Here is a 46,343-nt window from a genome sequence, read left to right as displayed (position 1 = left end):
CAAATGGAGCGGACAACGGGGCTCGAACCCGCGACCCCAACCTTGGCAAGGTTGTGCTCTACCAACTGAGCCATGTCCGCCTGCGAGGATTTAATATACGGGATGATCGCCCCGAATGCAAGAACTATTTTCGAATAATTTGAAAATAGTTCGAGCCTCTGGAACGGATTGACCAATCAGGCGAAAAGAACTGATGGCACACTCCCCCGGCCACAACAGCGAGCGGGCTCCGGGTGCCCCAGGTTGCCGCGAAAGAGGAGGGAAGCGTACTTTATGTACGCGACCGACGATTGAGGGGCAAGATGGGGCACCCGGAGCCCGCGCAGCGTCAACAAAAAACGCGGTTTGTTAGAACCGCGTAAGATAGTTGGAGCGGACAACGGGGCGTCCGCGTATCCGCTTCGCGGATCCGCACCGACTTCGGCCGCCTGCCGGCGACCTCGCCAGCTCGCTACAAACGCTCCGCGTTTGCTTAACGCTCGCTCCCTCTCGGTTTCGAGCCCATGCGATGGTTACGAAAAAGCCCGGCTACCGTGGTAGTCGGGCTGCTGCGTTTGGAGCGGACAACGGGGCTCGAACCCGCGACCCCAACCTTGGCAAGGTTGTGCTCTACCAACTGAGCCATGTCCGCATATGTAAAACAAAACGGGCGCCGGAGCGCCCGGATGTTGTCTGGAGGCGAAGCCCGGATTCGAACCGGGGGTAAAGGCTTTGCAGGCCTCTGCCTTACCACTTGGCCACTTCGCCGAAAAAGGACCGTTAAGAACGGTCCGGAAATGCAATGGAGCGGACAACGGGGCTCGAACCCGCGACCCCAACCTTGGCAAGGTTGTGCTCTACCAACTGAGCCATGTCCGCTTGCGGGTTATTAATTTACGCGAGTTATCCAAAAGACGCAAGTACTTTTTTCAAAAAAGTTGCTCAAAGCAAGTTCACGCAGGGAAATCATGTCAACCCAAGGCGCTAAGCGCACGATTCCAATGCCGAGCTAAACAGCTTCACCATCCGAACGCGTGTGCCGGCACCATCCGTGCGACGGGTAACCTCCACATTATCGACGAGCATGCGCATAAGCTTGATACCACGTCCGCGTTCCTCGGATGCCACCGGCTCGCTCGCCCCATCGATAGAATAGCCAGCGCCCCGATCAAGCACCTCGAGCACAACACGGTCCCCGTAGGCCTGAACCGTCAGGATACTGCCAACACCGCCCGCATGGTCATACGCGTTACCCAATGCCTCCCCCAGCGCCAATGCGACGTCATAACGTTCATCACGCCTCAGGGGAAGTGATTCGAGAAGCTCGGCCACACGGTGCCGATAATACGGGAGATTCTCGATACCTCGCTGCACTTCGATGCTCTTGCTCCATCGTGGCAACTCTCCCACCGGAATGGCGGGAATCGACTCACGCGCCGGACCCGCAACATGAAGGATGTCAACAAGTCGGGCAATCTCCAAAAAGCGAACGACCTCATCGGAGGCGTTAACGAGCGAAAGCAGGCCCTCTCGCCTCATGAGCTCTCTGGCACGTGTAAGCAAAAACGCCAAACCCGTCGAGTCGATAAAGCCCACAGCCTGGCAATTGATGACAACGCGACGCACGCCCCGGTCGATCAAATTATCCAACCGTCGGCGCAGCACGGACACCGAGGCGATGTCGACATCACCCGGTGGCGTCAGAACCGCTATGTCATTCCACTCATTCATACGACCATGGTTCCCCAAAAGAGCTCGCTCGATGCATACGTATCTGCAACCGCGCAGATTTTGCCCGTCAAGTATCGCGGTCTACGATCGACCCCGTAAAAACTCAAGGGAAACCAGCGCGATGTCATCGTCCAGCGCAGACTCGGTAAAGCGGTCAAGCTCGCCCAAGACCTTACCGCAGATTCCCGATACGCCCTCACCCGAGACAGAGAGCAAAAGGTCACGAAGGCGCTGCTCGCCAAAGAAAGCACCCGAGCGATCACGTGCTTCGATTGTTCCGTCGGTATACATAAATAGCATGTCACCAGGAGCGAACGTAAAAACGCCTGTCTCGTACACCATGCTCTCAAAGGCGCCGATCACGCCCGATTGGCACCCAAGGAGCTCCACTTCTCCCCCTCGGATTTCTCCACAGCCAAGCGGCGTCGACGAGGGCCTAATGACCATAGTGGGAGGATGCCCCGCAGAGCAATAGGTAGCGCGACCCGCTTTAAGATCAATCTTGGCGATAAACGCCGTCACAAACGTCTCGACCCTCGAAAAGCCCATGAGCATGCTATTGAGCGAGCGGGCCATACGGGCGGGCCCAGCACCCTCCCAGGCATAGGCCGTCAGCGCCGTCTTGACGAGCGCTGACATCGACGCCGCCTCGATTCCTTTGCCGGATACATCGCCCAAAATCATAACGGCGCAATCGTCGGGAAGACGGACGAGCGTATAAAAGTCGCCACCGACCAACGCCGAATTCGTTGCCGAAAGGTATACCGAATCGGTCGCGATACCCGGAACGTCACCAAGCGAATTTCTCATGCCAATCTGGAGGGTCTGAGCGATATGGCGCTCCTCGCGCTTTTGAGATTCGCCCTCGTAGATCAGTTCAAAGTCATGCGCCAAGTGCACCAAGTAGTCATATTCAAGGTCATCAATCGGCTCTTGACTACCGTCACGAAGCAGCAGCGCGCGCGTCGTCGGGCCTTTCGCAACAGAAGCAGGAACGATCGCGTCGTTGCTGTGCTTGCCATCACCCTCAGAGCGCGGGCGCCCCGCCTCGATGCCGGTGTCGACGTAGAGACCCTGGCAAGGCAGACCATGCGCCCTAAGCCAGCCTCCCATAGGCATCGATTCGTCAACGCGAGTTATACGGACGTGTTTAAGATCCTCGGCACTCGTGCCGCCCAAAACAGACGCCTCAAAGCCATCAGAGCCAACCCCCAAACGTGCCGCTGGCGCCGTCGTGGAAAAGAAAAGCTTCTCGGGATCGTCCGGCAAAGCAACGCGACTGCCGCCTTCAAAATCTATGACATAGGAGCCCAGACTGGCGTCATACTCAACAGGGCAAAAATGACAGTTGAGCATATTGCAAATCTCGGACGATACCGCCTGAGTAGCCGCGGCGGAATCGTCTAGAAAGGTAAACAACTCATCACGTAAGACATTGAGCGAGCGGCCAAGCTCGGCCGTGCGACGAGAGCGAAGGCTCGATGCCATGCCGACCAGCTGGATAGACAGGTAATCGCAAATGACCTCGAGTACATTAACGTCATAGGCGAGGGGTGCCTGAGGGCGCTTCCAACCAACTTCCAGCACGCCAAGGATCTGCGTACCGTAAAAAACGGGAAGGCAGATCTCGCTGCGGTACGGAGGCATATCCTGCACGCGCAACAGGTGCTTAGAACGATTGTCCAGGTCCATGAACATACCGGAGGCAGCCCTATCACCCTCAAGGTCCTGTTGAATCGACAAACGACAGGCACGCGACTCGCGAAGCACATACGTCGGAATGCCAGCGCCATACGGCAAAAACTCGGGCAGGTAGCTGTCGTGCAGCTCCTTGGAAACACCGCGAAGCTTAAAACCGCCGCTCTCAGAAAAATAAATAGCGGCACCCGAAGCATCGAGCGTTCCTACAAGCTGGTTCAAAACGGTATCTAACAAACTAGGCAGCTCATCGGAGCCCACCGTGCTCATAATGACCGACAAAGTGCCCGAAAGGCGCTTATTCGCCACTCTAAGCTCCGAAAGCGCACGCTTGAGCTGGCGGTCGTGCGAGTACTGCTCTTCGATGCTATGAAGCGCCACCAGAACACGCGGCGCGCGGCGCCCAAAAATACGAGGCGGTGTAACCGAGCCGGCACAAACCAAGACGGGAATAAAGGAGCCGTCACTCAGCTTGAGCATCAACTCGCTCTCGGTTCCATTGGTCTCAAAAGGAAGACGATGCTCTGACGCGCGTTCAAATGCTGATGAGTACAAGAGGTCTTTAACGTCCCCGTTGATCACATCGGAACGCTCCTCGCACATCAAGTCGAGCAAGCGGTTATTCACATGCAGAATGGTTCCGTCGAGCTCACAAATGATGACAGCATCGCTCGTGATCTCGACCAGTTGGGCAACGTCCGCCCACTCGTTGCGCTCAAGCGTTTCCATCGTGAACCTCACCGTCTATCGGTAACAAAAAAGCCTCCGAAGAGGCTTCTCAAATGCGATGGTGTCGGAGGCGGGACTTGAACCCGCATGACCAAAAAGCGGTCACTAGCACCTCAAGCTAGCGCGTCTGCCAATTCCGCCACTCCGACATGCTATGTTGTTGATTCGCGGTTCGTTTTGTTGGACCCGCGCGTTCAACGAGGAAAATAATAACCTATGTTTCGAGAACTGCGCAAGCACTTTTTTCAAAAAAGTTTACGAATTTGTAAATGCGCTGGTAGACGGACCTGTTCGGGCCGGAATGAGGTTGCTTTCCAACGCGTCCTCGGGCATGCGGCATTATTTTGATTCGCGCTTCGCGCTACAAAATAATGCCGCCCCCTGCGGAATGCGTTGGAAAGCAACCTCATTCCGGCCCTAGGAGTATGTACTCCGGGCACAGTTCTCAAATATGTTCTGGGGCTGATATAAATTTAGTGGCTCGGCTTTGCCGAGCCCTTATATAAGGAGGCCGGAGCTTTTGCTCCGGCCTCACTAACTATCCCATTAGATTAAGTGAGCGATCAAGGAATCGCCCCCCCCCCTGCAGCGGTAACACAGGGCCCGTGCTGGACTTAGTTTTCAGAACATTCCGCAGACCAGGAAACCCCCTTATCCGCAGCTCCGAAGGAGCAGGATAAGGGGGTTTCCATGGTCGAGGACGTTCTGAAAACTAAGTCCAGCACGGGCCCGGACGAAAACAACCGGCTACAGGTCGATGTGCGATTCCTTGATCGGGAACGGCTCCGCGAAGTGGCACGCGCAGCAGTGGCCCGGGGCGACTTCCTTAAACTCAGGCAGCTTCTCGGAGCAGATACCCTGCGCAATCGGGCAGCGAGTGTGGAAACGGCAACCGGTCGGCGGATCCAGCGGTGACGGCGGGTCGCCGGCAAGGATGATGCGCTTACGAGTCTTCTGGATATCCGGATCGGGCACCGGCACAGCAGACAGCAGCGACTGCGTGTACGGGTGGTGCGGCTCACTGTAGAGCGTCTTCCAGTCCGAAACCTCAACCATCTTGCCCAGGTACATAACGGCAACACGGTCGGAAATATGCTGTACGACAGAGAGGTCATGAGCAATGAAGAGATAAGCCGTACCGAACTTGTCCTGGAGCTCCTTCAGCAGGTTCAGAACCTGGGCCTGAATGGACACATCCAAAGCGGATACCGGCTCGTCACAGATAATCAGCTTGGGCTTCAGCGCAAAAGCGCGGGCAATACCGACACGCTGACGCTGGCCGCCCGAGAACTCATGCGGATAGCGGTTGATATGCTCGGGGTTCAGTCCAACGACGTCGAGAAGCTCACGGACGCGCTCAATGCGCTCCTCCTTGGTACCCACACCATGAATGGTCATGGGCTCGGAGACAATCTCGCCGATGGTCATACGAGGGTTGAGCGAAGCATAAGGATCCTGGAAGATAAACTGCATCTCGCGACGCATGTCCTTGATCTCATGCTTGCTCATCTCGGCAACATCTTTGCCCTGGAAAAATACCTTACCGGCAGTCGGCTTGGTCAGACGCATGATAGTGCGGCCCGTGGTGGACTTACCGCAACCAGACTCGCCAACCAGACCAAAGGTCTCGCCAGGATAAATCTCAAAAGAGATGTCGTTTACAGCAGAGACGACGCGCTTGGAAAAACGCTTGGCGAACATGCCGGACTCTGCGGGGAACTCCTTGGAGAGGTGCTCGACCTTCAACAGCGGAGTGCGCTCGTTATTGTCTGCCATTTACGCCTCGCCTCCCTTCTTGGAATCCTTGCGCGTACGAGACGTCTCGGGAGCGTTCTTGAGGAACTCGGGGTCACTGGAATAATGGCACGCAGAATAGTGGCCGGACTCGGTAACAACACGCTCGGGGCGCTGTTTGCGGCACTTATCGGTTGCATAGGGGCAACGAGGCGAGAACACGCAGCCCTCGGGCAGGTTCATGAGCGAAGGAGGGTTACCGTGAATCGGCGTAAGCGGCTTCTTCTCATCGATGGCCTGCTCCGGGATGGAGCGGATAAGGCCCCAGGTATAGGGGTGGCGGCTCTCGTAGAAGATCTCTTCAGCAGTACCGAACTCGACGGGACGGCCGGCGTACATAACCATGATCTTATCGGCCATATCGGCGACAACACCCAGGTCATGGGTAATCATGATGATGGCGTTGCCGTTCTTCTCCTGCATTTCCTGCATAAGCTCAATAATCTGAGCCTGAATGGTAACGTCCAGGGCAGTCGTGGGCTCATCGGCAATCAGAATATCGGGATCGCAGGCAAGGGCCATGGCAATCATGACGCGCTGACGCATACCGCCAGAGAACTGGTGCGGATACTCATTGACGCGCTTCTCGGGCTCGGGAATACCAACGAGGTCCAAAAGCTCGGTAGCGCGCTTGAGCGCCTCCTGCTTGGAGTAGCCACGGTGCAGACGAAGTCCCTCGCCCACCTGCTTGCCGATCTTATAGACCGGGTTCAGGGAGGTCATAGGATCCTGGAAGATCATCGCGATATCGTTGCCGCGAATATGCTGCATTTCTTCCTCGGTCATCTCGAGGATCGAACGACCGCGGTAGCGAACGTCGCCGCCCTCAATCTTTCCCGGAGGCATCGAGATGAGGCCCATGATGGTCATGGCGGTCACGGACTTACCAGAGCCGGACTCACCGACGACACCCAGGGTCTCACCGCGATCGAGCGTGTAGGACACGCCATCGACAGCGCGAACGACGCCATCCTCGGTGTGGAAATACATCTTAAGGTCATCGACCTCGAGCAGATGCTGGCCCTCGGGAACCGGCTGGTCCTTCAGGTCCACATAGTTCTTGTTCTTCTTCATCCTTATGCGTCCTTCATCTTGACGTCGAGGGCGTCGCGCAGACCGTCACCCAGCAGGGTGAAGGCGAGCACCGTCGAAAGAATTGCCAAACCGGGCATGATCATCATCCAGGGAGCAGTCAGAAGATACTGCTGACCGTCCTGAATCATGGAGCCCCACGAAGGCGTAGGCGGAATAACGCCCATGCCGAGGAAGGACAGAGCGGACTCGGTCAGAATGGCACCACCGATGTTCATGGTCGCGTAGACTACGATGGAAGCAACGGAGTTCGGGAAGATGTGACGCACGACGATACGAGCATCGGATGCACCCATCGCGCGCGCAGCGTCAACATAGTCGTTTTCCTTGACTGTCAGGATCGCGGATCGGAAGACACGGGCAATCGAGGGCCAGCCGAGAATACCGATGGCGATGAAAACATTCTGAAGACCACGGCCGATAACGGCGATCATGGCGACAACGAACAGCACGTACGGGAACGCCAGGAAGATATCCGCGAAGCGCATGATGATCGTATCCCAGATGCCGCCATAGAAACCGGCCAGGGCGCCCATGATCAGACCGATCACCGTGGAGATGGCGGTGGCCATAATACCGACGGAAAGCGAAACGCGCGCGCCGTAGATAACTCGGACGAGAATGTCGCGGCCAAGGGCGTCGGTACCAAACGGGTGCTCGGCACACGGAGCCAGCAGCGAAGTCTCGGCCATGGTCGTCGAGTCAGAAGCCGTCGGCGACCCGAGCCAGGGCTTAGCCCACAGGTCTGCGGTCAAGGCAACCAAAACGACGATGATAATCCAGCAGATACCGATAACGGCGAGCTTATTCTTGCGAAGACGCTTAAAAGCGTCGCCCCACAGCGTGCGGGACTTGGCGGGAGCAGATGCGGCCTTGGTGGCGGTAGCCTGCTCCTGAGACTGAGAATCAGTTTCCTGCATGAGACGTACCTCCCTTAGGCCTTATCCGACGGACCGCCGAGGCGGATACGCGGGTCGAGGAATGCATAGCTAATGTCGACGAGCAGGTTGATCACCATAACGACGACAACGATGAGCGTAACGCCGCCCATAACGATGGGCCAGTCGCGCATGCTAATGGCGCGGTAGACCTCAGAGCCGATACCGGGCCAGTTAAAGACCGTCTCGGTCAGGATGGCGCCCGAAAGCATGCCGCCGAAGTCGACACCAATATAGGTAACAACGGGGATGAGTGCATTCTTAAGCGCATGCTTGACGATGATCGCGCGATTGGAGAGACCCTTGGCCTTTGCCGTGCGGATATAATCCTGATTCATGACGTCGAGCAGCTGCGAGCGCATGATGCGGGCAGCATAGGCGGTCGAAACCGAAGCCAGCGTGATGGTCGGAAGCACATAGTGCATCCAATCCTGATACTGAGAGCTGGAGCCGCCGGCACCCGAGATCGGCATGGAGAATGCGCCGCCGGTGGCATCCTTAAGGATGACGCCAAAGAACAGCTGCAGCAGCATACCGAGCCAGAATGCAGGAACGGCAACGAGGATCGACGTGGTCAGCGTTACCAAAATATCCCAGAAGGAATAGCGCTTTACCGCCGAAATGATACCCGCACCGATACCCATGATTGCCTCGAGCACGATGGCGCACGCGGCGAGTTTAACCGTATACGGATACTTCTGGGCAAAGATTTCCGCAACCGGCAGCTTGCGCTGATACGAATTGCCCAGATCGCCATGAAGCAGACCATTCATGTAATTCAAGTATTGGTCCACAAGCGACGTTGGAACGGGATCGCCGTTCTCGTCAAGGATCGCGTTGCCGTCCTCGTCCGCCTGGACCAGGTGATAGCGCACGCGAAGTTGAAGCTCTACCTCGGGGGACAGAGCCTTGTCTCCACCGATCAGCTTGATCGGGTCTCCCGGCACAATATTCTGGAGGGCGAACAGAATCAACGTAACGCCCAAAAATACCGGGATGAACTGAAGCACACGTTTAACGATGTACTTACCCATACCACTCCCCTATCTAGGGATTAACCTAAATGGGATGCCGATCGCCAGACCGGCATCCCAAAATTACCATCAGCCAGTTTACCCCAGGTTAGGGAGAACTGTATGTTTCCCATGAGGTCTACGTAAATACTTGACCCTCATGGAAGCTGCAAAACTCTTAGGCGAGCTCAGCGGTACCCAGATCGGCGTGCTTCTGCGGATCGACATAGAGGTACTTGACGCGATCGGAGCCGACGATGGTGTGCGTGTAGAACATCACCGGGATAACCGGGCAGTCAGCGGCGACCATAGCGTCAGCCTCCTGCATCTTGGCGATGCGCTCGTCGTCGTCAACCGTGGCACGGGCCTCATCGACCTTGGCATCGAACTCGGGGTTGTTGTAACCAGAGCGGTTGTCGCCACCGAGGGAGTCGGAGTGGAACAGCGGGTACAGGAAGTTGTCCATGATCGGGTAATCGGCGATCCAGCCCAGACGGCCGAACTGATAGTTGAAGTTCTGATACTGCTCGAGCAGGGCAGACCACTCGGGAGTATCGGAGACGGCGGTGACGCCCACCTTGGCGAGGTCGCCGATGATGGACTCCATGATCTCCTTGTGGCCACCGTCCTGGTTGTAGGACAGGGTCACATTAATGCCACGATCGCCGTTAGCGCCAGCGGGAGCGACCTTGTCGAGGTACTCGTTAGCCTTGTCGACGTCATAGGCGCAGAACTCCCATGCGCCCTCCTTGTAGCCGGCGATTCCCGGAGGAACGATGCCGTCAGCGGGGGTACGGGTGCCCTTGAAGATGGTCTTGCAGATGGCCTCACGGTTGATAGCCAGGGAGATGCCCCTGCGCAGGTCAGCGTTGTTGAACGGCTCGGCCGTGGTGTTGCACGTCAGATAGTACGTGGAAGGCTCGGAGCCGAGCAGCATGCGCTCGCCATCACCCATGGTGTAGCCATCCTTGGACTCGCCGCGATCCTTCTTGGCGGCGTCGATCTGAGCAACGGGAACGTCGCAGACATCGAGGTTGCCGGCCTGGAACTCCTTGTAAGCGGTCTCCACGTCCTTGATGACCTGGAAGTGGATGGCGTCGATCTTGGCCTTGTCGCCATAGTAATCGTCAAACTTCTTGAGGTTGATCTCCTGACCATCCTCCCACTTGCCGTCCATCATGAACGGGCCGTTACCGACCGGGGCAAGGTAGAAGCTCTTGACATCGGACTCGGCGCACTCGGGAACCGGGGACAGAGCCGGGTGAGAGGCGACGAAGGGGAAGTCGGCGTAGGCGGAAGTCAGCTTGACGACGAGGGTCTCGTCATCCGGGCAGGTAACGCCGGACAGCTCGGTAGCATTACCGGCAAGCAGATCGTCATAGCCCTCGACCATGGAAAGGTGGTAGGAGACCTCGGAAGGACCATACTCGGTAGCGATGGCCGACTTAGTGTTGACCAGGCGCTCCCAGCCGAGCTTGAAGGACTTGGAGGTAACGTCGTCACCGTTGTGGAACTTGGCCTTCTTGATCTTGAAGGTGAACTCGGTGGCGTCGTCGTTAGCCTCGAAGGACTCGCAAGCCAGCGGAACGATCTCGCCCTTCTCGTTATCGTACTCCGTCAGAGCGTCGAAGAGCTGGTACTCGACCTGAGTGCCCTGATCCTCCTGGACGTTGTAGGGGTCGATGCAGACCGGGTTGTTGATGTAGAAGTTCAGCGTCGAACCGGACTCAGAACCGGAAGCGTCGCCGCCCTTCTTGCCGCATGCGGCAAGAAAAGCCATGGAGCTCGCAGCGAGGGTGCCGCCAACAAAGGCGCGACGACCCATAACGGGCTGGTGGAACATAGAATCAGCCATGCCATCCTCCTTATGAGATAGGACAAAGTGAATTCGGCCGGGCAACGTCAAGACAGCCCGATCGAACCATTCAAACGCGGTCCGCCGTTATGGCTGGTTATGCAGTGCGGACCAACGTTTCGCAATACAGTAGCGCATTTTATGCACAATATGGCGCTAATTCCGGTTAACGGTCGAGAATTTCTTTAGTTAGGCGAAGTATGTGGGGATATTTTGACTCTATTACAAGTCTGTAAACAAAAAGGGCCCCGCACATGCGGGACCCTTTACAAACGTATATACGCCGATGCTTAGTAGCCGACGATACCCTGCGGGAAGAAGAACATGCACAGAACGACACACACAGCAAAAACGACGGCCATAATTACCGTCAGGCGATCGAGGTTCTGCTCCATAACGCCCGTGGCAGAGCTGGAGTTATACAGCGAGCTGGCAATCATATCCGAAACGCCGGTACCCTTACCGGAGTGCATCAGGACGAGAATCGTCAGCGCCACGGCAGAGATAGCCCAAACGACAAACAGAAGAATCTGGAACGGACCCATAGATAAGCTCCTTAATAGAACAATTCAAACTCCAGTACTGTACCACAACCCCCAACACTCCCCCACCTGCCATTTAGGGACGGGTTAGAAATGGCAGAAATACCAAAAAGGGGGTCGTCCGGTTGTGGACAACCCCCTTACTAGAAAACGATAGTTGTTTTCTATTAGGCCTCGGTGGCGAGCACGCGACCCGTCATCTCGGCGGAAGGCTCAATACCAGCCATGGTGAGCATGGTCGGAGCGATATCGGAAAGACGGCCGTCCTCGATACCGGTGAGCTGCGCCTTCTCATCAACGATGATGAACGGCACACGGTTGGTGGTGTGAGCCGTGAACGGATGCTTGGAACCGTCGGAAGCAACGTCAAACATGTGATCGGCGTTGCCGTGGTCGGCGGTAATCAGCGCAAAGCCACCCTTGGCGAGAATCGCCGGGACAACCTTGGACAGGGCATCGTCAACAGCCTCGACGGCCTTAACGGCGGCGTCGAAGACACCGGTGTGACCAACCATGTCGCAGTTCGCGAAGTTCACGATGTAGAAATCAGCGCGATCCTCGTTGATGGCGGCGACGAGCTTCTCGGTAACCTCGGGAGCGCTCATCTCAGGCTGCAGATCGTAGGTAGCAACCTTGGGGGAAGCGACGAGCACGCGCTCCTCGCCCTCCTTGGGCTCCTCGATGCCGCCGTTGAGGAAGAACGTCACGTGGGCATACTTCTCGGTCTCGGCGGTGTGCAGCTGCTTCAGGCCATTGGCGGCGATAACGTCGGCCAGGACGTTCTCGGGGAACGTCTTGGGGAAGGCGACCTCGACGTCAAACGTCGGATCGTACTCGGTCATCGTCACAAAGTGCGAGAGCTTAATCTGCTCGCGCTCAAAGCCATCGAACTCCTTGTCCGTGAACACGCGGGTCATCTGACGAGCGCGGTCGGGACGGAAGTTGAAGAAGATGGCCGCGTCGCCCTCGTGGATGCCCTCGTTGTGGGCCGCGAAAGGCTCGACGAACTCGTCGCCGCGCGGATCCTTCTCGTAGTAGGCCTTGATACCGGCAACGGGGTCGGTATCGGCATCGGACGCGTTGACCATGACGTCGTAGGCGCGCTGGATGCGCTCCCAACGGTTGTCGCGGTCCATGGCCCAATAGCGGCCCGAAACGGTGGCAACGCGAGCGTCGCAACCGGTCTCCTCGGAGATCTTAGCCAGGAAAGCGCAGAACTCGCTCATGTAGCCGGCACCGGACTGCGGGTCGACGTCGCGGCCATCCATGAAGGCGTGGACGCGAACGGTCTTGACGCCATGCTCGGCAGCCATCTTGACCAGAGCCTCGACGTGGTTCATGTGAGAATGAACACCGCCAGGGCTCATAAGGCCCATGAGATGCAGGGTCTTGCCTTCGGCCTTGACGTCGTCCATAGCCTTGACGAAGACCTCGTTCTTGGCGATGGAGCCGTCCTTGATGGCGTTGTTGATGCGCGAAAGCTCCTGGAACACGATGCGGCCGGCACCGATGTTGAGGTGGCCTACCTCGGAGTTGCCCATCTGACCGTCGGGAAGGCCCACGTCCTCGCCCGAAGCACCGAGCGTGGTGTGGGGATACTGAGCGTACAGGCTATCAAGGAAGGGCGTCTTGGCAGCGGCGACGGCGTTCTCGCCATCGGCCGGAGCAAGGCCGCAGCCATCCATGATGATCAGGAGTGCAGGAAGATGACGCTGTGCCATATGTCCTACTCGCCTGCCTTGACGACCATAGAGGCGAAGTCGGCAGCCTTGAGCGAAGCGCCGCCCACGAGGGCGCCGTCAACGTCAGGCTTGGCGACGAGCTCGGCGATGTTGCCGGGCTTGGCAGAGCCACCATAGAGAACGCGGATGCCGTTAGCGAGCTCCTCGCCAAACATCTCCTTGAGGGTCTCACGGATAGCGCCGCAGACCTCCTGGGCGTCCTCAGCGGTAGCGGTCTTGCCGGTGCCGATGGCCCAGATGGGCTCGTAGGCGACGACGACCTGCTTGGGGCAGGTGATCTCAAGACCGGCAAGGCCAGCCTTGACCTGGTTCACGACGTGCTCGACATAGGTGCCAGCCTCGCGGACCTCGAGGGACTCGCCGCAGCAGAAGACGGGAACAAGACCGGCGGCAACGAGGGCCTTGGCCTTCTTGTTCTGATCCTCGTCGGTCTCGTGGAAGTAGTCGCGACGCTCGGAGTGACCGATGATGCAGTAGGTGCAGCCAGCGGACTTGAGCATGTCGCAAGAGGACTCACCGGTGAAGGCACCCTTGGCCTCCCAGTACACGTTCTGTGCACCGAGGGCGATGGGGGCAGCCTGAATGCGGTCATGAACCGTGGTGATGTCAATGGTCGGAGGGCAGACGAGCACCTCGACGCCAGCCGGAACCTCGGGCAGAGCCTGAGCCAGCTCGTCGGCGAGCTTAGCGGCCTCGGCGACGTCGTTGTTCATCTTCCAGTTACCAGCGATAAGAAGGGTGCGATTAGGCATCGAGAAGCGCCTCCACTCCGGGCAGGGCCTTACCCTCGACGAGCTCCATGGAAGCGCCACCACCGGTGGAGATCCAGCTCATCTTGTCGGCCAGGTTGAACTTGTTGACAGCCGCGACAGAGTCACCACCGCCGATGATCGAGGTGCAGTCGGCCTCGGCGACGGCCTCGGCGATAGCCTGGGTGCCGTGAGCGAAGTTGTCGAACTCGAAGACGCCCATGGGGCCGTTCCAGAACACGGTCTTGGCGCCCTTGACGGCCTCGGCGTAGAGCTCCTCGGTCTTGGGGCCGATGTCCATGCCCTCACGATCGTCGGGGATAGCGTCGGAAGCGACAACCTCGGGGACAGCGTCCTCGCCAAAGTGATCGGCAACGCGGTTGTCGATGGGGAGCAGGATCTTGACGCCCTTCTCCTCGGCCTTCTTGAGCATCTCGCCGGCGCGCTCGACCCAGTCCTCTTCCTTGAGGGACTGACCGACGGTCAGGCCCTGAGCCAGGAAGAAGGTGTAGGCCATGCCGCCACCGATGATCAGGGTGTCAGCGGAGTCGATGAGGTGATCGAGAACGCCGATCTTGGAGGAAACCTTGGAACCGCCGACGATGGCGACGAAGGGGCGCTCGGGCTCGGCGAAGATGCCGGTCAGCGTGTCGACCTCCTTCTCGAGCAGGAAGCCGGCGACGGCAGGCAGGTAAGCGGCGGGGCCCACGACGGAACCCTGGGCGCGGTGAGCGGTGCCGAAGGCATCGAGGACGAAGACGTCACCATAGGAAGCGAGCTTCTTGGCGATCTCGGGATCGTTCTTCTTCTCACGCTTGTCAAAACGGACGTTCTCGAGAACGAGGACCTTGCCCGGCTCGACGGCGGCGACAGCCTCAGCAGCCTTCTCGCCGTAGGTGTCGGCGACAAAGGCAACGTCGAGACCAGAGAGCTCAGCGAGCTTCTTGGCGACGGGCTCGAGGGACAGCTCGGGCTGGAAGCCGGTGCCCTCGGGACGGCCGAGGTGGCTCATGAGGATGACGCGAGCGTTGTGCTCAACGAGGTAGTTGATGGTGGGCAGGGCAGCCTTGATACGGGTGGTGTCGCCAACGACGCCATCCTTGATAGGCACGTTGAAGTCAACGCGGACGAGAACGCGCTTGCCGTCGACATCGATGTCGCGGACGGTCTTCTTGGTAAAGGCCATGTTTGCTTCTACCTTTCGTACGTGTCTGCCTCCCATTACGGCAGACGATTTCCTATAAAAAGGGCGCGACCCTAGGGTGTAAGCCCTATAAGGCCGCGCCCTTCTTTAGACGCTCAACGAGCTATTCGCTAAAAGCTAAATTAAGCAACGAACTTCTCGAAGTACTTGATGGTGCGGACCATCTGAGAGGTGTAGGAGTTCTCGTTGTCGTACCAAGAGGTGACCTGAACGAGGGTCTGGCCGTTGCCGAGGTCAGAGCACATGGTCTGAGTGGCGTCGAAGATGGAGCCGTGGGTCTCGCCGATGATGTCGGTGGAGACGATGTCGTCCTCGTTGTAACCGAAGGTCTCGGAGATGGTGGCAGCGTAGGCCTTCATAGCAGCGTTGACCTCGTCGACGGTGACCTTCTTGTCAACGACAGCGTAGAGGTTGGTGATGGAGCCGGTCGGCGTCGGGACGCGCTGGGCGGCACCGATGAGCTTGCCGTTGAGCTCGGGGAGAACCAGGCCGATAGCCTTGGCAGCACCGGTGGTGTTGGGGACAATGTTAACGGCGCAGGCGCGGCTACGACGCTTGTTGCCCTTGCGCTGCGGGCCGTCGAGCGGCATCTGGTCGCCAGTCCAGGCGTGAATGGTGGTCATGATGCCGGACACGATGGGAGCGAAGTCGTTCAGACCCTTCGCCATCGGGGCGAGGCAGTTGGTGGTGCAGGAAGCAGCGGAGATGATGTTGTCCTCAGCGGTCAGCGTCTCATGGTTGACGTTGTACACGATGGTGGGCAGATCGCTGCCGGCCGGAGCGGAGATGACGACCTTCTTGGCGCCAGCGTTGATGTGGGCCTGAGCCTTAGCCTTGCTGGTGTAAAAGCCGGTGCACTCGAGAACGACGTCGACGTCGAGGTCGCCCCAAGGCAGGTTGTTGGCGTCGGCCTCCTTGTAGATCTTGATCTCCTTGCCGTCAACGGTGATGGAATCCTCGCCAGCAACGACCTCGTGATCGCGAGCGTAGTTGCCCTGCGTGGAGTCGTACTTCAGCAGGTAAGCGAGCATATCGGGAGAGGTGAGGTCGTTGATAGCGACGATCTCGGAGCCCTCATGACCGAACATCTGACGGAAGGCCAGACGACCGATGCGACCGAAGCCGTTAATAGCAACCTTTACTGCCATTGTGTCTCCTTTCGTAAGGCCCCCGCAAGCTACAGCGCCTGCCGTTGAGGCCCACAAACTAACCACTCGCCTAATATACCTTTTTTTGGACTTGAATTTCACGAGAATGGTCGAAATTGAAAATCAAATTTACGTTAAAACGTTTTAAAGAATAAAATAGCAGTTAAATCCGTATATAAGTCGATACTTTAAACTACCTGTTTGCTTCAATGAGCTTTTCAAGCCTCAAAACTCGATGGTAGAGGGCCGACTTCGACAAGGGAGGGTCAGCCATCTCTCCCAGATCGCGCAGTGACAGATCGGGATAGCGCTCGCGCAGGTCGCAAAAGACCGCCAAGGCATCCGGAAGCGCATCGCGAAGGCCACGCTGCTCGAGCTCATCGATAAGCGCAAGCTGATGCTGGGCGGCACCCGCACTTCTGGTCTGGTTGGCGAGCTCGGCATTCACGCGACGGTTCACATCGTTCTTAACCAACTTGACCGCGCGCGCCTCCTCAATCTCGGCAACGCTGCGCTTGGCACCAATCAGCTTTAAAAGATGTTCGATCTCCTCGGCGCTCTTAATGTAGACAGCAAAGGACCCGCGCCGCGCGTTAACGCGCGCATGGACCCCAATCTGCTCCAATAGATCGCAAAGTCCCCGGGCATACTGCTCGCCCTGCACCGCGATCTCCAAATGAAAGTCGCCGCGGGGATCGGCCACGAAACCGCCCGCAATGAGCGCGCCGCGGATGTAGGCAAGCCTGCAGCAGGGACGAGCAACGATGTGCCGGGGAACACCGGCGACGAGCCCTCCCCTGCGGTCGAGAATGCCCAGCAGCACCAGAGCCTTGTCCAGGTCGGGTTGATCGGGCAGGGTAATGAGATAGTTACGGACCTTATGCAAGACCGATTTACGAACGGTGAATTCCGTTTTGAGCTTAAGGATGCGATGCGTCAGCGTGATCATCGTGCGCGCGACGGCGCCCGTCTCGGTCGCGACCGTCAAACGATACCGCCCGGAGCCGGCCAGCGAAAGTGTACCGCTCACACGCGTCAGGGCGGCAAGCGTCGACAAATCGCAGTATTCACATTCGGGTTCGCAGCGCGCGAGCTCGTCACGCACCTCGGCGGTAAACGACATGCAGGCCTATGCTTTCGTGTTCGCGCGCGACAAGTCGCGATGGGAAATGCTCACGTGATACTGGGCGCCTTCCAAATAACGCGCCGTGGCCTCGGCGATGGCAACGCTGCGGTGTTGACCGCCCGTGCAACCGATGGCGATAGAAAGCTGCGGCTTGCCCTCCGCGATATAGCCGGGCATGACCGTATCGAGCAGCTGCGTCCAGGCCTTCCAGAACTCCTGGGTCTTGGGATGGTCCAGAACAAAGTCGGAGACTTTCTTATCGAGACCGGTCATGGTGCGCATCTCGGGATCGTAGAACGGATTGGGCAGGAAGCGAACGTCGATCATAATGTCCGCCTCGACGGGCATACCGTGCTTAAAGCCAAACGAGAACACGTGAACGTCCATGAGCTGCTGGTCGGACAACTCGGAGAACGCCATGCGCAATTTGTTGCGCAGGGCAGAGGTGCGCAGGCGGCTCGTGTCGATAATCATATCGGCTCGATCGCGCACGCCCTGCAGCTGAAGGCGCTCGCGCTGAATGGCATCGGCCGTAGTCTCCCCCGGCTTGGCAATGGGATGACGGCGGCGATTTTCGCTGTAGCGACGAATCAGCACCTCGTCAGAAGCCTCCAGGAACACGATGTCGCAGCTCATCTCGCGCTCTTCGAGCGCGGCGACCGCATCGAGCAACTCGTCAAACAGTCCCTGGCTACGCAAATCGCAGGTGACGGCGAGATGCCTGCCCACGCCCGTATTGATGCCGACGAGCTCGGCAAGCTGGGCGATGAGACGCGGAGGTAGGTTATCAATGCAAAAATAGCCCATGTCCTCGAACACGTGCATGGCCTGTGTGCGGCCCGATCCGGACATTCCGGTGATGATGACGATATCGGGGATGCGCTCCGAGCGCTCCGCCGCATCCATGGCATCTCCCTTTTGCATGTGCTGCCTCCCAAAAACAAGCGCGGGACCCAGCAACCCGGATCCCGCGCGGTCAATTGCCTATATTGAGTATACCGCCCCGAGCGGATACGAGGCCTGTCTTACGCCTCAAGCGCAGCCTTGAACCAACTCGTAATACTCGTGGGGTGCGTGATGGCGGTGCCGACGACAACGGCCCAGGCGCCAGCATCGATCGCAGCGCGAGCCTCCTCGGGCGTGTGCACGCGGCCCTCGCAGATGATGGGAAGACCGGGGAATTCCTCGGTCGCCTGACGCAGGAGTGGCAGGTCGGGGCCATCGGCCATGGTGCAGTCGATGGCGGCGACGCCGTGAGAAAGCGTGGTGGATACCAGGTCAAAGCCCATATCAACCGCACGGCGAATGTCCTCGATGGTGGCACAATCCGCCATCAGGAGCACGCCCTCCTCGTGCAGCGGGCGGAAGGTATCCTCGACGGTCTTGCCATCGGGACGCGGACGATCGGTGGCGTCGATCGCCACGATATCGGCACCGGCAGCAACGCAGGCGCGAGCGTGACGCAGCGTCGGCGTGATGTAAACGCCCTCGTGTCCATCCTTCCACAGGCCGATGACGGGAACCTCACAGCGACCCTTAATAGCGGCAATGTCGGCAAGGCCCTGACAGCGAATGGCGGCGGCGCCGCCAAGCTCGCAAGCGCGAGACATTTGAGCCATGGTCTCGGGCGTACGAAGCGGCTCGCCCATATACGCCTGAACGCTCACGACGAGCTTGCCCTTCAGGGATTGAATCAAAGGATCGACGGTCATAAGGCTGCAACCTTTCTCAGAACAGCCTCCCGAGGCGTGTTGTCTCGGGAGGCTCCTACAGCAGATACGTTTACTTCAACGAGGCAAGAAGATGCTCAGCGGCACCGATGAGCGGAGCATCGCCCTCCAGAGAACCGATGAGGATCGGCGTGTCCTGAAGCGGATCGAGCGCCTGGCTGGCATAGCCCTCGTGCACCGAATCCTTCCACGTCTGCGAACGCCAATCGGGACCTTGGTGAATCACGCCGCCCGAAAGCACGATGACCTCAGGGTCCAGGATGTTAGCGAGCGAGCCCAAGCTGGCACCCAGCGCAAAGCCGGCATCATGGATGACCTCGGTCGCCTTTGCGTCGCCTGCACGGCACAGGTCGTTCACATCGCGACCGACCGAAGGACGGCTGGGGTCGACGCGGCCAAAGCGCTCATCGTACATACGACCAATGGAAGTGCCCGAAGCAACCGACTCCAGATGGCCGGAACGCCCGCAGGCGCAGGGAATGCCGACGGCAGCCGAGCACTCGATGTGGCCCATATGGCCAGCAGCACCATGGAAGCCCTGCATCACGCGGCCGTTCTCGACATATGCGCCGCCGATACCCGTACCGATGCCAAGACACAAGACGGAGAACTTGCCCTTGCCGACACCCCAGTGGGCCTCGCCCAGAGCATGAGCCTGCACGTCGCCCACAACGGCAACGGGAAGACCAAGGTCCTCGCGCAGACGCGGCCCCAACTGAACGCCGGACCAGCCGGGCATGATCTCATTGGCATACGCAATGGCGCCCGTCTTGGGATCGACGACGCCTGCGGCACCGATACCGACACCGAGAACCTCGACATCGGGATTCGCCTCAAGAGCGGCCTTGATAGACGCCTCGATACGCTGGAAGACGGCCTCGCCGCCCTCTTGGGCCTCTGTGGGAACCTCGGCCTCAAAAACGGGATGGGGCACACTACCGTCAGCCGGGTACTCCATGATGGCAGTCGCAATTTTAGTTCCGCCGATATCGACAGAGCAGACGTACTTGTTCTCCATGTCGCTCTCCTTCGGAGATAAAAACAACTACAGGAAATGCGCCGTCAGGCTAGCCGTCACAGCGCAGTAAAGGTTTTCCAGGTGTCCGAGATCGCCGAGAAACCGTGTGGCCATTGACCTAACGGATCATGGCCACACGGTTGAACGGCGAGGTCGGGTGCCTGGGAAAGCTTTACAGGAGACCGTTGTCCTGGAGGACCTTCTTAATAGCCTCGACGTTCTCGCCAGTCATGGCCTTCACCGGGCGCGGCATGGTCGGGCTGTCGAAGATGCCCATGAGGTTCATAGCGGTCTTGAAGGCGCCGACGCCACCGGCATAGCCCTGGACGCCCGAGGTGACATCCCAGATGTGGGAGATCTCGTTGAGGCGATCCTGCTCGGCCTTGACGGTAGCCCAGTCACCGGCCTGAGCGGCCTTCCACTGGCGCACGTAGCCCTCGGGCTCAACGTTGGCAAGGCCCGGGACAGAACCGTCGGCGCCACCGAGGTAAGCGCCGTCGACGACAACCTCGTGACCGGTGAGGATACTCATCGGATGACCGTTCTTCTCGTTCTCCTGAACGAGGTAGCGGAACGAGATGTCATCACCCGAGGAATCCTTGACGCCAGTAAGGACGCCCTCGGCGCCGAGCTTGGCAAGGAGCTTCCAGGGGAGCTTGGTGTGAACGCAGACGGGAATGTCATAGGCAAAGATGGGCAGGTCGAGCTCCTCGTGCAGGATGCGGAAGTGCTCCTCGACCTCGGTCATGCCCTGCAGGGCATAGAACGGGCAGGTGGCGACAAGCGCATCGGCGCCCAGCTCCTGAGCGACCTTACCGTGCTCGATCATGCGCTCGGTCTCGGTATCGATGATGCCGACCAGGACGGGCACGCGGTGGTCGACGATACGAACGGCCTCGGCAATGATCTGGCGACGACGCTCATCAGTGGAGAAAACGACCTCGCCCGAAGAGCCCAGGAAGAACAGGCCATCGACGCCGGCATCGATCATGCGGTTGATGCTGCGCTCAAAGGAGGCAACGTCGAGCTGGTGGTCTTCGGTATCGGGAACAACGACGGGAGGGATAACGCCGGTGAATTTCTGAGTTGCCACAAGAATCTCCTTAGTTGTCTGGCGGGCGGCCCTATGCCACCCACTCTTGTTGGCAGTGTCCAGGCCGTCTAGGCCAAAGAACACGGGTAGAACGTTTGGTTAAAAAAGTCGATGACTTCGTTTTCGAACGCATTGATGCGCTCATGAGCGTATTTGGCATAGATGATATGCCTCCGGTCACACTCAAGACCGTTGAATACGGCAAACTGGCCCTTGGGATCGCACACGGCATCCATGAGCGATGTGCCCATGAGCACCGATCCACGCACCCGAGACGATAGAGACTCGAGGCCACCGGGAATTGGATTGGCAACCGCCGTGCAGGCGAGGCCCCGCTCGTCCAGAGCAGAAACCGCCAGCGCGACTCCGCCGCCAAGGCCCTCGCCCCATGCAAAGATGCGGTCGGGGTCCACGCCATCAAGATTGCGCGCCACCTTCGCCATCGCGCAACCCCAACGGACGCGCTTGACAAAAGCAGGCGAAGAAATCCCCCGCCGCAGGTCGTCCGCACCAGCAACATCGTCATCCAGCGCGAGGACGGCATACCCCATGGCGGCAAATCTCGTCATGTGATGCCAGCCGCGCACAGGCCGATCGATGTCGTGGAACATCAGGCACAACGGCACGCGCTCAGATACTCGGGCACGACCGACAGGCTCGATCAAACGAGCGTGAATCGCATCGTCACCGAGCTCAAAGGAGACCTCCGAGTAACGGGCGCAGGGGTTAACAAAGTCAATCGCCGTTATGGCCAGGCCTTGAATCTCAAGATTCGAAGCGCATGTCTCTAAATCAGAAACATCTGCTTGGACATCACCGCGCCAGTCCCGATATTCTGCGAGCCTTGACGAAACCGTTCCAGGAATTCCCACGAGTCCGGGGACAATCAGCTCGTCAACATTGCTCTCGCACTTAGACATGAGCCTCCCCTCCCTTGCAGAAAAACGGAATGATCAGATCGTCAAAATCCTGAATCTCCTCGTGGCCAAAGCCTTCAAAGAACTCATGACGCTTTTCGCAGGTCAGGTTGTTATAGACCGCAAACTGCGTCGCTGGCGGACAGACGATATCGGCTGTGCCGGTGCCAAACAGCACGGGGCATTTGACCATAGGGGCAAAGTTCTTGGAATCGAAGTACGCCAGCTTGGCATAGGCTTCGTCAATACGAGTCGAGTCCTCGTCAAACCAGCGAGACCAATAGCGCAGGCCCTCGTAGGCAATGTCGTCGGCATCCAAATCCCAGACCAGGCGGAAATCTGACAGGAAGGGATAGAGGATGGCGGCACGATTGATAAGCTCGCTGTTAAGCGCACAGGTCGCAATGCCCAAACCGCCGCCCTGCGACGCGCCGTTCACAAACACACGCGCAAGATCGATGCCCTCGAGCTCGCGAACGATGCGGCACAGGATACGAATATCTTGGTGCAAGCGGACATAGTAGAGGTTGGCCGGGTCGCCGTCGATACCGGCGACGATATGACCGGCAACCGTTGTGCCTTCAAATCCACCAATGTCCTCGGAGGGACCTCCTTGGCCGGGGCAGTCGAGGGCGATGAGTGCCATGCCCATGCCCGCAAACGACGCCTGCTCAAACCAGCTGCGGCTTGCACCCGGATACCCATGGAACTGAAGTACCAATGGCACGGGCTCGTCCGAGACGGGTTTAAGGTACTTGGCATGCAGGCGAGCGCCACACATGCCGTTATACCAGAGGTCGAAAAGCTGGCAGGTCGCGGCATCGGTGACCGATGCCGTCTCGATCGCATAGTCAAGCCCGACGGCGTCGGCCTCGGCCATGCGATCCTTCCAAAAGAGATCGAAATCTGATGGACGGGGCATGGCGCCTCGATATTCACCAAATTGATGTTGTAGCTCCTGAGCACTTGGCATGGCTCGTGAACCCAACCTTTCGAAATCGCAACGGAGGTGCGCCCGGCAAGGGAACCGGGCGCACGGGAGGGAAAGCGAGCCTACTCGCCGAGCTTGGGGTGCAGCAACGACGGCGCAGCGCCGAGCAGCATCTTGGTGTAGGGGTCCTGGGGGTGCTGGAAGACCTGCTTGGCCTCGCCCTGCTCGACGATCTTGCCGCCATTCATAACGATGATGTCGTCAGAGATATAGCGGACCGTCTGGATGTCATGGCTGATGAACACCATGGCTAGGCCGAGCTCCTTCTTAAGGTCGGTCAGCAGGTTCAGAATCTGCGCGCGGACTGAAACGTCCAGAGCCGAGGTGGGCTCGTCGGCGATGATGGCATCGGGGTTCAGCGACAGGGCACGGGCAATTGCGACGCGCTGGCGCTGGCCGCCCGAAAGCTGGCCGGGAAGAACCTCGGCAGCGGAGCTGGGCAGACCGGTGAGCTCCAAGAGTTCCTTGACGCGCTCCTCCTGCTCGGCCTCGGTACCCAGGTTGTGGACGCGCATGGGGTCGAGCAGCTGCTCGCGAACGACCATGCGGGGGTTGAGCGCCGTGGCCGGGTTCTGGAACACGACCGAGATGACGCGACCCATGTGGCGACGGTCCTCGGCGGTACGCTTGGTAACGTCCTTGCCCTTAAAGTAGACCTTGCCGCTCGTGGGGGCCTGCAGGCCGCACATGACGTTAGCGGTGGTGGACTTACCGCAACCGGACTCGCCGACGATGCCGATCGTCTGACCGGGCATGAGCTTAATCGTTACACCCTGGACGGCGTGAACCAGGTTGGGGTGCAGAATCGAGCCGGTACGGGTCCTAAAGGTGACGTGGACGTCATCAAGGAAGATGATCGGCTCGACGCCGTTGACTGCGGTCTCGCTCATCTACATCACCTCCGCGTGAGGGGTCAAACCATTTGCCTTGAGCACCTCGTCGGGGAGCTCGGAATAGAAGTGCTCGGTGCCGGGCACGCGCTTGAAGACCGGACGGGTGTCCAGGCCAATACGCGGATGGCTCGAGCGGGGCGCGAAGCGATCGCCCTTGGGGAAATCGCGCGGGCTCGGAACGGCGCCAGGCACCTGGTGCAGGCGGCCCGAACCGCTCTCGATGGACAGAACGGAACCCAGAAGACCGCGGGTGTACTCGTGAATCGGGTTGGTGAGCAGCTCCTTGGTGGGCGCCTGCTCGATAACCTGGCCAGCGTACATAACCGTGATGTTGTGGGCGACCTCGGCGACCAGCGCCAGGTCGTGCGAAACGAAGATCATGGCAAAGCCGAGTTTGGCCTGAAGATCGTTGAGCAGCTTGATGACCTGCTTCTGGACGGTAACGTCCAGAGCGGTCGTGGGCTCGTCGCAGATGACCAGCTTGGGGTCGCGGGTAAGGGCCATAGCGATCAGGACACGCTGACGCTGGCCGCCGGAAAGCTCGTGCGGATAGCTCTCGAGCGTGCGCTTGGGATCGAGGCCGACGAGCTCCAGAAGCTCCTCGGCGCTGCGGGTTCCGCCGCGCTTAGTGAGCTGCTTCATCTGGGCAGAGATGAGCATGGAGGGGTTGAGCGAGGACAGGGCGTCCTGATAGACCATAGCGATATCGGTACCGCGCAGGCCGAACCACTCCTTCTTACTCATCTTGAGCAGGTCACGGCCCTCCCAGAGGACCTCGCCGGAAAGGTGCTCGTCCTCATCGGTCAGGCCCATGATGGCCAGCGTGGTGATGGACTTACCGCAACCGGACTCGCCCACCAGGCCCATGGTCTGACCAGGACGGACGTCAAAGTTGACATGGTCGACGACGTTAATATCACCGTGATGCTCAAACTGAATGCAGAAGTCACGGACCGAGAGAATCGGTTCGACAGACTCGTCGGGCACATGGCGATCGTCACGCTTGAGCTCGACATCGCGCAGGGCGCCAAGACGAGCGGAGAGGGACTGGGCCTGCTCCTTGTAGGCGCGAACGGGGTCGGAGACCAGCAGGTCGGCCTCGCGACGCTTGGAGGAATCGGTCGGATCCAGGGCGGCGGAGGGAGCAGCGGCCATGGCGTCGGTAATGCCCTCGGAGAGGATGTTGAGCGCCAGGCAGGTGATCATGATGGCCAGGCCCGGGAACAGCGCCTGCCACCAGCGGCCGGCGAGCACGCCGCCGCGGGCGTCGGCGAGGATGTTGCCCCAGGTAGCGGTGGGCTCCTGGATACCAGCGCCGATGAAGGTCAGCGAGGCCTCGAAGATAATGGCGTCGGCGACCAGGGTAACGGTGAAGACCATGATCGGGGCGATGCAGTTACGCAGAACATGCTTGATCAAAATCCACGGAGCCTTGGCGCCGGAAACGATGACCGCGCGGACATAGTCCTCGCCGTACTCGGACACGATGTTGGCGCGCACGATACGGGCAATCTGCGGAGTGTACATAAAGCCGATGGCGAAGATGATCGACGGCACGGAGTTACCCAGGATGGAGACGAAGACGGCCGCGAGGGCGATGCCCGGGATGGACATGATGATGTCCAAGATACGCATGATCGTCTCGGAGACGGCCTTGCGCGAAACCGCTGCAAGGGCGCCCACGACCGAGCCGCAGACCAGAGCCATGGCAGTGGCGCCAAAGCCGATAATCAGCGAGTAACGACCACCGTAGAGCATACGCGACAGAATGTCGCGACCCTTATCGTCGGTACCGAAGATAAATCCGTTGCCGGGAGCCTGGCGAGCCGTAAAGATCTCGACCGGGCTATAGGGGGCAAGAAGGGGCGCCAGAATCGCAGTCAGGGCGACCAGCACCAGCACGACGGCTGCAATCTTAGAAGACAGCGTCATCTTCTTCCAGCCACCGAGCTTGAGCCCCTTAGAGGCAGCCTTCTCGAGCTGCTCGGTTTGCTTCTCTCGAATCTTTACCATAATCTACACCGTCCTGATGCGCGGGTTGATGAGCAGGTAGAGCATGTCAACCACGATGTTGATGATGATGAAGGCAAGAGCAACGACGATGACGACGCCCTGAACCAGGTTCGCCTCGTTGCCCTGAACGCCCTGCAGAATCGCGGTGCCCATGCCGGGGAGGTTGAAGATAACCTCGATGACGACGGCGCCGCCCATGAGGTAACCGATCTTAAGACCGAGGGTGGTGACCGGGGTGATCAGCGCATTGCGAAGAACGTTGATGCCGACGACGACCTTCTCGGGAACGCCGGCGCCGCGAGCCATACGGACATAATCCTTGTCGAGCTCTTCGACCATGGCGGTACGCACGATACGAGTCATCTGGCCCGTCAGCGGAAATGCCAAGGCGATAGCGGGCATAATCATACGTCCCAGATAGCCAACCGGATTCGTGGTGAAGTGAGGCAGAGCACCCGATGCCGGGAGCACCTTAAGGTAGGAAGAGAACAGCAGGATCAACAGAACGGCAAGCCAGAACGACGGGGTTGCCAAGCCGGCGATGGAGAAGACGCGGATCACTTGGTCCGGCCATTTGTCGCGATACAGTGCCGCGATGACGCCGAGCAAAAACGAAACGACCGCACCGATGGCAAGACCGATGAAGGTCAGCTGCATCGTGACGGGCAGGGCCGTGGAGATGCGCTTGGCAACGGAGTTGCGAGCAGCACCATAGGTGCCCATGTCGCCATGGATCAAATCGCCCATATAGCGCACGTAGCGCACGGGCCAGGGGTCGTCCAGACCATACTTCTCATGGTACTCGGCAACCGCCTCGGGCGAGGCACCGTCACCCAACGCCGTGTAGGCGGGGTCGGTCTTGGAGAACGACATAAGGAAGAACACCAGGACGGTGACGCCCAATGCCATGATCGGCAGCGCCACAAGACGCCTTCCAATCAAACGTAGCAAGTTGTTCACGTTCTCTCCCCTTTCTTTTGTCGGTAGGACCAACTGGTATATGAGTACGGATACTCATTACAAGACCCGAGCGACATCGTTGCCGCCCGGGTCTTTGTTTCAACTATGAGGATGCGGTCCCAACGGCCGACATCCTGCATACAGACTCAAGCGAGTCTTACGCCTTGACGGTCGCAACGCCCCTGAAGGACATGCTCGTCGTGCCGATGCCCTTGAAGCCATCGAGGGCCTCGCCGTTGGGCGCAGTGGACGGATCGTCCCAGGAAGCGGAGACGGTCTTGACGTGGACAACGGGGTACAGAACGGCGTTGTCGGCAATGATGTCGAAGCACTCGTTCCACTTCTTCTGCTGCTCGTCGCCCTCAGCGGCAAGAGCCTCGTCCATGAGACCGTGGAGCTTCTGCCACTCAGCAGACTCCTTCCACGGGCAACGGGTCTGCATCCAGACGTTGTCGCCGTACCACCAGTTGAGCAGCAGGTCGGGGTCGGCGCCGAAGCAGGAAGGATCGCCAGGGGCAAGGAGGATATCGTAGGCCTCGCCGCCGTCGATGGCAGCGTAAGTGGCCGGCGAGGTATCGGTCTGGATGGTCACATCGAAGCCGAGAGCGTCGAGGTCGTTCTTGACCTGGGCGGCCATGCCCTTAATCTGCTCGTTGTCGGTGGTGCGCAGGGTGATGGCACCCGGGGTGATGCCAGACTCCTCGATGAGCTTCTTAGCCTTCTTGGCGTCGGTCTTGTACACCGTGGAAGCCTCATGATAGTTGGTGAAGCTCTTGGGCAGGTAGCAGCTGGCAGCGGTGGCAAGGCCGGCGAAGGTGTTGCTGACCATCTTCTCGGTGTCGAGCGCATACATGACAGCCTGACGGACCTTGACGTTGTTCCAAGGCTCCTTGGCGACGTTGAACATGATGAAGCGGGTGCCGAAACCCTGAACGTTATCGATCTTGCAGCCGGCGCTCTCGAGCTGGTCGACGGCGTCAGCGGTAACGAGCTCCATAACGAGCGTGGAGCCCTCCTGCTGAGCGGTAACGCGAGCGGTGGGGTCGGTCAGGATGCTGTACTGGATCTTCTTATCCTCGGCAGCGTACTCACCGTTGTACTCGGGGTTGGGAACCAGGGTGATCTCGGTATCGGAGATAGAGTCGTACATCCAGGGGCCGGAGCCGATCGGCTGCTTGGCGCGATCCTCCTCGGTCTGGGTGGCCGGGGTAACGCGGACGATGGCCAGACGATCCTTGAGCAGGGAGAAGTTGGGGACCTTGGTCTTGACCGTCACGGTGCTGGCGTCCTTGGCCTCGATGGACTCGAAGGGCTGGAAGAACGGAGCATAGGTAGCGGAAGCGGCGCAAGCGGTGTAGGAGGCGACGACATCGTCAGCGGTGACCTCGGTGCCATCGGAGAACTTGGCGCCCTTGCGGATGGTGACCTCGAAAGTGGTGTCGTCCACAGACTTGGGATCGTCGGTGGCGAGCTCGTTGAAGGTGCTGTAGTCGTGGTAATCGATGCCATAGAGGCCCTCGACGACGTGCCAGTTAGCACCCAGGCCCACAGCGGAGCCGGTGCTGGCGGGATCGAAGCTGGACGGAGCGTAAGCGGAACCAGCGGTGATCACGCCGCCGCCACGGTTGGCGGAATCGGTGGAGCCGGAAGCGGAACCCTCGTCGCTAGAGCTGCCACCGCAGCCAGTGAGACCAAGCCCTGCGACAGCAGCGACGCTGCCGGTGAGGCCGAGGAACGAACGCCTGGACATACCCTTGTTGATGATGGCCATGTCTTCTCCTATCAATAGAGAATCTTACTCGGGAGCACCTAGACTTGCCCCCGCGCAACTTGCGGACGATATATACCTTACCTACCGACGAACCCAACTGAGGTGCCGCGCTCGGCGACCGATACATACATACGCTTGAACGGTATTTACTACCGTTCACCGAATTCATTGACAAATGGTTAGCCAGACAGTATGTATCGACGAGGTGAGATATCAGTCTTCGTCAACCCGCAGGATAGCAGGGTTTTCACTTGGGTTAGTCAAACGTTTTAGCGTTAATAAAACCCGAAACCAGCAGGCAATCATGGCGAAATAAATGGTTGAAAATCGCGCAACCATGTATATCAGTTGTTTAGGCTCGTGTTTAGCTATCGGAATGGCCAGCCGCCGCCTCGGCGCGCTCGGCATTCCATGCAACGAGCGCCTCGTGAACCGCTTTGGCGACATCGGCAGGAATGCCTCGAACTTCGGCGATCTCTTGCTCGCTCGCCGCACGCAACCGCTTCATCGAACCAAAATGGCGCATAAGGGCACGTTTTCTGGTGGGCCCCACGCCAGGAACGTCATCGAGTACCGAAACCGTCATGGCCTTGTCGCGCAATTCGCGATGGAACGTGATAGCAAATCGGTGGGACTCATCGCGCACCTGTTTAATTAGATAGAGCGAAGCAGACCCGGTCGGCAGCACGACGGGAGTCTCGTCCCAAGGCACGAAAACTTCCTCATCGGCCTTCGCCAAGCCACAAACCGGTATATCGAGCCCAAGAGCCTCAAGTTGCTTGATCGCAGCGGTCAATTGCGGTTTACCGCCATCGACAACGAGCAAATCGGGGCGCGAGCCAAAGCGCTCGTCGGCCATGCGCTCGGGAGCATAGCGTCGTCCCAAAACCTCGGACATCGACACGAAGTCGTTTGCCTCGTCCAATTCGGCCTGAATTTTAAAACGACGGTACTGGCTCTTGTCGGCGCGCCCGTTGGTAAACACCACCATCGAGGCGACCGTAAAGGTGCCATGCAGTGTAGAGATATCGAAGCACTCGATACGCAGCGGCGGCGATGGCAGCGCCAACGCACTTTCGAGCTCCAGGAGCGCTTGATTGGTGCGGTCGTCAGCGTACCCCGTTCGCATCATGTAGCGCATGAGGGCATGGCGCGCATTTTTGGATGCCATATCGAGCAGACGGTGCTTTTCGCCACGCTGCGGCCTATGGAGATGGCAGGAACGCTCGCGCTTGCCCGCAAGCCACTCCCCCAGCGCCTCCGCATCCTCAAGCTCGACGGAAAGGTTGACCTCAGCTGGAATATCAGCCGTCTCGTCGTAATAGCGCTTAAGAAAGCCCGACTGGAGCTCTTCCTCGTCAACATCAAGACCCTTGTCGAGAATGAACTCGCAGGTGCGAACTGTTCGGCCCTCGCGAACGACGAAGACGCAAGCGGCGGAGATGGTCTCCTCGCGATAGAACCCGATGACATCGATATCGACACTGGAGGGAAAAACGACTTGCTGACGATCGTCCAGACCCCTGATGACCTCCAAACGACGTTTGACGCGTGCCGCGCGCTCAAAGTCGAGCGCCTCGGCGGCATCCGTCATCTCGGAGGTCAGCTCATCGACGACATCCTTGCGATGGCCCGACAAAAAGCGCTCGACACGCTTGACGTTCTTGGCATAGTCTGCCGGGGAAATCGCGCCGACACACGCACCCGGGCCGCGCCCGACATGGTAGTCAAAGCAGGGACGCCCGTTTTGCGCGCAAATCATATTGACGATGTCTTCCTCGCCCTTGTGGGACTCGACGATACGACGACAACGACGCCACTCCGCACAGGATGCGGAGCAGATGGGGATAACCTTGCGCAGCGTATCTATCGTCTCACGTGCCGCACGGCTATCGGTATAGGGTCCAAAATAGCGCGTTCCCGGCTTATGACGCTCACGCGTATATTTGATAGCGGGATACAGGTCGCCCTTTGTAATGGCGATAAAGGGGTAGCTCTTGTCATCCTTGAGGTCGACGTTAAAGTACGGATGGTACTGACCAATCAAATTGCGCTCGAGCACCAACGCCTCATGCTCGGTCTCCACCACGATATAGTCAAAGCTCGCCACCAGCTGCATCATCAGCGGGATCTTTTGACGCTCATCCTGCAGTGTCACGTATTGACGCATGCGGGCGCGCAGGTTTTTCGCCTTGCCCACGTAGATGACATCGCCCTTGGCGTCTTTCCAAAGGTAGCAGCCGGGCTGCGTGGGAACGCGCGAAACCTGCTCGGCAAGCGTTGGAATGTTGTCGTGACCGGCCACGCGCACCTACTTGCGACGAATCAGCGCCGAGACCTCGGGCATCTTAAGGACGACGGCAAGGCCAAAGGTAACAGCAAGCGAGACGACACCCGCAACGCAAACGTAGCCAAGAGTAATCAGAATCGAGCCGCCAAGTGCCCCGACAAAGTGCTCAAGCGCCCACATGACGCCGGCGCCTGCGGCAGCACCCAGGCCACCGAGCAAAAGGCCAAAGAACCCGCCATGCAGGATAGATTTGACCTGAAGACCACGCAGGCGACGACGCAGCCACCACAGCGAGCAACCGACCAAGATCACGTAGTCGACGACATACGAAAGCGCGATTGCCGGCATACCGAAGCCCAGCACAACGCCAAACAGCAAAACCGAGCCGGCCTGGCCGATGGCGGAATACAGACAATAGCGGCTATAGGGCTTCATGTCGAGCAGGGCAGAGAAGCTCTTCTGCATCAGCACGACCACGCCGTAGAGCGGCAGGGAAAGTGCCAGGTAGATAAGGAACTCCGACACCAGCGCCACACCGGACTCATCGAACTTGCCAGCGCAGTAAATCATGTTGAGCGGACGCGCGAAGACAATCAGGTACAGCGCGAATGGAATCAGGAAGAACAGCATCTGGGCGACGCCACGCGAAATGCCCGTGCGGACGCTGTCGTAATCCTTCTCCTGTGCGTCGTGAGAGAGCTCGGTATAGAGCGCCGTCGAAAGCGAGGCGGCAATCAGCGCGTAGGGCAGCGTGTACCACAGGCGCGCATAGGCGATGACGGAAGGACCAGTCTCGGGCTGGACCACCAGCGCAGCAGCGTTGGTGATAGAAGTCGAGACAAACATGCACACCGTGGCGAGCAGCGTCGGGATACCGAGCGCAATCGTCTGGCGCAGTGCGGGGTCCTTAAAGTCGATATGGATATGGGGATGCACGCCGTGCTTGCCAAGCGCGGGGATCTGACATGCCATCTGAACAAAGACACCGAGGGTCGTACCGGCCGCAATCAAGATGATGCCGGCACGTTCGCCAAACTGTGCGGACACGGGCGCAAAGCCCATAAAGCTCGCAATGACGATCACATTGTTGAGGACCGGGGCAAACGTCGACCAGAAGTAGTCGCGGTGTGCGTTGAGGACGCCCGAAAACACCGAGCCCAAACCATAAAACAGAATCTGGATGGCAAAGAAACGGAACATGAACGCAGCGGTATCCATGCTGCCGCCGTCACCCGAAAGAAACGATTGCGTCCAGATAAAGCCCGGGGCGAACACGGTCCCCAGCAACGAAATGCCACCCAGCACCAAAAGCAGAATACCGAGCAGGTTGCCCACGTACTCGTTAGAGGCCTCGCGACCCTGCTCACGCCTCACGCCCATGTACACGGGCAAAAACGCCGTCACGAGCATGCCGCCCATCACGAGTTCGTAGAGCATATTGGGCAGGTTGTTGGCGACCTGATAGGAAGACGAGAGCAGCGACATGCCAATAGCGGCCGCCATTGCCCACGTGCGGATAAAACCGGTGACGCGAGACACGATGGTCAGGATGGTCATAAGCCCGGCGGAACGACCAACCGTGGAGTAGTCCGACGAGCCCATGTCGTCAGTGTCATCTCGCGACGAAGAAGTTTCGGATGAGGGTGTCTGAGGCGCAGATTCTTCTGCAAAATGAGCTCCGCGCTTCAATTCTTCCTGCGGCATCGCTCAGTCCTCTCTCGTAATCGCGGCAACTGTCGCCCCGCAAAATGCAATTAAATCATCAGGTGCAAGCTCGAGCTGATAACCACGCTTGCCTCCCGAAATAAAAATGGTATCCCAAAGGACACATGTCTCATCAATGAGCGTCCGGTAACGTTTTTTCATACCGACCGGACTGCAGCCGCCGCGAACGTAGCCAGTCGCCGCAAGCAAATCCTTCACATGCATCATGGCCAAGGACTTCTCCCCCGCGGCACGCGCAGCGGACTTTAGATCGAGCTCGTCGGCAACAGGGATGCAGCACACGACGTGGTCGTTGGACGGCGTCACGCAGACCAAGGTCTTAAATCCTTGACCGGGCTCCTCGCCAAGCTGCTCCGAAATCGCGACCCCCAGGCCCGCCGACTCATCACCATCGTCTTCGTACGTATGTAGAACATAGGAAATGTCGGCGCTTTCCAGCTCGCGCATCGCATTGGTTTTTGGCGTCTTTACAGCCTTTGCCATGACATATCCTTTCCCTCGCATTCGGACGCAAGGATTAAGTATATGTCCAATTCGGCTGCATACGTCACTTCGACACAGCAAGCGCCATCGAATCACAAGGAGTCGATGGCGCCCATAAACTGAATCGCCTATTTATTGAGCATCAAGTTGAGCCTGACGCTCCCGGTCACGCCTGAGCAACGGCGCCAAAAACTTGCCCGTATAACTCTGCGGACAGTCCGCAACCTGCTCCGGTGTGCCCGAAACCACGACGGTTCCGCCGCCGTTACCGCCCTCGGGGCCCATATCGATCAGGCGGTCGGCAACCTTGATGACATCAAGGTTGTGTTCAATCACCAGCACCGTGTTGCCCGCATCGACCAAGCGCTGCAGCACATCGAGCAGCTGGCGGACGTCCTCAAAATGAAGGCCGGTCGTCGGCTCGTCCAAAATATAGAACGTCTTGCCCGTCTGGCGTCGATGAAGCTCCTTGGCGAGCTTCACACGCTGCGCCTCGCCGCCCGAGAGCGTCGTGGCGGGCTGGCCCAGGCTCACGTAGCCCAAGCCTACATCGTACAGCGTCTGGAGCTTGCGCTTAATCTGCGGGATATTCCCAAAGAAGGCCAGTGCCTCGGTGACGCTCATGTCGAGCACGTCCGAGATGGTCTTACCACGGTAGGTGACCTCGAGCGTCTCGCGGTTATAGCGTTTGCCGCCGCAGACCTCACAGGGGACATAGATATCGGGAAGGAAGTGCATCTCGATCTTAATTTGTCCGTCGCCCTTGCATGCTTCGCAGCGACCGCCGCTCACGTTAAAGGAGAAACGTCCCGGCGAGTAGCCACGCGCCTTCGACTCCGGCGTACTCGCAAACAGTGCGCGAAGATCATCCCACAGGCCAATGTACGTAGCAGGGTTGGAACGCGGCGTGCGGCCAATCGGCGACTGGTCAATGTCGATCACCTTATCGATGCACTCGATACCCTCGAGCTTTTTGTACGGGCCCACAGGACGCGTCGAACGGTGAATGGCATTCGTAAGCGCAGGCGCAATGGTGTCGGTAACCAGGGAGCTCTTGCCCGATCCCGACACGCCGGTAACAACCGTAAGCGTACCAAACTCGATCTTGGCGGTAACGTTTTTGAGGTTGTTGGCGCGGGCGCCCGTGATCTTAAGGCAGCCGCGACCGGGCTTGCGGCGTTCATCGGGAACCCGAATCATTCGCTTGCCGGTCAGGTAGGCACCCGTCATCGAATCGGGGCACGCCATGATATCGGCAGGCGTTCCCGCGGCGACCACGTGTCCGCCGTTCACGCCCGCACCGGGGCCCATGTCGACCACATAGTCGGCAGCACGAATCGTATCCTCATCATGCTCGACGACGATGACGGTATTGCCGATATCGCGTAGGCGCTCAAGCGTCTTGATCAGGCGCTCGTTATCGCGCTGATGGAGGCCGATCGACGGCTCGTCCAAAATGTACAGCACACCCATGAGGCCGGCGCCGATCTGCGTTGCCAGGCGAATGCGCTGGGCCTCGCCTCCGGAAAGCGTCGCCGAGGCACGGTCGAGGGTCAGATAGTCGAGTCCGACATCGACCAGAAAGCGCAGGCGCTCCAGGATTTCCTTAACGATGCGCCCGCCGATAAATTGTTGGCGCTCGGTAAGCTCCAGGCCCTCAAAAAACTCGAGCGACTCGCGGCACGATAGGCAGCAGACCTCGTAAATGGACTTACCGCCTACGGTAACGGCGAGCATCTCGGGGCGCAGACGAGCACCATGGCAACTCGAGCACGGCTCCTCGCGGATGTACTTCTCCAAGCGCGCCTTGGTGTTCTCATTCGTCGTCTCGGTATAGCGCTCGTACAGGATATTGCGCACACCCGAGAACTTGGTGTCCCACTGGCTGCGGCGCCCATCGAGCTTTTGATAGTCGACCGAAATCTTCTGGTCGCCCATGCCGTCTAAAAACGCGTGACGCACCCGCGGAGGCAGATCCTCCCACGGCGTATCGACGCTCACCTTAAAGTGTTTGCAGACCGCAGCGAAAATCTGCGGATAGTAGTTAGAGTTGCCAAACAGGCTGCCAAAGACCCCGTCGGCGATCGACTTCGAGGGGTCTTCGATTAGGGCCTCGGCATCGACCGTCTTCTTAAAGCCCAGGCCATCGCACTCTGGGCACGCGCCATAGGGCGCGTTGAACGAGAAATCACGCGGCTGCAGGTCATCAATGGAGTGTCCATGCTCCGGGCACGCCAGGGCCAACGAATACTCCAGCAGCTCGCCCTCGGTCCCCTCGGGAGCATCACGATCGGGCAGCATGTACACGTTTACATTGCCATGAGCCAGCGCAGTCGCCTGTTCAACGGACTCGGCAATACGGCCCAGCGAGTTCTCGCGAATCACGATGCGGTCGACCACGACCTCGATATCGTGCTTGAATTTCTTATCTAAATCGATAGGGTCATCAAGCGAGCGAACCTCGCCGTCGACACGCACGCGGCTAAAGCCCTCGGCGCGAAGGTCCTCAAACAGTTTGGTGTACTCGCCTTTTCGCCCGCGTACCACCGGTGCCAGCACAAACGCACGACGACCCTCTCCCGCCGCCAGGACCTTATCGGCGACCTGGTCGGTGGTTTGGCGCTCAATGACACGGCCGCATTCGGGACAGTGCGGGGTGCCCACACGGGCGAACAGCAGGCGCAGATAGTCATAAATCTCGGTTACGGTGCCAACCGTCGAGCGAGGGTTTTTAGACGTCGTCTTTTGGTCGATCGACACCGCCGGCGAAAGGCCGTCGATTGAATCCAAGTCGGGTTTGTCCATCTGGCCCAAGAACTGGCGCGCATAACTCGAAAGGCTCTCGACGTATCGACGCTGGCCCTCGGCATAGATAGTGTCAAATGCCAGCGAACTCTTGCCCGAGCCAGAAAGACCGGTAATGACCACGAGTTGGTCACGCGGAATGGAAACATCGATATCCCGGAGGTTATGCTCACGAGCGCCGCGAATAACGATAGAAGAATCAGACATGGAAGCTCCTTGCCTCCTATTGCATCGAATCATACTGCCGATGAGTTTAGCGCACTCGACGCGCACAGATGTTCGTAATACAAGATTCGCAGACCTTTAGCTTTGCGTATCGGGCGCTTTGTTTCTCGAAATGCCGTGGAAAGGTTACAGTAATCTAATACTGAACTTAATTTGCTGTACCAGAGGAACGTCCATGACCGAAGATATCCCCCTTGAAATCACTTCGAGCGACATGGCCAATCTGCCCATATTCGTCGCCGTCCTTATCGTGGCCGCCGTCGTCGTGCGCGTGTATTTTTCAATCAAACGCAACGAAAAGCCACCCATTGCCCGCGTCTTTTGGTGCGCGACGCTCCTCATCCCGCTCGGCGTGGTAGCTGCATGGGTTACGAATCAATTGCTCGTAAATGAGGGCAGCTCCCTATGGATCCTTTCTTATTCGGCGCTCGGTGCTGCCGCCGTCATGCTTCTTGTCGAGCCCTTGGTTTCGGGACTTATCGACCAAACCGACCTTGCGACGGGAACAGTTGCCTGTATTTGCCGTGACATCCTTGTCATCGCCGCTGTTTCAGCGCTCTCGTTCGTTTCACTCGAAATTGCCTGCAACGAAACGTTCTATCGCATTCCCGCCAACTCATTCGGGTTTTCCGTCGGGCTGCTCGCGACGGTTCTGCTCTCCCTTTATTTGCTGGGACAGCGTCATGGAGGCGTCATGGCCCTCGTGCCCATCGTCTGTTGCATCCTTGGCATTGCCGAGCACTTCGTCATAACGTTTAAAGGCGAAGCCATCCTGCCAAGCGATATCTTGGCCCTTGGCACCGCAATGGAAGTGAGCGAGGGATACGAGTTTACCTTTACCGCCGGAATCGTAACCTCTCTCGCCCTGCTGGAGATTTCCTTGGGGCTTCTTTCGCTCATCCGACCGCAAAAGCTCCGTACGCCCACCCATGTCTTCCCCGCTATCGCCGCTAACCTCTGTGCTTTTCTGCTAGTGACCGTTGTGGGGCTCTCAGGCTTTTCCAACATCGACTTGGAGCAGGCGCTGGATTTTGGATTTGACCGTTGGCAGCCCATCACCACGTATGCGTCTCAGGGTTTTATCACTTCGTTCACCGAAATGGTCAACGAGTTGCCCATTGAGAAGCCCGAAGACTATACGCCCGATGAGGCACAGAGCATCGAGCAGGAGCTCGCCGCCGTCTACGACAGCACATATGGCTCGAGCGAACAGCGCGCGGCGGCCGTTGCCCAGTTCAATGAAATCAAGCCGACGATTGTTGCCGTCATGAATGAGAGTTTTAGCGACCTTTCGTGCTTTGAGCAGCTCCAGGCGGCCGGGTACACCGGCCCCGCATTCTACAACTCGCTTCCCGACACACTTGTTCGCGGCACCATGCTCGCTTCGGTCGCCGGTGGCGGAACGGCGAACTCCGAATTCGAATTTTTGACCGGAGCGACAACGGCCTTTGTCGGATTAGGCAAGATCCCCTATCAGCTGTATCAGATGAATGGCGTAAACAGCCTGGCAAAAGACCTTAAAGAGCTTGGGTATACCACTACCGCTATACACCCGCAAAACCCCGTCAACTACCATCGAGATAAAATCTATCAGCAGCTGGGCTTTGGAGACTTTCTTTCAATCGGCGATTTCGAAGGTGCGCCCTATTACCATGCCGGCGTATGCGACTACGCCACCTACGACAAGATACTCGACTTGCTTAGAACCGACGAAGCGCCACAGTTCATCTTTGACGTCACGATGCAAAATCACGGCGGCTACGACTATGGCACCGTTCCCGCCGAAGAGCTGACAAACTATTGGGTCGAGGGAGCCAGCGAAGGCGCCAACAGCGCGCTCAACACCTATCTCACCTGCATCAACGCATCCGACCGGGACCTCGAGTACTTTATCAACGAGCTCCGCAATATCGGCAGACCGGTTGTTCTTGTCTTTTTTGGCGACCATCAGCCGAGCGCCGCAACGACTCTCAACGACGAGCTGTACCCTCAGGAAGATACGGCAAGCCACGCTTTCCGTATCTATCAGTCGACATATCTCGTCTGGGCTAACTATGAGATCGCCGGCAATACCGAGCTCAACGTCTACGACACCGTCGGGGCAAACGAGATTGCAGCCATTACCCTTAATAAGATCGGCGCTCCGCTCACCAATTACCAAAAGGCCCTGCTTGCGACAAGGTCAGATGTACCCACCATCAATGTCGCCGGCTATCTCGGTGCCGACGGGCTGCGCTACGACTTGGAATCGGAAGACAGCCCCTACGCCTCGACGATCGACAAGCTGCAGCGCATGCAGTACCTCGAGTTCGCCAGCAAAGTTCAGTAAGCCCGCCCATTCGCTTGGGCCCATCATATTGCAAGCGCGCTCGGCCCAAATGCATCGCAAATGACTCCCGCTCGCAAACGAGGGTACAATGACGCTCGTGTCACATCGCGGGGCCCCGGCCCCAGCATATACAAAGGAGTCATACATGGGTTGCAAACACGCACAGGCCGCCGGCGGACAAACGTCGCCATCGCAATTTGAGGAGAACACGCTGTCCGAGGTCAAGCGCGTCATCGCCGTGCTTTCCGGCAAGGGCGGTGTCGGCAAGTCGTTTGTCACCGGCGCCATCGCCACCGAGCTTGCCCGTCACGGCCACAAGGTCGGCGTCCTCGATGCCGACATCACCGGTCCCTCTATCCCCAAGATGTTCGGTATGAGCGGACGCCACGTCCATGCCCTTGGCAACCTTATGCTGCCCGAAATCTCCGAGCACGGCGTCAAGGTCATGAGCTCCAACCTGCTGCTCCAAAACGAGACCGACCCCGTCCTTTGGCGCGGTCCGGTCATCGCAGGCGCCATTAGGCAGTTCTGGAGCGAGACCTCGTGGGGCCCCATCGACTACCTGCTGGTCGACATGCCTCCGGGAACAGGCGACGTCGCGCTCACCGTCTTCCAGTCGCTGCCCGTCGACGGCATCGTCATCGTCACGAGCCCGCAGGATCTGGTCTCGATGATCGTCGCCAAGGCGGTCAACATGGCCGAGAAGATGAACGTCCCCATTCTGGGCATTGTCGAGAACATGAGCTATATTGAGTGCCCCGACTGCGGCAAGAAGATCGAGGTCTTTGGCAAGAGCAAGCTCCCCGAGGTCGCAGAGCGCTATAACCTCGACATCTTGGGCCAGCTTCCCATTAATCCGGTACTCGCCGAGGCCTGCGATAAGGGCGAGGTCGAGACCGCGCTGCCCGATGGCATGTTGCCCAAGGCAGTCTCTGCCGTCGAGGCTATTACCCCGCACGAGACCGACGAGGCCTAAGTGAACGCGAGCGCCATCTATGACGTCTTGGTAATCGGCGGCGGGGCTTCAGGCCTCGCCGCCGCCATTACGGCCGCACGCGCTGGCAAAAGCGTCTGCATCGTTGAGCGCGATGTCGCCTGCGGCCTCAAGCTCCTTGCGACCGGTAACGGCCGCTGCAACCTCTCCAACGAATCGATTGATCCTCAGCGGTATAACCACCCCGCATTCGTCGAATCCGTCATGGGCCCCCAGCCCGAACAAGAGCTTATGGGTTTCTTCTCCTCGCTGGGCATCATGACAACCTCCGAGGAAGGCCGGCTGTACCCGCGCTCCCTTCGCGCCGAATCGGTGCGCGACGCACTTCTCAACGCTTGCGACCGCCTAGGTATCACCTTAATCTGCGGAGCCAACGTTGCCTCGGCGCGCAAAGCTTCCGAAGGCTGGGCACTCCAAATAGACCGTCCAGCGCGGGCGCTCAAGGCAAAAAAGCACGACGACCGAAAATCGGAGCTCCGCTCGCTTCGGAAGGCGCTCGCCGATGTCCCTCGCAAGAACGAGGCCCTGCAGGCACATGCCGTAATTATCGCCACGGGCGGCAACCCCACCGGTATCGCCGATATGTTTCGCTTCCCCCTCACTTCGCTACGCCCCGTCCTCTGCCCCGTATCGGCAACGGTCGTTGGCGATCGGGCAGCGCTCAAGACGTTGGATGGCCTGCGCGTCCGCGCCCGCTTGACGCTCGCCCGCAATCATAATGAGCTCTGGCACGAAGACGGTGAAGTGCTGTTTCGAACCTTCGGTATCTCGGGCGTCGCTGTCTTCAACCTCTCTCGTCGTATCCAGCACGGCGATACGATCCTGCTCGACGTTTTCCCCGACCTCTCCAAAGACGAGTTGCTCGATATGCTCAACCGGCGTGTTGAGCTGCTCGGCGGCTTTTCGCCCCGTGATCCCCGTTGGCTCGACGGCATGCTCGCCCCGCAACTCTCCCGCGTCGTCTGCACAGCGTTCGAGCAGTGCCATCCAGGCTCCAACGATGTCATCCACCTGGTCTCGATCCTCAAACACTTTAAGTTGCTCGTCGAAGGAACAGCCGAGGAGCGCTCAGCACAGGTCACGCGTGGTGGCATATCTGTCGAGAGCATCTCAACACCCAGCCTACGCGCGCGCAGCGTTGTCGACGCCCCGCTTTACGTCTGCGGTGAAGCGCTCGACATCGACGCCGATTGCGGAGGCTTTAACCTTGCGTGGGCCTGGATCTCGGGCATTCGCGCTGCAAGCAGCCTGTAGCCGCGCAGTCTATAATCAAAAATGCATTCGGGCCGTCTGGGATACCGGACGGCCTCTTTCTTGCCTCTAAGGAGACCTCGATGATTGAAATCACCCAAGTCAACGCGTCGCTCGATGAAGCCGGCGATGAAAATGCCTGTCTCATTGTTGGCAAGCGAGTCGCCAAGCGCGTCCTACGTTGCAAGGACTCCGAGATCAAGTCCATCGAGCTCCACCGCAAGTCAATCGACGCTCGCAAAAAACGAGACGTCCATTTTATCCTGAGCTTTCGTGTTGAGCTGACTAGTCCCCACCTCGAGCGAGAAGCGGTCGACAGCGTTGCCGAGCGTGACCGCTCGCGCGTACGCGCGATAGAAGACGATGAGCCTTCATTCCCCTCCCCCGCCTCCGACGCACCTCAAGAACGCCCTGTCGTTGTCGGCGCCGGATGCGCCGGCCTTTTCGCTGCGCTTACGCTCGCCGAAGCAGGTCTTAAGCCCTTGCTCATCGAGCGCGGCGACCCGGCATTTCGCCGCTCGCAGGCGATCGACCTCTTTCTAAAGGAGCGCATCCTCGACCCCGAGAGCAATATCCAGTTTGGCCTGGGCGGCGCGGGGACTTTCTCGGACGGCAAGCTCAATACGGGAACCAAAAATCCCGCCCATCGCCTTATCCTCGAAACCTTCGTCGAGGCGGGTGCGCCCCGCGATATTCTGTGGGATGCCAAGCCGCACATTGGCTCCGACATCCTTCCCACGGTTGTCACCGCTATATCCCAGCGCATCGAGCAGCTCGGAGGTGTCGTCCGTTATCGAACGAAGCTCGTCGACATTCGCATCGACGCGTCTGGCGCCATCACCGGTATTGATGTCCAATCGTCCCAAGACGCCGCTTACGAGCCAATTGAGACAAAGCACCTCATCCTCGCCTGCGGGCATTCTGCTCGCGATATTTTTAAGCTCCTTAAGGACCACAACGTGGCCCTCGCACAAAAGACCTTTGCCATGGGCGTTCGCATCGAGCATCCGCAGCGCGACATCGACCGAGCCCAATATGGAGCCTCGGCGGGACATCCAGCGCTCGGGGCGGCCCCCTACAAACTTGTTGCCCATCTTCCCAACGGCCGCAGCGTGTTCTCGTTTTGCATGTGCCCCGGCGGGCAGGTTGTCGCCGCCTCTTCCGAGCAGGGCCACCTGTGCGTCAACGGCGCCAGTCTCAATGCCCGCGACGGACGCAACGCAAATGCCGCCCTGCTCGTTAACGTCACACCCGAGGACCTTCCCAACGATGACCCGCTCGCCGGCATCGAGCTCCAGCGTGCCTGCGAGGCGGCCGCCTATCGCCTGGGCGGTTCCAACTGGAACGCACCGGCACAGCTTGTCGGAGATTTCCTCGCAGGACGTGCCAGCAAGGCGCCCGGAAAGGTAAAGCCCACCTATCCGCTCGGTGTGACCTGGACGGCAATTGACGAAGCTCTGCCGCAGCATATCGTCGAGTCGCTCCGCCTGGGACTTCCCCTACTCGGAAAAAAGCTACGAGGCTACGACCGCCCCGATGCCGTTCTTACCGGCGTGGAGACTCGTTCGAGCTCACCGGTCACTGTCACCCGAGACCGATCGTGCCATGCCGTGTCGACCCCGGGCCTCTACCCTTGTGGTGAGGGAGCTGGATATGCCGGCGGCATCATGAGCGCCGCCACCGACGGCATTCGTTGTGCCGAAGCCCTGATCGCAGACCTCTAACGCACGAATTCCAGCGCGCAAAAGACACAGGCCCCAAGCTCCACAGGGAACTCGGGGCCTGTTCACTATTTCTTAAACCGTGCACCCTGGCGTTTTCTGCCCGATGCGAACGTGGAACCCTTGCGGGCCTGCGAACGTAAACGCTCAATCGTCTCGTCCTCAGACGCACCCTCGAGCATCGCCCGAATCTGAACGACGGCATCGCGCAGGCGCGCCGCCTCCTCAAAGTCCATGGCGGCAGAAGCGTTACGCATATCCTCTTCCATGGTTTCGACGATCCGCACAAGCTCGTCATGCGGCAGTTCTTCCAACTGCTCCGCAAGTGTCTGCTCGGGCGCCACCGTTTCCGGCACGCCACCCTCGCCCGACTCATCGGGCGTATAGAATGCACCATGTCCAAGAGAGTCGCCCTTCGAGCGCCCCTTGGAACCCACGGTTTTTTCGGCCTCGGCAATAAAACTTGAGATGTCGTTGATGGCCTTGCGCACCGTCTTTGGCACAATGCCATGCTCTTCGTTATATGCCATCTGAATCTCGCGACGGCGCTGCGTCTCCTCGATGGCCTCTTTCATCGAATCGGTCACAACGTCCGCATACATGATGACTTCGCCATCGGCGTTACGGGCCGCGCGGCCAATCGTCTGAATCAGCGAACGGCGGTTGCGCAAGAAGCCTTCCTTATCGGCATCGAGAATTGCCACCAGTGAGACCTCGGGAAGGTCTAGGCCCTCGCGAAGCAGGTTGATGCCAACGAGAACATCGATCTTGCCCTCGCGCAGCGTTCGCAGGATCTCGACACGGTCCATCGTCGCTGTATCGGAGTGCATGTAATTGACCTTAATGCCGGCATCAAGCAGATGGTCGGTCAGGTCCTCGGCCATGCGCTTGGTGAGCGTGGTCACCAGCACGCGCTCCTTGCGGGCAACGCGCTCGCGAATCTCGTCCTCAAGATCGTCAATCTGCCCACGAACCGGACGCACATCGATCTTGGGGTCGAGCAGACCGGTCGGACGAATAATCTGCTCCACGTCGTTTTGGCTCACCCGCAGCTCGTAGTCGCCCGGTGTGGCCGAAACATAGATAAACTGGGGTATCCTTGCCTCAAACTCATCGAAACGAAGCGGGCGATTATCGAGTGCCGAGGGCAGGCGAAAACCGTGTTCCACCAGCGTTACCTTACGCGAGCGGTCACCTTCGTGCATACCGCGAATCTGCGGCACCGTCACATGGCTCTCATCGATGATGCAGAGCATGTCCTTAGGAAAGTAATCGATCAGGGTAAACGGCGGCTCACCCGGCTTGCGACCGTCCAGATGACGCGAGTAGTTCTCGATGCCGTTGCAAAAGCCCATCGTCTCGAGCATCTCAAGATCATAATCGGTGCGCTGCTGCAGACGCTGCGCCTCGAGCAACTTGTCGGTTGCCTTGAGCTCCGCCACGCGCTTCTCGCACTCTTCGCTGATCGATTTCAGAGCGGCCTTGACCTTGGGTTTCTCAGTCACGTAGTGGGATGCCGGCCATACGGGGATGGCCTCGTACTCACGAATCATCTCGCCGGTGACCTCATCGATCTCAGCAATAAGCTCGACCTCGTCACCAAAGAACTCAAACCGCAACGGATGCTCGGCATAAGGCGGATACACGTCGACAACATCGCCGCGCACGCGGAACGTGCCGCGCGCCAGGTCATAGTCATTGCGATCATATTGAATGTCGATCAGTGCATGAATAAAGTCATCGCGCTCGAGCGGCACCTTCTTGTCGACGTTTGGAGCCAGACCCGCATAGTCCTCAGGAGAGCCAATACCATAGATACACGAGACTGATGCGACAACGATCACATCGCGTCGAGATAGCAGCGATGCGGTCGCCTGATGTCGCAGCATCTCGACCTCTTCATTAATCGAGGAGTCTTTCTCGATATACGTATCGCTTTGCGGCACATACGCCTCGGGCTGATAGTAGTCGTAGTACGAGACGAAGTAGACCACAGCGTTGTTGGGAAAGAACTCTTTGAGCTCGCTCGCAAGCTGAGCGGCGAGCGTTTTATTCGGAGCCATGACCAGCGTCGGCTTTCCCAGGGCCTCAATAGTCTTGGCCATCGTGAAGGTCTTGCCCGAACCAGTCACGCCCAGCAAAACCTGATAGCGGTCTCCGTCCCTCACACCCTGCACAAGCGACTCAATGGCTTCAGGCTGAGAGCCTGCAGGGTCATAGGGAGACACGACCTTAAACGGCACGTCAGAGCCTTCAACGCCAAAGCGCTTAAGTTCACCACCAACGCGTTCTACTTCAAATTCCGCCATGGATACTCCTAACTCATACATCTGCAGTATACGCAGGCGGTAGGCTTAGTCCTATACGAACCAATCGGGATAGAGAGTCTTATAGCGAACCCAGGCATTATTGACACGAATCAGATACGCCTGCGTCTCGGGAAAGGTGATTGCATTATGAAGCGACGTACTCTGCTGCGCCCATCCGTCGACATTGCCCATGCCGGCGTTATAGGCGGCAATGGCACTGTCAGTCGACCCGTTAAAATACGTTAGAAGATATGAAAGATACGCACAGCCAAACTCGATGTTCGTAGCGGGATCGTTAAGGTTGTCGGCTGAATACTCGTTACCATCGACAAGACCCTTGGCAATCATATCGTGTGCAGTCTCGGGCATCAGCTGCATCAATCCCCGAGCGCCTTGATTCGACTCCGCCTCGGAATCCCAATTCGATTCCGACTTTATGACGGCACACACCAGATACGGATCAAGATTGTGCGAAATGCTCGATTGCTTTACGTACGCCTCGTAGTCAATTGGATACAAAGGCTTAAAAAAGGCGGCAGGGGCATTCGAGTAGACGAGCGAAATAAGGCCGAAGGCGAACACGACGGCAAGTGGCGCCACTCGATACCACGTAAAGAAACGTGTCTTAGGCATCGGCATCCTCCTGATTCGCAGTGTCTATAAACCCATGGCATGCAAGCCATGAGTCAAGCTGCTCAAAGAGCGAATTATCGCCTGCGGCATTATCAATCACCGTTGTAGCGAGATTGCACAGCGCAGACTCGTCGGGCTGGCAAGCAGAACGGGCATCGAAATCAGATGGCTCCATGCCACGCTGAATAGCACGCTCGCGACGAACTGACAAAGGGGCGCTGATGACCAGAATTTCATCAGCCAAGCCAAATGCATCCTCAAAACCAGTCGGAGCAGAAACCTCGACCACCGCAAAGGGATAACGGGGGGACGAAACCGTGCAGCAAACCGGATCAAGAATCCTCAGTGACAGCTGCTCAATGAGAACGGGGTGCACAATGCCATTGAGCCTCGCGACCGCATCAGGAGAAACAAAAGCTCGAGAAGCGAGTATGTTACGGCGAACGCCGCCCTCCTCGTCCAAAATATCCCAGCCAAATTCTTCCGCGAGGGCATTGACGATATCGGAGCCTGGCACATACAGTGATTTGGCAAGTTCGTCCAGATCGATGAGCATGGCGCCATGAGATTCGAGATAGCGGCAGGCAGTCGACTTACCCGAAGCAATATTGCCCAAGACAAAAACGGTAAACATCAAGTCCTCCCTAACGCCAATGGGAGTTATTATCGCGCAAATACAAAAGAAGGACTCAAAATACAGCCAAACAGTAAGACAAGCTAAAAGAAGGCGAGTTCTTGTATTACAGCTCTCTATAAAACGCAAAAAAGGGGGAGGCCGCGAGGCCTCACCCTTCTTCAAGTCATCCGACGGCTCGGTGCCGTCCACCGGTCAGCGGCGCCCTGGCCTCCCAC

34 protein-coding genes and 5 tRNA genes are annotated in these 46,343 nt (G+C 58.6%); 4 read left to right on the top strand and 35 right to left on the bottom strand.

Annotated elements, in window-relative coordinates; translation table 11 throughout:
* Nucleotides 1-4: 4 nt before the first annotated feature.
* The 32 genes from DW024_RS02750 to uvrA all read right to left on the bottom strand — a co-directional run bounded on the left by DW024_RS02750 (nucleotide 5) and on the right by uvrA (nucleotide 36,236).
* Nucleotides 5-80: transfer RNA gene (locus DW024_RS02750), tRNA-Gly, on the bottom strand.
* Between the two features lie 475 nt (nucleotides 81-555).
* Nucleotides 556-631: transfer RNA gene (locus tag DW024_RS02745), tRNA-Gly, on the bottom strand.
* A gap of 42 nt (nucleotides 632-673) precedes the next feature.
* Nucleotides 674-747: transfer RNA gene (locus tag DW024_RS02740), tRNA-Cys, on the bottom strand.
* Nucleotides 748-782: 35 nt separating this feature from the next.
* A tRNA-Gly gene (locus tag DW024_RS02735) sits at nucleotides 783-858 on the bottom strand.
* 105 nt (nucleotides 859-963) lie between these two features.
* On the bottom strand, nucleotides 964-1,710 hold the full coding sequence (locus DW024_RS02730) for an anti-sigma factor antagonist (RefSeq protein ID WP_118376912.1): 747 nt from the start codon (nucleotides 1,708-1,710) through the stop codon (nucleotides 964-966).
* An 81-nt stretch (nucleotides 1,711-1,791) separates the two neighbouring features.
* The gene (locus DW024_RS02725; RefSeq protein ID WP_118376911.1) at nucleotides 1,792-4,137 is read right to left on the bottom strand and encodes a SpoIIE family protein phosphatase; all 2,346 of its coding nucleotides are present in this window, start codon (nucleotides 4,135-4,137) and stop codon (nucleotides 1,792-1,794) included.
* A gap of 59 nt (nucleotides 4,138-4,196) precedes the next feature.
* Nucleotides 4,197-4,286: transfer RNA gene (locus tag DW024_RS02720), tRNA-Leu, on the bottom strand.
* A gap of 598 nt (nucleotides 4,287-4,884) precedes the next feature.
* A complete protein-coding gene (locus DW024_RS02715; protein WP_006236139.1) occupies nucleotides 4,885-5,913 on the bottom strand; it encodes an ABC transporter ATP-binding protein in 1,029 nt (342 codons plus the stop codon).
* Nucleotides 5,914-7,005: an ABC transporter ATP-binding protein gene (locus DW024_RS02710; RefSeq protein ID WP_118376910.1), complete on the bottom strand. Its 1,092-nt coding sequence runs from the start codon at nucleotides 7,003-7,005 to the stop codon at nucleotides 5,914-5,916. It abuts the gene before it with no gap.
* 2 nt (nucleotides 7,006-7,007) lie between these two features.
* The gene (locus DW024_RS02705; RefSeq protein ID WP_117776113.1) at nucleotides 7,008-7,943 is read right to left on the bottom strand and encodes an ABC transporter permease; all 936 of its coding nucleotides are present in this window, start codon (nucleotides 7,941-7,943) and stop codon (nucleotides 7,008-7,010) included.
* Between the two features lie 14 nt (nucleotides 7,944-7,957).
* Nucleotides 7,958-8,995 carry an ABC transporter permease gene (locus tag DW024_RS02700; protein WP_117635931.1) on the bottom strand — a complete coding sequence of 346 codons (1,038 nt, stop codon included), beginning with the start codon at nucleotides 8,993-8,995 and terminating at the stop codon, nucleotides 7,958-7,960.
* A 157-nt stretch (nucleotides 8,996-9,152) separates the two neighbouring features.
* On the bottom strand, nucleotides 9,153-10,829 hold the full coding sequence (locus DW024_RS02695; protein WP_117776112.1) for an ABC transporter substrate-binding protein: 1,677 nt from the start codon (nucleotides 10,827-10,829) through the stop codon (nucleotides 9,153-9,155).
* 290 nt (nucleotides 10,830-11,119) lie between these two features.
* On the bottom strand, nucleotides 11,120-11,374 hold the full coding sequence (gene secG / locus DW024_RS02690) for a preprotein translocase subunit SecG (protein ID WP_117776111.1): 255 nt from the start codon (nucleotides 11,372-11,374) through the stop codon (nucleotides 11,120-11,122).
* Between the two features lie 164 nt (nucleotides 11,375-11,538).
* Nucleotides 11,539-13,092: a 2,3-bisphosphoglycerate-independent phosphoglycerate mutase gene (gpmI, locus tag DW024_RS02685; RefSeq protein WP_118376909.1), complete on the bottom strand. Its 1,554-nt coding sequence runs from the start codon at nucleotides 13,090-13,092 to the stop codon at nucleotides 11,539-11,541.
* Nucleotides 13,093-13,097: 5 nt separating this feature from the next.
* The gene (tpiA, locus tag DW024_RS02680) at nucleotides 13,098-13,865 is read right to left on the bottom strand and encodes a triose-phosphate isomerase (protein WP_022094882.1); all 768 of its coding nucleotides are present in this window, start codon (nucleotides 13,863-13,865) and stop codon (nucleotides 13,098-13,100) included.
* A complete protein-coding gene (gene pgk / locus DW024_RS02675) occupies nucleotides 13,858-15,048 on the bottom strand; it encodes a phosphoglycerate kinase (RefSeq protein WP_099431437.1) in 1,191 nt (396 codons plus the stop codon). The genes tpiA and pgk overlap by 8 nt, the downstream gene beginning before the upstream one ends.
* Nucleotides 15,049-15,188: 140 nt before the next feature.
* Nucleotides 15,189-16,214 carry a type I glyceraldehyde-3-phosphate dehydrogenase gene (gene gap, locus DW024_RS02670; protein ID WP_022094880.1) on the bottom strand — a complete coding sequence of 342 codons (1,026 nt, stop codon included), beginning with the start codon at nucleotides 16,212-16,214 and terminating at the stop codon, nucleotides 15,189-15,191.
* 193 nt (nucleotides 16,215-16,407) lie between these two features.
* Nucleotides 16,408-17,337 carry a DNA-binding protein WhiA gene (gene whiA / locus DW024_RS02665; protein WP_118266659.1) on the bottom strand — a complete coding sequence of 310 codons (930 nt, stop codon included), beginning with the start codon at nucleotides 17,335-17,337 and terminating at the stop codon, nucleotides 16,408-16,410.
* A 6-nt stretch (nucleotides 17,338-17,343) separates the two neighbouring features.
* Nucleotides 17,344-18,264 (bottom strand): RNase adapter RapZ, encoded by a 921-nt coding sequence (rapZ, locus tag DW024_RS02660; RefSeq protein WP_022094878.1) that lies wholly within the window; start codon nucleotides 18,262-18,264, stop codon nucleotides 17,344-17,346.
* A gap of 101 nt (nucleotides 18,265-18,365) precedes the next feature.
* Nucleotides 18,366-19,052: an N-acetylmannosamine-6-phosphate 2-epimerase gene (locus DW024_RS02655; protein WP_022094877.1), complete on the bottom strand. Its 687-nt coding sequence runs from the start codon at nucleotides 19,050-19,052 to the stop codon at nucleotides 18,366-18,368.
* Between the two features lie 70 nt (nucleotides 19,053-19,122).
* Entirely contained in the window at nucleotides 19,123-20,088 is a 966-nt protein-coding gene (locus DW024_RS02650; protein ID WP_118376908.1) for an ROK family protein, read from the bottom strand.
* Between the two features lie 172 nt (nucleotides 20,089-20,260).
* Nucleotides 20,261-21,181 carry a dihydrodipicolinate synthase family protein gene (locus DW024_RS02645; RefSeq protein ID WP_118376907.1) on the bottom strand — a complete coding sequence of 307 codons (921 nt, stop codon included), beginning with the start codon at nucleotides 21,179-21,181 and terminating at the stop codon, nucleotides 20,261-20,263.
* A gap of 68 nt (nucleotides 21,182-21,249) precedes the next feature.
* Complete coding sequence (locus DW024_RS02640; RefSeq protein ID WP_118376906.1) at nucleotides 21,250-22,101, bottom strand: acetylxylan esterase; 852 nt, start codon at nucleotides 22,099-22,101, stop codon at nucleotides 21,250-21,252.
* On the bottom strand, nucleotides 22,094-23,071 hold the full coding sequence (locus DW024_RS02635; protein ID WP_118376905.1) for an acetylxylan esterase: 978 nt from the start codon (nucleotides 23,069-23,071) through the stop codon (nucleotides 22,094-22,096). Before DW024_RS02635 ends, DW024_RS02640 begins: the two co-directional genes overlap by 8 nt.
* Before the next feature lie 80 nt (nucleotides 23,072-23,151).
* Nucleotides 23,152-23,979, bottom strand: a complete 828-nt coding sequence (locus tag DW024_RS02630; protein ID WP_117635937.1) for an ABC transporter ATP-binding protein — start codon at nucleotides 23,977-23,979, stop codon at nucleotides 23,152-23,154.
* A complete protein-coding gene (locus DW024_RS02625; RefSeq protein WP_099431432.1) occupies nucleotides 23,980-25,995 on the bottom strand; it encodes a dipeptide/oligopeptide/nickel ABC transporter permease/ATP-binding protein in 2,016 nt (671 codons plus the stop codon).
* Nucleotides 25,996-25,998: 3 nt separating this feature from the next.
* Nucleotides 25,999-26,955, bottom strand: coding sequence for an ABC transporter permease (locus tag DW024_RS02620; protein ID WP_035138896.1), 957 nt, complete (start codon nucleotides 26,953-26,955; stop codon nucleotides 25,999-26,001).
* A 157-nt stretch (nucleotides 26,956-27,112) separates the two neighbouring features.
* Entirely contained in the window at nucleotides 27,113-28,726 is a 1,614-nt protein-coding gene (locus tag DW024_RS02615; protein ID WP_035138897.1) for an ABC transporter substrate-binding protein, read from the bottom strand.
* 364 nt (nucleotides 28,727-29,090) lie between these two features.
* A complete protein-coding gene (gene uvrC / locus DW024_RS02610) occupies nucleotides 29,091-31,031 on the bottom strand; it encodes an excinuclease ABC subunit UvrC (RefSeq protein ID WP_369834733.1) in 1,941 nt (646 codons plus the stop codon).
* 6 nt (nucleotides 31,032-31,037) lie between these two features.
* Complete coding sequence (gene murJ, locus DW024_RS02605; protein WP_117564878.1) at nucleotides 31,038-32,618, bottom strand: murein biosynthesis integral membrane protein MurJ; 1,581 nt, start codon at nucleotides 32,616-32,618, stop codon at nucleotides 31,038-31,040.
* A gap of 105 nt (nucleotides 32,619-32,723) precedes the next feature.
* Nucleotides 32,724-33,224: a Cys-tRNA(Pro) deacylase gene (gene ybaK / locus DW024_RS02600; RefSeq protein ID WP_117855078.1), complete on the bottom strand. Its 501-nt coding sequence runs from the start codon at nucleotides 33,222-33,224 to the stop codon at nucleotides 32,724-32,726.
* Between the two features lie 132 nt (nucleotides 33,225-33,356).
* On the bottom strand, nucleotides 33,357-36,236 hold the full coding sequence (gene uvrA / locus DW024_RS02595) for an excinuclease ABC subunit UvrA (protein ID WP_118376903.1): 2,880 nt from the start codon (nucleotides 36,234-36,236) through the stop codon (nucleotides 33,357-33,359).
* A 193-nt stretch (nucleotides 36,237-36,429) separates the two neighbouring features.
* On the opposite strand from uvrA, the gene DW024_RS02590 reads away from it, so the two are divergent.
* The 4 genes from DW024_RS02590 (at nucleotide 36,430) to DW024_RS02575 (ending at nucleotide 42,552) form a co-directional block, all read left to right on the top strand.
* On the top strand, nucleotides 36,430-38,583 hold the full coding sequence (locus tag DW024_RS02590; RefSeq protein ID WP_158572148.1) for an LTA synthase family protein: 2,154 nt from the start codon (nucleotides 36,430-36,432) through the stop codon (nucleotides 38,581-38,583).
* Nucleotides 38,584-38,728: 145 nt separating this feature from the next.
* Nucleotides 38,729-39,559, top strand: a complete 831-nt coding sequence (locus DW024_RS02585) for an Mrp/NBP35 family ATP-binding protein (protein ID WP_117798284.1) — start codon at nucleotides 38,729-38,731, stop codon at nucleotides 39,557-39,559.
* Nucleotides 39,560-40,831 (top strand): NAD(P)/FAD-dependent oxidoreductase, encoded by a 1,272-nt coding sequence (locus DW024_RS02580; protein WP_199576912.1) that lies wholly within the window; start codon nucleotides 39,560-39,562, stop codon nucleotides 40,829-40,831. It begins immediately after the preceding gene.
* Nucleotides 40,832-40,911: 80 nt separating this feature from the next.
* Entirely contained in the window at nucleotides 40,912-42,552 is a 1,641-nt protein-coding gene (locus DW024_RS02575; RefSeq protein WP_118376901.1) for an NAD(P)/FAD-dependent oxidoreductase, read from the top strand.
* A gap of 65 nt (nucleotides 42,553-42,617) precedes the next feature.
* Here the strand turns inward: DW024_RS02575 and uvrB are convergent, their stop codons facing one another.
* Genes uvrB through coaE form a run of 3 tightly spaced genes read right to left on the bottom strand, consistent with a single transcriptional unit; the run spans nucleotide 42,618 to nucleotide 46,125 of the window.
* Nucleotides 42,618-44,858, bottom strand: coding sequence for an excinuclease ABC subunit UvrB (gene uvrB / locus DW024_RS02570; protein ID WP_118376900.1), 2,241 nt, complete (start codon nucleotides 44,856-44,858; stop codon nucleotides 42,618-42,620).
* A 51-nt stretch (nucleotides 44,859-44,909) separates the two neighbouring features.
* Nucleotides 44,910-45,491, bottom strand: a complete 582-nt coding sequence (locus DW024_RS02565) for a lytic transglycosylase domain-containing protein (protein ID WP_118376899.1) — start codon at nucleotides 45,489-45,491, stop codon at nucleotides 44,910-44,912.
* A complete protein-coding gene (gene coaE, locus DW024_RS02560; protein WP_118376898.1) occupies nucleotides 45,484-46,125 on the bottom strand; it encodes a dephospho-CoA kinase in 642 nt (213 codons plus the stop codon). The genes DW024_RS02565 and coaE overlap by 8 nt, the downstream gene beginning before the upstream one ends.
* Between the last annotated feature and the right edge of the window lie 218 nt (nucleotides 46,126-46,343).

Origin of the sequence: Collinsella sp. AF37-9, assembly GCF_003475115.1 — a bacterium.
Classification (GTDB): Bacteria; Actinomycetota; Coriobacteriia; order Coriobacteriales; family Coriobacteriaceae; genus Collinsella.
This window is presented reverse-complemented; position numbering and strand designations above follow the sequence as displayed.

What these genes read in the sequence shown, in the direction of transcription:
- DW024_RS02730 (WP_118376912.1), bottom strand. Translation starts at nt 1,710, where the DNA reads ATGAATGAGTGGAATGACATAGCGGTTCTGACGCCACCGGGTGATGTC.
- DW024_RS02725 (WP_118376911.1), bottom strand. Translation starts at nt 4,137, where the DNA reads ATGGAAACGCTTGAGCGCAACGAGTGGGCGGACGTTGCCCAACTGGTC.
- DW024_RS02715 (WP_006236139.1), bottom strand. Translation starts at nt 5,913, where the DNA reads ATGGCAGACAATAACGAGCGCACTCCGCTGTTGAAGGTCGAGCACCTC.
- DW024_RS02710 (WP_118376910.1), bottom strand. Translation starts at nt 7,005, where the DNA reads ATGAAGAAGAACAAGAACTATGTGGACCTGAAGGACCAGCCGGTTCCC.
- DW024_RS02705 (WP_117776113.1), bottom strand. Translation starts at nt 7,943, where the DNA reads ATGCAGGAAACTGATTCTCAGTCTCAGGAGCAGGCTACCGCCACCAAG.
- DW024_RS02700 (WP_117635931.1), bottom strand. Translation starts at nt 8,995, where the DNA reads ATGGGTAAGTACATCGTTAAACGTGTGCTTCAGTTCATCCCGGTATTT.
- DW024_RS02695 (WP_117776112.1), bottom strand. Translation starts at nt 10,829, where the DNA reads ATGGCTGATTCTATGTTCCACCAGCCCGTTATGGGTCGTCGCGCCTTT.
- secG (WP_117776111.1), bottom strand. Translation starts at nt 11,374, where the DNA reads ATGGGTCCGTTCCAGATTCTTCTGTTTGTCGTTTGGGCTATCTCTGCC.
- gpmI (WP_118376909.1), bottom strand. Translation starts at nt 13,092, where the DNA reads ATGGCACAGCGTCATCTTCCTGCACTCCTGATCATCATGGATGGCTGC.
- tpiA (WP_022094882.1), bottom strand. Translation starts at nt 13,865, where the DNA reads ATGCCTAATCGCACCCTTCTTATCGCTGGTAACTGGAAGATGAACAAC.
- pgk (WP_099431437.1), bottom strand. Translation starts at nt 15,048, where the DNA reads ATGGCCTTTACCAAGAAGACCGTCCGCGACATCGATGTCGACGGCAAG.
- gap (WP_022094880.1), bottom strand. Translation starts at nt 16,214, where the DNA reads ATGGCAGTAAAGGTTGCTATTAACGGCTTCGGTCGCATCGGTCGTCTG.
- whiA (WP_118266659.1), bottom strand. Translation starts at nt 17,337, where the DNA reads ATGTCGTTTACCGCCGAGGTGCGTGACGAGCTCGCGCGCTGCGAACCC.
- rapZ (WP_022094878.1), bottom strand. Translation starts at nt 18,264, where the DNA reads ATGCAAAAGGGAGATGCCATGGATGCGGCGGAGCGCTCGGAGCGCATC.
- DW024_RS02655 (WP_022094877.1), bottom strand. Translation starts at nt 19,052, where the DNA reads ATGACCGTCGATCCTTTGATTCAATCCCTGAAGGGCAAGCTCGTCGTG.
- DW024_RS02650 (WP_118376908.1), bottom strand. Translation starts at nt 20,088, where the DNA reads ATGGAGAACAAGTACGTCTGCTCTGTCGATATCGGCGGAACTAAAATT.
- DW024_RS02640 (WP_118376906.1), bottom strand. Translation starts at nt 22,101, where the DNA reads ATGTCTAAGTGCGAGAGCAATGTTGACGAGCTGATTGTCCCCGGACTC.
- DW024_RS02635 (WP_118376905.1), bottom strand. Translation starts at nt 23,071, where the DNA reads ATGCCAAGTGCTCAGGAGCTACAACATCAATTTGGTGAATATCGAGGC.
- DW024_RS02630 (WP_117635937.1), bottom strand. Translation starts at nt 23,979, where the DNA reads ATGAGCGAGACCGCAGTCAACGGCGTCGAGCCGATCATCTTCCTTGAT.
- DW024_RS02625 (WP_099431432.1), bottom strand. Translation starts at nt 25,995, where the DNA reads ATGGTAAAGATTCGAGAGAAGCAAACCGAGCAGCTCGAGAAGGCTGCC.
- DW024_RS02615 (WP_035138897.1), bottom strand. Translation starts at nt 28,726, where the DNA reads ATGGCCATCATCAACAAGGGTATGTCCAGGCGTTCGTTCCTCGGCCTC.
- murJ (WP_117564878.1), bottom strand. Translation starts at nt 32,618, where the DNA reads ATGGGCTCGTCGGACTACTCCACGGTTGGTCGTTCCGCCGGGCTTATG.
- ybaK (WP_117855078.1), bottom strand. Translation starts at nt 33,224, where the DNA reads ATGGCAAAGGCTGTAAAGACGCCAAAAACCAATGCGATGCGCGAGCTG.
- uvrA (WP_118376903.1), bottom strand. Translation starts at nt 36,236, where the DNA reads ATGTCTGATTCTTCTATCGTTATTCGCGGCGCTCGTGAGCATAACCTC.
- DW024_RS02590 (WP_158572148.1), top strand. Translation starts at nt 36,430, where the DNA reads ATGACCGAAGATATCCCCCTTGAAATCACTTCGAGCGACATGGCCAAT.
- DW024_RS02585 (WP_117798284.1), top strand. Translation starts at nt 38,729, where the DNA reads ATGGGTTGCAAACACGCACAGGCCGCCGGCGGACAAACGTCGCCATCG.
- DW024_RS02575 (WP_118376901.1), top strand. Translation starts at nt 40,912, where the DNA reads ATGATTGAAATCACCCAAGTCAACGCGTCGCTCGATGAAGCCGGCGAT.
- uvrB (WP_118376900.1), bottom strand. Translation starts at nt 44,858, where the DNA reads ATGGCGGAATTTGAAGTAGAACGCGTTGGTGGTGAACTTAAGCGCTTT.
- DW024_RS02565 (WP_118376899.1), bottom strand. Translation starts at nt 45,491, where the DNA reads ATGCCTAAGACACGTTTCTTTACGTGGTATCGAGTGGCGCCACTTGCC.
- coaE (WP_118376898.1), bottom strand. Translation starts at nt 46,125, where the DNA reads ATGTTTACCGTTTTTGTCTTGGGCAATATTGCTTCGGGTAAGTCGACT.